Here is a 57,671-nt window from a genome sequence, read left to right as displayed (position 1 = left end):
TTCATCAGTATGTTGTTAGAATTGCCGGATATCAAAGTTGAGTTTCAAGATATAGAAAACAACACTGCTTTACATATTGCTGCCGCCCGTGGGCGACTAGAAATTGCAAAGCTACTATTGCCGCGAGTTAACGATCCCAATGTTTTAAATCTACACTTATTTGCTCCTATTCATTTAGCTTTATATAATAATCATTATTTAGTAGCTGAAGAAATTATCAAGCATAAAAAATTTAATCCTAATGTAGTAGAAGGCAAATTTAATAAATCCGCGCTACATTGGGCAGTTATTAAACAGCAAGTTCACTTAGTAGAGCTACTATGTCAGAAGCAAGCTAAGTTAAATATCTTAGATCAAGAAGGATATTCACCAATCCATTTAACTGTTAAGAATAATGATATGGAGGCATTAAAAATTCTGCTGAAATATTGTAATAAAGAAGAGCTTGAATGCTTAAATGGCCAGGGCTACACAGCTTTGACTATGGCTATCTTATTAGGTAGCAAACAAGCTTATGATTTGCTATCCAAACATGAATTTTATAATGCTGAAGTTCGCCCTTTAACCCATGCTTTTATTCAGGCTGTACAACAAAAGGATGAGGGAGCAGCAAAAAAAATAGCTCAGTTTAAAAATTTTAATCCTAACGCTTTAAATCAATGGAATAAACCATTAATTTATGAATGCATACAAATAAATAATAAACAATTAGCAAAAATTTTATATGATCATCCGCAATTTAATATTAATTATCAAGATCCAGATGGTTATACGGCTTTGCATTATGCTACCTTAAATAAAAGAGCAGATATTGCTGCTGAGCTAGCTAGAAAAGGAGATGCCATTAATATACAAGATAAGATTAATTATTATACCCCAATACACCATGCTGTTGAAATGGCCGAATTAGAATTAATTGCAGTAATGATCGAGAGAGAAGATATCGATTTGACTTTAGAAGGTTCCTATAAAGGCCGTATGTGCACTCCTATAGAGCTAGCTACTACGCTTAAATTTTATAGTATAGCCGAGAAACTAAGAGAGCGTGCTAGCAAGATTCAACAGAATCAACCTATGCCACCCATGTAGAGATTGCTCTTAATTCGGCCTATATAATTGCTTGTCATTTAATCCAAGCTATTACAGCTGAAACTAATCTATATACAAGATATGCTATGTGGTTTTATCTATTGACTGGTATGCGTAAGTCAGAATTGTTGCAAGTTAAATGGCCAGATATAAATTTTACCTGCAAAGAAATTAATTTAGAGGAAACAAAAGCAGGTAGAGCTCATATTATTACTACTTATCTATCGGTATTGTCAGATATAATTATATATGCGTTTCTAATTAGATAATTATCCAGGGGAGTAATCTGAATAGTCGAGAGGATAATAAAATGACTTATCAGTATCGGTATTAAAAGGATTTCTAAATCTTCCTTCAGCCATATGTTATTTATACCCAGAAGTTCACTGATTGGATTTAATAAATTAGTAGGAGGAACTTCCGTATAAAGGAGGGGATTAATTGATTCAACTTTTTAATCATAATATTTTGATTGTGTTTAAAAACAACCAACTCATTTTGTTTTGACTTTCAAATTATAGTTGCTAACAGTATCTTTTTTGAGTCATTAACTAGCTAACAAATAAGAACCTTATGATTACTAAAATTAACCAGTTATCTCATCAAACTTTACCTCATAAAATTTATAGTATTCAACTTATGCGAGCTATCGCTGCTTTAATGGTAATGTTTGCTCATTTTTTATCTGATGCAGAGAAATATAATAAAATAACTACAAATATAGGTACAATTAAGCCGTATTTATTAAATGGTGTGGATATATTCTTTTTCATCTCTGGCTTTGTTATAACTTTGTTATATGTTACCAAAAATGATAGTTGTAGCCAGTTTATAAAAAAACGTGCGATTAGGATCTTACCCACTTATTATATATTTACATTTTTAGCATTTTGCATGTGGCTTATAAAGCCTACCTTGTTTAATAATGCAGTTGATAATAGAACTGATATCTTAGCCTCATTTTTATTAATACCTTCAAAGCCAGATCATCTACATTTATTATCAGTAGCTTGGACATTATGTTTTGAAGTGTGGTTTTATGCTTTTTTTGCCCTTTCAATAGCTCTTTTTAAAAGAGCAGTAATTATACCTATTACACTTTATACGGTTTATTTAAGTTTCTTATTATTATCAAAAAATTACGGTGTAGCTACTACGCCAGATAATAGTTTTTTAAATCTTCTAAATTCGGCTTATTGCCTAGAATTTTTAACTGGTAGTTTATTTTGCTATATTTATTCTTTTAAGAAATTTAAAGTTATTCCAATATTATTCTTGGCTTTGGGAGGTCTTTGGATAGCTGATACTAGTATGCTACTAGTTACTTTAATGGGCATCTTTTTGTTTCTGTCTCTAGAAATTTACTCTAAGTATTTGCCGGTTCCTAAATTCTTTATTTTGCTTGGAGATTCATCCTATTCATTATATTTATCGCATCTACTAATTATGGGAGCTGTAAAGCATATTTGGGATAGGTTCCTTGGTTTTGCTAGCGGGGATTTGGTTAATATTATATGGATGCTCTCAATGATCTTAGCCTCTATAATGTTTAATCTAATATATTATAAATTGATTGACCAAAAAACTAACCAATATTTATGCAAGAAATTCCTATAATCTAGATGGCTATCATGAAACGTATTATAGTCACTTTATTAATTGCAAGCTTATTTCTTACTGGATATTTTATGTTTGTGAACTAAGGATATTCTATTAAACCTCCAAGCTTCAAGAATGCCAAGATAGATACATCTAACTTATCGTATCTAAATGGATTGATAATATTTGTGATTATTAATAATAATTCAACTAGCTTTTCACTTCTTGATTACAGATTGCTCTCAAAAATAATTATTACTGTTCTTCGTTTCGTTCTTTATAAATTCATGTCTTTTTTGGAGTAATATTAAGACGCTTAAATATTTTACATATAGGTGAAATGCTATTCTTAAAATGCTTTATAAATTATGCCAAACTATCCTGGCATTGGCTCAGTTAGCCTAACATTGGATAGTAGATTACTTTCTATAGCAACCTGATAACCAAATATCTTAATTTAGTATATAGCAAGTAAAAAAATTTATTTTTTTAACGTGGTATTTAGTTATCGTTGGTGTGTTATTTATTAATAGATTTACATCTAAAAGAATACAGAAAATTTTTAATAAATTAAGAGGTTTATTTTATGTTAACTAAGATTATATTATTAGTTAGTACAATCAATACGGGTGATATAGCTAATGCTAATGCTACTTTAAACTCTTTGACTGATGAATTAAAAAAAAATGAAGTGATCAATATTGATGCCAATGGAATTGATAAAGACATTGCTTCTATTTATCAACGCGCTACTGCCAAACAGGAAGAGAAATATCTTATACTAGCAATAGGCGAGAAGGGCGGGCATGCGCTTGATTATCTATCTAAAAATAATTTAATCAATCCAGAGAATAGTTATGTTTATTGGTCTATGCATCAATATACAGATTTAATAAATGAACATAAGAGATTACATTTAAATCATATTATGATTCCTGAAACCGCTTTAAATTTTGCTAAACAAGAAATAGTAAGGAAAGTGCCTAACTCTACTTTAACTTTTGCTGTACCAACAAGCAATCCTTCAGAACAAGAGTTGCAGAAGGCCTATAATAATTGGGATATTTCTGATAAACCCGCTTTAGAAGGTAAGTATATAATAGTTATGCTGCCTGGAGATGCTCCAGATGCAGAAGGTAACATACGTTGTTTTACTAAGAAATCTGCAGAAGATTTGTTTGTTAAAGTAAAGGCATTATGGGATAAAACCGGTAAAGATAGCACTATAATTGTTCAAAATGGTCCTCGAACTGGTAAGCATGATCCTTCAAGTAAGGACCTTAAACATCCTCAAGTAATTTGTACTCATGAGTATAAAAAAGGCGAAGATGAGTTACAAGCGGTAGATCAAGTTAGTAAGCATTTTACTGAATTGCTTGCTAAGAACAAAATAAACTACAAATTTTTCAATTTTACTTTCCAAATAGATGGAGAGAAAAAAGTTGCGCAATCTGTTTTTAACCCGCTTCTATACCTAGCAACTAAGAATAATCATAACTATTTTATATTACCAGGAGAATCTGTTTCGATGATTGGTCAAATTCCCCTTTATCTATCACCTTCGCAAGTGTTGGTATTTAAACCTGATTCGATGAATGAATCTCATCAAACTATATTAGATTTAGGTTTTAAACGAGGCTATGTATCTTGTTTCGCAGATAATGGAAGCGTAATAAATCCAGAAAATGCTACAAAAAGATCAGCAGATGATGCAGTACAAGTAGCACGAGATATAGAACAAGGTTATGAGCGCAAGTTTAGTAATGCTAAGTTTCACAGTATTTAATTCTTAAAGAGAGGCTTAAATTTTTAAGCCTCTCTAGTAAGATATATAGCTTTATGGCAAGTAATCTGCTTAAATTTTTATAAATGTTCAAGAGTTAGTAGGTGATATTGGAAAGAATGATCTCTAGCTATCATGTTCTATATTTCCAATAATGGAATGAGGTGGTTTATTATATTGCATAAAGTTTTTGTAATAAATAAGAATATAGCTTACTTTTATGCTCTCCTGTTGAATCATCCCTAGCTTTCTGTTATGTCTTTTTCATCATCTTCATCAGTTAAGGATATTGATTCTACTTTAACAATGATAAATTTATTTGTTACAGATAAAGATAATAATATTTCCGAAGAGCAAGTAATAAATAGTATAAATTCATTAAAGAAAGAAAAGCTTGGCATAGCCTCTAAGTTCATAATGAACTTAGATATGGAAAATGCTGATTACCAATTCACTCCAAAACAACAATTCGTATTACAGCTTGTTTATAATAAATTTACTAACTATCATGCAGACATATTTTCTGCTAAAGTTAGCAAGATATCTTTTAGAAGGGACGAAGGGGCTAATAACATACCTGATGTTGAAATTTCACCAGAGGTAAAAAAAGAAGCAGACCGACAACTACAAAAACTTAACAACAATCTTGATAAGCTCCATCGAATCACTGATGAATTTAGGACATTTATTAGTAAAGTTGCAATGCAAGCAGTTCTTGACAAAGCTACGTTGAGTAAGACTGATATGATGACTATTATTAGATCAATTCAAGAAGATTTTTCATCTAAAGGCATTGATATTAATGTTCAAGATAGTGGTCAAACAGCATTAATGCGGGCCACCCAGCTAGATATGCAGGACCTTGCCTAGCTATTAATTCAACATCCTAACGTTAATCTAAATGCCCAAGATGGTGAAGGTCAAACAGTATTAATGTGGGCTATTCGGCTAGATAGAGAGGAGCCTGCCAAGTTATTAATTCAACATCATCGCATTCAGGCCGCCATTAGAAACAATAACGGCTTAAACGCCTTCCATATAGCTAGTGAGTATTATGAGCATAAACCAAATGAAATTCTTCCATTATTAGAAGCAGCCCTACCAGAGAGAAGCAAAAAATTCTGCCTGCAAGATATTGTTGAGTACGATCTTAGGGAAGCCAAAGCACAAGATAAGCTTATGGAAAACAGAAAACGAATAGAGGAGATGTATGCTTTAGAGCGTGATAGACAAAATATAAGAGATGTTTTTGAATATCTTGCATTTATATCTGATCAAGGAAATGTACAATACTTAAGACCAAATAATGTTTTTGCAGATGAATGGACTAATTTGATAAGTTCCTATCGTTTATCCCGAGCCCAAGATAGAGCAGAAAGTTCAGGAATAGCTCCTAGTAACTCCAGTTTTGCTCAAAGAGAAATTCAAGCACGTAATGCTCAAGGAGGCCATTATTGCCCTATCATATAATTCATTCATATGACCTAACAATTTACCTAGGAGTGCTATATAATACCCTCCTAATTATCTATTTATGGTTAAAAAATAGATAACAAGGCAATGATAAAAGTCTTGTTATTTTTAGGTATAAGGGAGGACAATGAGAAACTTAATAACTGGCAACGTAGCGATTCTTATAAGCTCACTATCTTTATGGTAAATATATAATTGCTGTAGAAAACCATTGGACGAAAGAAGCACAGAAAGCTTTGGAGAATAGTGATGAGTTTAAGAATAAAGTGCCAGAAATACTTTAAAAACAGCCCCTTAGTTACACATGAGGGTAATGTTATTATCAGGCGCGCATATATGACTGGCTTTAGAGGTGAGCAATTGCGTCTAAGGAAACTATAAGGCCATCATTTAGAAAGTTAGGCCGTACAACAGGCTAAGTTAAAATAAATAAAGATAGCTGGCACAGTGCCAGCTATCTTTATTTTCAAAATAAAATTTATATACTTTATAAGCTTGGATTAAAGCCTTTCTTAAAGCCTGGCAGTAACTCAGTAATCTTATTAGCCGTTCTAAAACGGGTCTTTGTAGAAATAAGAGTTTGAAACTTATTATCTTCTGCATTAGTTGGCTTAATGGGCTTGGCGAGTTCAGCGCTCCTACCTCGGCCATCATATTTCTCATATAAGGGACTTGAACTAAATTGCAATCTAACAGGTTGAAGATGCAGATCTTTACCAAAATCTAGCTGTTGAGATATAAATTTAGTATAAATTTCTCCATTACGAGAATCTATAGCTAATGATTGAGGTAAGAAACAAAATGGAATCAAGTTACTGGTTTTGATTTCTGCATTATCTTTTGTTTTAATTCTTTTTATAATTTTGTGCACCATTTCTGTGGAAGTGTAAGGATTACCACCAGCTAGATGAACTTGCAACTTAGCATTATTTCCGCGGCTTAATTGATAAAAAATTTGATCAAGAAATTTTAAATCGGTTAAAACATTAATATAAGCTAAAGCAGCTGTTTTTGTCTCTGGATTCCATATTGCTATCGCTACCGGTCCTGCACCAAAAATGCCTAAGATAGGTTTGTCACTATTCGCATCGGTATAACCGAGACTACTCAGAAGAATACCGCGAGCATCTTCTGAGGAAAAATTCCCATAATTTGATGGCTGGCCTAATGAGTTAATTTGCTGCAATAATGCTTTTCTATTTTTTTGTTTTAAAGCTTGGTGCTCTAATTCTTTTTTTTCTGCTTCGATTAAGCTTGGCAGTTCAAGGGCTGTGCCTCTTAATGCCTCTTTAATGGCTTCGCTAAATTCAGGAGGAACAGTAGCTAGGAAAAAGGATAGCTTCTTTGGCGGATAGTGAGTATGGATTTCTGTAAAGCCATTCTCTGTTTTGCCTTCAAATCCCAAAACTAATTTATAACTATCCATATCATTAAGGATCCATTCAGAGGTAATAGCTTCCGCATTTAATAAGGTATTAGCTTGTATTGGACCTCTATAACGCAAGCCTGGCATATGCGTAGATAATACCTTTATATCAATATTTAAGCTTTTATTTAAAGTAGCTTTCATGATTGCAATCTCTTTAAGAAGTTATAATTGATAATTGGTATATAAATGAATTTTTTTAATATTTACAACTTAAAAATTAGGATTGGAGCATAATAATGATTGAAAAAAGCCCTCGGGGGCTATGTGAATAGAGGTTTAAAGTGTATAAAAGCACAATTTAATTTAAAAGTTTGTTATATAAATTCTTAGTGAAGAATATGCCCTATTGTTAGTAATGTATTAAAGAAGTTGGCTATGGGTTAATATTTTGTTAGCAAGTTAGTTAATGAGTTGTGAACATATACGAAGTTTTATCCATAGAATTTTATAAAAAAGTATTTATATTTTGCCGGATTACTTTCATATTTTCATAAGAGGAAATAAGAAATCAATGTATAACAAGCTGTTTACATCTTTGCAAAGTAACAGCCATGCTATAGTACCAAAAATAATATTTATAAAAACAGGCTTAATATGAGTAGTGCATCTTCTTTAGCTATTGCAGTATCAAAATCAGAAGACAGAATTATGGCAGATGCCACCGCAGCATCATCTGTAGAACCAAGCAAAATACATTTGCATAGAGAAGCTCAAATATATGACATATATACTGAGCGTTCTTATGAAGAATTTGAATATGAATATAATATAAATATTAAAGAAGCCTCCTATAAGAATTTACAGCGTGAGAGAGAATTTTTAGGCATGCTTAGTTCAGTAGAGCAGCAAATTATTACCTTTATTATTAATAATTTAACGGCAAAACATAAAACCCACGCTTTTGAAGAAATTAGTAAAGAAGGTGCATTACTTTCAGTTCGTGAAAGGCAACGCTTAGAGCGTGCTGTTAAGAATAGTCATACCGGAAGAACAGCGGGCGATGATAACATTTTCTTCACCGTTGGGTTGGGAGATCATAAGACTCCTTCCTTCTTAAGTAAAGGTAATGGTCATACTATCGTACTATCGCTAGATAGGTTGTTTAAAGATTACGAGCATCGTTTTAAAGGTTTTTATGTCAGTGGACATTTATCAGATTATGCTCAACAGACAATCTCACGTCCCAGCTATTTTGGTGAAACTCTGTTTCAATATAGCCATAATGATCAACAAAAGATTAAAACTTATTCTTACACCTATCCGGACGGTAATAAGCGTACCATTACTTTAACTATGGGAGATGAGATCTTCTGCGGCCGGGAGGTATTAGAAGGGATAGCCCTACAATTTGTTAGGCACATTAGGCTGATAGGTGGTAACTATTATCAGCATATATGTGATACTATTCAAACGGGAGACCAGCAAAATATAATGCAAGTTTTATCTACTGGTATGAATCTTCTTATGCCTGGATGGATTTATCCCGAAGGAAAACTTCCTGGAAAGCTAGCTCTAGACTTGCCAGATATGCATCTTACTGTCCAACCTCCAAAGGTATTTCAAGAGCGGGCAAACATAGTTCCAACTGATTGGGCTACAATAGATTTAAAAGAAAAAGCATATAAAGGATCTGATTTAGAGTTGCTTAAACAACTTATCGCAAATGGTAAATTTACAAAAACTAAGTTAAAAGAAAGTCTATTTGAATTAGCTGGCCGTAAAGACTATCAAAATAGAGCACGTACTGCACAATTCTTAATTGATCAAGGTGCTGATTTAACTGCAATTGATATGGGTGTTGAGGTGCTAGGTAAGGCAGTTGCAGAAGAAGATTTAGAATTTATTGATATTTTATTCACCTTGAAATCACCCGACCAGCATGATCATCTCATTTTTCATAAGGTTAATATACAACTTACTACAGGGGGCCTTGAGGAGTTAGGTGTAATTGGAGAGGCATGTTTTGGCAAAAAGCCAGAAGTACTTAGAAGATTAATTGCTCATGGGGCTGATCTTTTTAGGGAGCCAAGGCTTTTAGCATTTGCAGCAGATACCAGGTTTGGTAATCACGGTGAAGAAGGAATACAAAGAAGAAGTGTAGAGACGTTTAAGATTTTATTAGATCACGGTGTGGATATTAAAATTGAGCATAAGTATGGTAAAACTCCACTCATGCATTTTATCTTTAATGGAAATATTGCAGGAATAATTGAAGCAGTAAATAGAGGTGCGCCTCTTGATAGCCAGATGAGCTATATGCATATCTCTAGGTTAGGTGAGGGTCCTTCATATGTTTCTCCTGATAATGGCTTTACTGCACTACATTATTTAATGGCAACCAGTGAGCCGATTTATAATTTAAGAAAAGGTAATGAAAATACTATGCGTTACCTCATTGCTAGTTCTTTACTGCGCAGAGGAGCTAACCCTAATATACGGTCTTTATTAGGTGATACGCCATATTCATTAGCAGTAGCAAACGGTTGGTCTGAAATTGCTGAATTATTAGTTAGCTATGGTGCTGATAAAAATGTTACTAAAGATCCTTATGACTTGCTTTGTCAACATCACCAAGTAGGTGTAGTAGCAGTAGTAAAAGGTATTGATGCTGCAGGCAAAGAGGTGGCGATTATGGGTAAAAAGCTTGGTAAAGATGGTATTATCAAACAAGAATATTTATTCCCTGGGGGCTTAAAAGATCAAGGTGATAAAAATTTAATCAGCGCTGCAATTAGAGAGCTGAGAGAAGAAACATATGGTAATTTAGAGTTTTTAGTGGAATCTAATCAGGTTACACCTCAAGTAATTTACCAATATGATACTATGGGTGAAGACAAGGATGGTTATGCGGTACATTACAGGGTAGCTTATATATTATTTGATATAGGCTCACATTTAGCAAATATGAAACTCCGCGCGCGTGATGATTTACATATTGTACGATTAGTGCCGATGGAAACTATTCAAACAATTGAAAATCAACCACTTAATTTGCGTAATGTTACTACTGTGGAAGAGGGCCGCCATACTCCACTGAAAGGCAGTAACGGGCTAATTTTAGAAGGAATCAGGCAAGGAAAATTTTCTCCTCAGCTAATCACTGCATTAAATGAAATTTCTAATATAGAACTTATCGGTAAGGATCTATTAATGGCTGCAGTAATGGCTAACGATATTGAAAAAGTTAAGTACTTGCTGGCTCATGGGGTAAGGGTTGAGCCAGTAGAAGATTTTGAAAAAATACCATTACAGCACGCTGCTTATTTAGGACATTTTGAGATAGTTAAGCTGCTAGTAGAAAATGGAGCAGATGTTAACTTAGTTGGTAAGTTACAAAAAGAAACGGGGGTAAAGGAAATAGATGATACTTGCTGGGGAAGCTTAAGTGCCGCAGTACTTGGAGAAAAAAAAGAAATTATAGAGTATCTATTACCACTTACTTTGCAAAATAAAAAGCTTAATAAAACGGAAGAAGAGAACATTAAAGACATAACCTTTATATTAAAGGACGCTTTAGAAAAGGCAGTAAAGGTCAACAGAGTGGATGATAATACAGAAATAGTACAAATGATTTTAGATACTGGATTGGTTACGATTGATGATCATGTATGGGGAGTGCCACTTAATCATGCAGCAACAAATGGCAATTTGCATATGGTAAATTTCTTACTATCTAAAGGGGCTAATATTAATTATTGTTTAAAATATGATCCTGATAATGCTATGGGTGGGGCTAGGATTATTCATTCTCCTTTGATTTTAGCCATAGAAAATTATAATATTGAGGTGGCGCTTAGATTACTCCAAATTCCTAGAATAGATGTTAATGGACATCGTACATGTAGCAAGCAAGGTTTGCGGGAGGAAATTGTTAATCCATTATTTGCGGCAATCTATTATTATCAGCTAGAAGTGGCGGAAGCAATAATTGATAATACTGATATTGATCTTGCTAAGCGCAACAATGCAGAAAAAAACTGTTTAGAATATGCAGCTGAGAAAGGATTAACAGGGCTTGCAGGCAAAATCGCACAAAAATTATTATTAAATAAAATTGCTGAAGATATAACTATTGATCCAAAATTAATTATTCTAAGTATACGCCCAGATGAAAGAGGAAAGCCTTCTATCCATATTATGCATACGGATAAAGCAGCAATAGAACGGTTGGCTGCTAAAACCAATTCTACCCTGAGACAGGATGAATTTACTAAGCATTATTATGTACGTTTAGGAGAAGTTCGCCTTAAGGCCTACTTAGCAAACGGTAATGAAATATATGCAGCAATTGTCCAAGCAGATAAAGAGAGAATTGGATCGAGATTTAATATAGGACATTCTAGTGATAATTTAGCTAAATTGTAATTAGAGATAAATGGTGTTTTATAAATCATAACAAGTTACTCCCTCCTTAGAAAAATTAGCCACCATAACATAATACCTAGCACCACAATCCTCAGGGTGAGTGCTGAAGATTGTTATTCAGAAGAAGAACTAATTTGCTTTGGTAATAAGATGGGTATCTACATAAGTAGAATTATTATAGAAAAAATTTTCAGTAGAAATCTGACTATAAAATTTCCAAAACATATTGCTATCCACAAACTGCATAATTTTGTTTATTTTGATAAAAAAGAGCAGTTACATGATAAAACTTATTTTAAAAAGATTCATTATACTCAAGTAGAAGAAGAGGAAACTTACCTTTTAAATACTACTAACAGAGAAAACGACCAAGTGTTAGCTGGAGCTATTGTGAGAATGTTCATACAAAAAAGATTTCCAAACGCTAAAGCAAGTGAAATAGAATGGTGGCTTATTTCTAAATGTACACATTTAAAAAAAAGAAAAATCCGATGAAAATGGAAAACTATTCTTTTACTTTAGCCCGATCGTTATTAAGGCCGATATTACTTCCTGCTATAGTTGCATGGATTATACCTTCCTCAAACTGATGAGATTTATGAGCAGTAATAGTTTTGCCAAGCATGCTATCTTTGATACCATGAACAAGTTGAGGAGATTTAATAATATTATAGCAGGAGAGGCGAAGAGCTAATTTAAGCTGGTTTCAACATAAGCTTTAGCTTTTTCTTCCTCGGTGATAATACCGTGTTCATAAAGAATATCAGCAAATAATTTTACCATATCACAGAACCAGTTGTAACACCCCTCGGCTGTATGTAGATCATGCATAGTGTCTGGAGTTACTTCATGAAATCCTTCATTAACAAATTTTCGCCAATTTTTTATTAGGTATTCGTGATTCTTTGCTTTAATACATTCTTGGAAAATTCTTATCAAACCTTCTTTATAATTTAAAAAATTAGAATAATACTTTATTTTTTCTTCTAATACATCTCGATCTTGGAGGTTTTTAATATTTTTTTATTGCTTCAATTCAAACTCTAACATAACTTTTTAATCAATCATTGATGAAAATGCTGTTATTATTGTAAAATTTTTTTGCAAATTATTTATTATAATTGTTGTTTTCATCTTTAGTTAACATTGAGTATTTTTGATAAATCTTCCTAGCTTCATTTAAGCTTATTTTATTGGCTCCTTCAATATAGTCTGGATCATAATACTGAGCTAAATCATCTTCCCATTTGCATATTTGGCATATTTCATATGTTCCTGGAGGTTCTTCATTTAAAGTCTCATTATGGCAACAAGGGCACTCATATTTTTTCATCATTTACCTGTAGCTATAATTTTTTCTCAGTATTTTATTCCGTCACTCGGCTTAAAGAATGTTCTAATAGTCTCTTGATTATCAATAACTAAGAACTCATTTTCTGTTATATTGTATTTTAATATATCACCATTAGCTCTTTTAAACTCTAATATTTCTTTTCCAGATTGTTTATAATATAATGAATTAGCTTTATTTATATATTCTTCTTGTGAAATATTATTCCACTCATTCTTATGTTTTATATAGTGAGATTCAAATGAATTTTTATCCTTAAAATTATGCTTATTTAAATTACCTCCAATTTTATCATTATAAATGGTGCTCTTACTTACATGAGCATCATGTTCAGGCAGCTTGTTATGCAGAAGTTTAGTATGATGGGTATTTAAAGCGAACTTCATATCACTCATCATACCGGTAGTCATGGCAGTACCTAAAATTACCACAGTTGCCATATTCTTAGTGGAAGCTTCAGATAAATATGGATCCATCTGACGAATGGCACTTGCTACTTTACCGGTAGCAAAATCAAAACCTTGGACTATGTGCTCGCCAAATGCTTCCTCACCAAGCTTAGCTTTCGCGAAAGCTACACTGGTAGGAATAAATCCTCCGGTTATGCTGCTTACAACATAGAGTGCTGCATCATAACTTGCTCCGTACTTTTGGGTTAAATCTTTAGTAACTTTAACAATTCTATCTGCTTGACATGCAACATTAGCAAATAAATTATGGTTTTCTGGAACTTCATTAAGAGAAGTAAATCTTAATTCTCCGTCAGTAAGGTAGAATCTTCCATCGCTAAGCTTATCTATTTGTTCAGCAGGAATAGAGCTTTTAGATCCATAATGTTCGATTAATAACTGTTTGTTATCTTCTTTATCAAACCTAGGATGAATGGTAAGAGAGGTAATTCTCTTGCCATCTTCATCAAATTTCTCTAGCTCAAATTTCTGTAGCGCATACTCTATCTCATCTTTGGTAAGACCTTTTTTCAATCCTGCATCATATAGTTCTTGATACTTACTTGACTCAGGGATAAGCGGTTTAATATTAGCCACATCCTTAAATACATCGCCGATATCTTATAGGTTGCGTTTTATTGCTTTGCGCTCTGCTTCATTTGGTAGAGGAGCCATGATGGAATAAGTATTCTCTTTGATCTTGTGCTATTCTTTTACTTTAGCCCGATCGTTATTAAGGCCGATATTACTTCCTGCTTATAGTTGCATGGATTATACCTTCCTCAAGCTGATGAGATTTATGAGCCGCAATAATTCTGCCAAGCATGCTATCTTTGATACCATGAACAAGTTGAGGAGATTTAATAATATTATAGCAGGAGAGGCGAAGAGCTAATTTAAGCTAGTTTCAACATAAGCTTTAGCTTTTTCTTCCTCGGTGATAATATTGTGTTCATACAAAATATCAGCAAAGAGTTTTACAATATAACAGAACCAATTATAGGCACTTTCCTCGTTACCTCTGTCTGTAAAGCTATCAGGTACAACCTCTATAAAACCATCATCTACAAAGCGATACCAATTTTTTATTGGGTATTCGTGATTCTTTGCTTTAATACATTCTTGGAAAATTCTTATCAAACCTTCTTTATAATTTGGAAAATTAGAATAATACTTTATTTTTTCTTCTAATACATCTCTATCGTTAAGATGTTCAACGTTCATGCCAAAATCATACAAAAAATTTATTACGACTATTTCTTCATAATCAGGTCTTTGATTACTCATCGTTATTTTCCTTTTAAATTGTTAATAATATTTTGTTCAATATTAGGATCTATGACTATTTTATTTTTAATATTTGGATATATTGTATAAACAAAAATTTCATTATTTACATCTTTTCTAAATACTATTGTAACTTCATTCGTCTCTATTGGTAGCTTGTTTTTGAGTCCAGCATCAAAAATTTTATAAGTACTACCATGGCCAATATTTTCATTATAGGAATTTGTAAAACCTTGTGTACGTTTGCTAGGATCATTATTTAATTTAAAATCATTAATTTCGTTCTCATATCTTTGTAGTAAATCTTTTAATACTCTTTGTTCAACCTCTTCATTAAAAAATTTAGCTGTATACTCAGTTTTATATTCTCCATATTTATTTTTTCCATCCCGTTCAATTCTTTCAGCAATATATTTTTCATCAAGGTGGCCACCATGTCTTTCTTTACCATGGCCACCTTTTTGGTCATGATCTGCAAGTTTATTAGACATGGTTTTGGCATAATTATCCATTTATGCCTGTTATTAGGTAATCGTCGTTACTATAAGTAAAGCTGTTTTGAATAATGGTTTGTAATTTTTTAAAATAATCTTGAAGTTGATAATAAAATAAAAAAATCTAGGAGAGATGTATAACCTCCTAGATTTTTAGCAATTATTACTTGTTTTGTTCATAATAATCTTTCACAATTTTTGCAAACTGCCAAACTTCATGGTAAGTGTTATAGAGTGGAGTAGGGGCAACCCTAATAACATTAGGTTGGCGGAAATCTACAGTAATGCCATGCTGTTTTAAATATTCATGAAACTTTTTAGCATCCTTTTTAATGAGTAATGAAAGTTGGCAACCTCTTTCCTCAGAATTAGCAGATGTAATGATTTCAATATCTTGAGTCGGAATTTGCTTTAAGAGATATTCCAAATAACCAGTTAGCTTAATTGACTTGGCTCGTAAATTTTTCATGCCCGCTTGATCAAATATTTCTAATGAGGTTTTGAGTGGCACCATGGCAAAAATAGGAGGATTGCTTACCTGCCAACTATCTGCTGAATTTATAGGGGTAAAATCTTTTTCTAAATGTAATTTAAACCGTTCTTTAGGATCATTTCCCCACCAGCCAGCTAAACGTTTAAGTTTAGGGTTGCTCACATGTTTTTCATGTACAAAAGCTCCTGCTATTGCTCCAGGGCCTGCATTAAGGTATTTATAACTACACCAAGTAGCAAAATCTACTTCTGCATCATGAAGCTCAAGAGGTATATTACCCACCGCATGAGCAAGATCTACCCCAAAGAAAGCACCGTGCTTATGAACAATTTGAGATATGGATTTTATGTCGATTGCTTGGCCAGTAAGAAAGTTTACACCACTTAATAAAACTAAAGCTACTTGATCTTTATTTTTGTGTAAAATTTGTTCGATATCATCGAGATCAATATTATGCTTTCCTTTCTTAGGCTCTACAATAATTAATGATTTTTCTGGGTCAAATCCATGTAATGCAAGCTGGCTTTTTACTGCATAAGTATCAGATGAAAAAACAGGAGCTTCCATTAATATTTTATAGCACTTTTTGGTAGGTTGATAGAAGCTTATCATTAGTAAATGAAGATTAACGGTAAGGCTGTTCATTGCGACCACTTCATTTTCTTTAGCGCCAACAATTTTGGCGAGACTTGGCCTAAATTGCTCATGATAAGTATACCATGGATTGTTGGCTTTGAAATGGCCTTCCACTCCTAATTCTTTCCAATCATTTAGCTCTTCAGTCATATCAGCTAAAACTTTCTTTGGCTCAAGTCCAAGTGAGTTACCATTAAGGTAAATCACCTCTTTGCCATTATGTTTCGGAATATAAAATTTTTTACGGAAATCTTTTAAGGAATCTTGATTATCCAATTCTTGAGCAAAAGTTTCATCATCTTTATAGATAGCTTGCTCATTAGTAGCTGCAGAAAAAGCACTAAATAATAATGAATTTATACAAGTAAATATAAGTAGTAACTTAGTTGAATGTTTCATTTGGTACCCTGTAAATAAGTTATTTTAGAATTTATACTTATAAGTTAGTAAATAGTTAGAATTAATTGTTAATATTATTATTTTCTTAGTCAAGTACTTAAAAGTGCTAGCAATCGATAGCACTAGAGCACAATCTTGTGCCTGTGTATTTTAGATCTATAGAAAGTTGGATTGCCTTTTTTAACAAAGCAGATATTAAGCTGGAGAATATATATAGAGCCTATTCATCCGCATAATAAAAGCCTTTTTTTTGTACGCCTCCTTACCTGCAAAAAGGTTATATTGATTATCGTAGAAGCGCCAAGATATTTTATCATCAAGCTTTCTTATATGCTAGGTAGTTAACAAATATGCTTGACTGTTATAATATATTTACTTATATTTAACCAAGTCTAAACGCAACAGATATAAATAAATTTAAAAAGGTAAATGACATGCATAGTGCAAAAGAAGGTGATGTAAAGGTTCATATTCATGGAGAAGATTTAAGTATTCACTTTACCGAATCTGGACCTAAAGATAAACCAGTATTAGTATGCTTCCATGGCAACTCTGGTAGCAGTAGAGATTTTTATACCCCACTTGATAAATTAAGCAGTAAATATAGAGTAATTGCTTTTGACCTACCAGGACATGGTAAAAGCACAGCTGTAACTAAAGAAGAAAATAAAGAAAAGATCTATTCTTTCCCTGGCTATGCTGATGTAATGGCTAAAGCTATAAAAGCATTAAATATTGATAGCTATTATGTTTTAGGTGTTTCATTAGGTGGCCATAATGCATTATCGCTGTTAGCTAAAAAAGATGATTCTAAGGCTGAAGCAGATGTAAGAGAAACTGCTAGTAAAATTAAGGGAGTAATTATTACTGGAACTCCCCCATTAGACTTTAGCTTAACTAAACAAGAAGAAGTCATGGGTCAATTTATGAAAGGGTTTAGGCAGGATTTTATAGCAAAGCTATCTCAGGAAATAAGAGAAGAAATGCAACAATTAGGCATTCCTCATTTAGGTGCTTTATTATCTTATGAGAAAGATTTAAATGATGACTCTCCTCAAAGTAATAGATTAGCAGAGTTATTTGTACTATTGCAAGGTATAGAACTTACATCAGAAAATCGCTTCATGGTAGATATGGCAAAAGCTGCAAAAGGGGAAGCTAGAAAATACATGATTGGAAGTATGCTCAAAGGCGGAATTGATAATCAAAGAAAAACTGTAGAAGAAGCTACTGTTCCATTAAAAATCATTGCTGGCATTCAAGATAGAGGCATAAGCTTAGAATATCTTGAGACCTTACAATTATCCTCAACTGGGCAATTAAAGAAACTTGAAGGAGAACATGGAGTATTCTTGCAAGATAACTTTAACCAAGAAGTGGATAAGTTCATTACTGAGGTGATAGCTAGCAAATATGTGGGACAGAAACCTTCTCCATCTATTAAAAGGTAAATTTAAATTAGTAGGAGGGAAGGTAATAACTCTTCTCTTCTATTCAGTAAAAAGTTGTGGCAATAGTATATATAACTTGTTCTTAATAATATTTTTGAAAAATCAGCTACCATTACATAATACCTAGCACCGATATCCTCTATCCTCTGGATGGGTGCTTAGGTGCTGCTTTAGCGCTTTAGCAGAGTCCTTGCCATAAGGGGGGTATGTCACCATTACCGCTTCTCTTTGGCGTTTAGGCCTAATAATTTCTTCAATCTTATTTACCCGTTGTTTAATACTGCTCATAGGCTTTTCTCCAAGTTGTTTACACGCTGTTCTAGCTCTGAGACCTCTAGGGTTTTGGCAAATCTCTAAGTAGTCCTACTAAGTTCAAACCTTCTTGCGGGGTAATTTCTTCATTTGCTACAGCTTGAATTACTTTACTAATGGCAGTAAGTCTATCTTGCACTGAAGCAACGGTTGGTAATTCTATATCCACTCATTTTAATAGTTTCTCTAACTTCATTAATCAATAACAATAGCTTTTTACACCTGCTATTGTTATCATTGTTAATGTTTTTTAGTTATTAGGTGTGTATAAAATTTTTGGAAAAATTGGACAAACCCTTTATTTCTGCATTATATTAATATCTGAAGATCTACCTATCATATGTTGTGGCGAAATGGGTCGAGATTCCTGCTTTAGTATTGCCCCGGCAGTACGTAATATTTGCTGTACCTGCTGTGATAGGGTGCTTCAAACTTGCATTCCGCTTCCATTGAAGAAAACTGATAAGCTTTTTTATCATTAATACAGGCAATTTCAGCATAGCCAAGGGGTGTAAACCCATCTGCATTCAGAGCATTAATATTAGCCTTACCTGTTTCAAGAATCAGCTGAGTGGTGCGTGGAGCTCCTGCAGCCGCTGCTAAATGAAGTGGAGTATTCTGCTTGCTATCAAGAGCATTAATATTAGCGCCATTCGCTATCAATATACGAACAAGATCGAGTAGAGCATTTGAAGCTGCAATATGCAGTGGCGTTCTACCATCATTATTACGTGCCTCAAGATCAGCCCCTTTCATTATCAGATTGCTAATGAGTGTTTGATAAGCATCTGGTATCATACTAAGATCCAACCCAGCCACAATATGCAACGCGGCTTTACCGTTATCTTTATCAGCTAGAGATGGATCGGCATGATTTTCAAGTAGAAAATCAATCATTTTTAATTCTTTTAAGAATATATTTTGAGCCTTTTGCAAATCATTTGGGGTTACGCGATCTTCGCGACCCTTAATACTAAACGATGTAAAACGACGCAGCACCCAATTGAATAACCTCCTATTTCCTTGAGTGTCTGGCTGATTAAAATCAGCCCCATACTCTCTTAACATCTGCAAAATTACTAAACCATCTTCTTGACTACAAGCATCAAACATTAGTGGTACATACCAAGGTGTATCTACTACCTCATCATTCCCATCATCATCCATTCCTACTATTGTCTTAGCAGGTTGCTTATCTGTAACAGGTAATAATAATTTATTCGGATCAGCATGATGCTCAAGTAATATATCTATAATCTTGACTATGTTTTCTACCGGATACTCTTTCTTAGCAGCTATAATAAGAGGGGAACGCACTACTGCTATCTATGCACATTTTGCTAGAAATGATATTGAAGAGGCGCTAGAAGAACATGCGCAGAAACTTATAAAAATATCTAAGAGTGATCAAACTGACTTTTAGTATTTAGCTAAAGAACTTCCAGGATTGTAAATAGATTGATTATTTAGTAAGAGTATAAAAGCTAAAAAGACTTATAAAGGCACCTTATGTTTCATCGGCCAATTAACTTCAAGAATCTTTCATTTGTCACCTCTAGTAAAGCTTGTTTTGTAGATTTTAATACTTTCTAAGATTCTAGCAAAAACGGGGGATATATCAGCTATTATACTAATAGGTTCTTTCATAGGTAACCATTCAAAATTACCTAAAAAGGTATTTTTAAGAAAAGCAAACAAGCTATTAAAATATAAAGAAGTAGTATTATTTCTTCTCTTTTCACTATGAGGAAGATTTCTAGATTTAATTTTTTTTGCCATTAAGTAACTCTCTAATAGTTATTTTGGCGGAACATAAATATTAGCGTTCGTATATTTATTATTTTCGATTTTAAATTTGGCAGGATATTCCCCATATTTTATAACTTGGTTTTTTAAACTGTTGAAAATTTTATCATTTATTTCAATTTCAAATAACTCATACAGATTATTAATATAAAAGTACTTTGCCTGGCACATATCAGCTCGATAAGGTGAACGAAGAGCTTCTAAAATATTAAATTTTTTTCTTTCTACATTATCTGCTTCTAATGCGTATATGGTTTCTTTGGGAGATGAAAGTAATGCTCCGCCATATATTCTCAAACCTTCCGGAGTTTTAACTAGCCCGACCTCAATGGTAAACCATATTACTCTTAAAAGTAGTAGCTGTTCAGTAATAGGTTGGTTGTACGCGTACTGTGCCAAGTCGGTTAGAAATTTAGAGAAGCGATTATCTAATAGCATGGGACAATGACCAAATAATTCATGAAAAATATCTGGATCAATAGAAAAATCTGTTAATTTACGAATATAGGTAGTAGACGGAAATATTTTGTTTGCAAGTAAGTTGAAAAAATCACTGCATGAAATTAGGCCATCTACTTCGGCTAATACCCAGCCTGTTTTGCTTTTTAATATATCCGATACATCAGGTAGCTGTGGTACTCTATCAATTGGCAATTCTAGCTGTTCTAAATATTCAAAAAAAATTTCATGAGCCCTATTTTGTAATAGCTTTATCTGTGTTGAGTAAAGATCCTTCCATATCTTATTTTCCTCTGAGGAATAATTAATAAAGCGTGGAATAACAATATTATTATTTCGATAATCTAAATCTAGCATATACCTCCCTTTAATTAAGGTTTTATATTTTTGCTGCTACTATAATTCCCCAATCGGCAAAGGTGCTTTTATGATCTATATTTTGATATCCGATACTTGTAAGTAACTCTACAATTTCCCTTTTCGCATATTGCCGTCCTTCTGAGTAGGTTCTCATGCTTATATTATAAGAAGCTGCTGACCATGGACCTGTTTTATTATTATTAAAAAAAATTTCATGAATAATGAGTATCCCATTATTTGATAATTTTTTAAAAATTTTTTTGAGGAGAAAAAGGCATTTCTCTGAGTTCCAATCATGCAATATATCAGATAAAAAATAGACATCACCTTCTGAAAGATTATCTTTAAAAAAATCACAATTATGAAATTGAATTCTATCAGTGAGTTTGGATTGTTTTACATAGCTTTCACCTAAATTAATCACTTCATTTCTTTCTAGAATTATTGCATGAAGTTTAGGAAATTTAGTACAGGCTGCCATAGAATGAACTCCTACTCCTCCCCCCATATCTATAAATAATTTCTTATTATTTAAATCTACATAATCAGGCCAAAATTAAGATGGAGCTATACTTTTAGAGTACATAGCTTTAGCAAAATTTTCAGCTAATTGGGTAGCATAAAATTCTTCTTTAAATAATTGTCTTCCAAGGTTTGCAGGAATGTTAGTTGTTATACTATCTCTCATTATCGAATATTTACGTGATTCTTCTAATTCAATATATAAATGTTTAATAAAGTCCTTATATGAGAATAAACTATTTTCACATAAGTATTCCTCGGATACTTTTGCTAGATAAAAATTTTGATCCTTCTTATGCAATAACCCTTCTGAACAGCAAGTAATTAGCAAAGCTTCTATATTTTCTTCAGATATATTAAACTTTCTAGATAAATCTTTTACAGAACAAGGATTATTAGCCAAATAATCAAATATTCCTAGATCAACACATAACATGACGGCTTTAGAACAAATAATCCTATAACATATATTTCTTATTAATAAATCATCACACTGGGGTTTTTGATATATGAAAGGTTTTATAGGTTGCTTCTCGGCAAGTTATTGAAAGTATTTGGTATTTTATTTAAAGTAATTGATTAACTTATTGAAAGTTGAAAAAAACTTATTTTTCTCATGGATCTTAGGTTAAATAAAAATAATAGCGTCCATTATTTAAAATAAGCCTAATTGTTCTGATATATTGTTGTAATTTTGAAACCGTCTATTTTCGTTAAGCCGTTTGGTTAAATAAATTGAATAATTATTGTAATAATGTTAATAACTAATTAAGCTTAAAGATTTAATCTTAGTAGAAGAAGGTTTCAAATGACCTAATTTTCTAGGCGTACTATTACCTTGTTTTTGATTAGCACAAATAATATTAGGAACATTGTTATTGACTATTTCATGCAAATCATAAGCCAAATTTTTTATATCGTAATTTCGGCCATCTATAAAAAAGTCCAATTTAAAATTATTGATCACATATTTAATAGTTGCATTTCCAAATATATTTCTAACTATACTAGATTTACATGCTGAGAGATTTCTATCCATGCCTGTATATGTTTCCACGTCATTTTGTTGTATGGCTGCTTGATTAACGAGAGTAACAAATTTATCCTTACTAATAGAATCGAATATTATTTGGCTCGGATTGTTTGAGGGATAACTACTAAAATTATAGAATTTTAGGTATTGTTCTAGTACTCTAATAGGCATTCGAAAATTAATATTATTAACAAGCTTAGCCCTCATATTTCTTTGATAGCACTGCTCCAAGAGTTTTTGAGGAGGTTGATATAATACTACATGATAAATACTGGGATAATATCTAAAGCAGGTTAAAAATAAATCTAAATCTGCTTGGGAGAATAAAATAATATCAACACATACATTAATACCATTATAAATATAGCCTAATGCTTTTTTAAATAAGAAGTCAAATAAGCCAGTCAATTTAAATTGATTCCTTATTACAGATATCTCATTAGATAATTTTTCTGCAAAAAGATCAATGTAAGTTGAAGCAATAGAATGTTTAATATAATTCTTGTATAGTTTCATCTTAGAAACCATTGAAATTACAGCTTCTGGGACTTTACCTTTTATGCATATTCTCTCGAGTTCTTCTTTTATTGTTTTTGCCACATATTGCATTGTAAAATTATATTTTTCTAGGTCAGTCTCTATGGCGCTAAAACCATATTTTGTTAGCTGGCTACATAAAGTTGACTTTCCAGAGGAAGAAATACCGTTAATTAGAATAATTTTTCCTAAGCTATGTAGAAAAAGCCTATATTCTAGAAATTGTACTTTTAGGGAATGATCTATAATAGCATTTAGATAGCATATCTTTCTTTTTATTGCTTTGTATTTTGAACGGTGGAAAACATCTAGATTATTCATACTATTAATACCTCTTTATGATTTTGGAGTATTTCGGCATGTTGATTATTATGCTGGCACCAGGATATTAATTTTCTTGCCTCTTTTAATTAAGGAGAGTTATCATCATAATTTAAAGTTAAGATATGGCTTAGCCAAACTTCAAGACCCATGGCATAAATAAAAACATTATTACATTTGCTACTTTGTATAAGGCGTTTAGCTTTCTCGAAATCAGAACCTGCTAACCTTCTTTGATTATCAAAATTTCTATCAATTTTGTGAAAGAAGAGGGGGCCATATAGCCAAGACATCGGCGCTCCAACACATTCCATCCCTAAAAAAATATAATTAATTTTACCAAGCAAGCTAAATACATTATCATATATATAAGGATCCATATTCCTAGAGTCGATAAGAAATACAAAGCTACCCCCATTAAGTAATATATGATAACCAGTTTTAGTCTTAATATCTAAATCAGAGTGTTCACCAATAAAAGGTAATGCTGTAATTTTAATAGTATTATCAGTAATCGAGTTAAGTTCTGAGAGTTCTATAACATTATTGAAGCCTAAATGTTTAAAAATACGAGCGAGTGAAGGATCTTGGATCATGCCAGAATTACAACTTGGAACTATTACTTTTTTTACTTTATGCCTTATTTGAAGTAAAGTCTTTAAAACTACATGGTCTTGATGATTATGAGATATAAGTAAATAATCAATTTGGTCAGGTAAATCTTTTAAGGATAATACATCGCCAGAGACCTGTGAATCGTACGATATTAATGGATCCAATAATATACTATACTGTTTAGCCTCCAATAAAATACAAGCATGACCAAAATACCTTATTCTTATTCCATCATTTTTGAAATTGTTCTCTATAGAGTTAGAAGTAGGATTACAGTCAAAAAAACTTTTTAAATGGGTTTATATCTATGTTATTTGTGATACTAGGCTCTAACTCTATTTTGATATGCCGATGGACTATGTTAAGAGCTGCAGTGTGAGGAGCTATTAAGTAAGACCATGCATACCATTTCCAAATTAAAGGAATTATTCTGACATTGTTTTTTAAATATATTATCTTCTCCATCACGACCTCTCTTATTTAAGGGCATAGAATTGACGCTTGCTTGTCAGATAGCCATATTAATTTTTTTTCTAACCACTTAAATTGGTTGGCTACTATACATTGATTTATTGGTGGATCATTAGGCAGTAGGCTAGGTCGGTACCATAAACCATAAAAATTTATATTCCTCTTTTGCATATGTTGATCTACGTTAATTACATGCTCTCTATGATCATCTATAAAAGCAATTTTTCGTGGTGAGAACTTAATTTGTTGTAAGAAGTTTTCTAATACTAAGCCTTTATCATAACCTCTTGAAAAAATTACTCCCCCTATGTGTCTGGGTTGCTCTCGCTTGCTATTATCTATTTTTATTGTATCGCTCTTAAATAAGTTTGATAATTCTATCCCCATTCCCTTAAGGAGTTTGTATCTATTGGATTCTTGGTCTTCTAGTACCGAATTGGGTCCCATTAGGGTAATAGCAATAACTTTAACTTTTTTGCGCTGTAGATTATAAATTATCTTTAAAATTTCGGGCTCTACTAATTCTCCATTTGCTTGCATATTAACAACACTTAGAAGCAATTTTAATTTATTGGGGTCTTTCTTCTTTATTCCTTCAAAAAACTTTCTTCTAGTCGCTCTAGCAGTATCTCGAAGAATTAAATCTTGAGGTGCTAAAATAACTTTATCAATATCAAAGACCACTAAATCTTTTTCGGTGAAATTGGTAGTATATTTTTCCAATTGCTTAATTGTATTAATTTCTATGAGAGAGTCAGATAGGCATAATTGACTATAAAACAACATTAGTAATAAAATATTTAATAATTTATACACTTAAGCTCCTCTATAAGGTTGGTTCCTTATTAAATTGAATGTTAAATAAAAGTTAAAAATATTTGTAATACAACTTTACTTTAAGTTTTACTTTTGTAATTCTTTGCATGTCAAGGTGAAAAAAGGAGAAATTTATGCTAAGCAATCAAGCTAATATTATTTCAAGAACACCGGAAGATTACTTTATTAATGGAAATATTGATTTGGAAAAGTACCAACCATTATGGGAGCTAATGTATTATTAGTATCAGCATAATTTAGAAGCGAATTACCGGGCACTGCTTGCTCTAATAATAAGACACCAAGATAATTATCAAACTCATATATTTTTATTGCACCTAGACCACTCCATGCTCTGAGAGTTTTGGCTTCCTGATAAAGAGAGTTGTTATCAAGGCCGATTGTTAAAACAATTGGGCTCTTACCCTGAAAGCCTTTTAATATATAATTGAAGGATAAATTTTCTACAGATTTTAAATCAGATAAATCCCATTTATCAGGCAATATTCTTAGCAGATCAGGCAATTGGTTTAACCAATCTTGACCTTTTTCTTGATAAATGTTTATGATATTGTTTCTAAACTTACTCATTTCGCAATCAATGTCATGATTTTGTGCAAATTAGTACAGTATCTAACATTATATTTGGTAACATTGCAATTAATTGGAATAAATTATGAAACAAAAATATACTTTTATCTTTAACAAACTTGTTAGAGATAATATACCTGAAATTATGGAGACATTAGGTGCAGAGTTAATATCTAAGACTTTATCTCCTGATGATTATATTTCAAAATTAAAGAGTAAACTTTTAGAAGAATCTACTGAAGTCTTAAAATCCCAAAGCAAAGAAGAGTTAATTGAAGAGATTGCAGATGTATTTGAGGTACTATATTGTCTTATGCTAGCTAATAATATTTCAATGGAAGATGTTGAATCAATTAGAGCTTCCAAAAATGAATCTAAAGGTAGCTTCAAAAAGGCAAAATTTATAGATAAAGTTTTTGTAAATCAAGATTTTAAATTCTTAGAATATTATCGTTCCAAACCTGATGAGTATCCCGAGTTAGTTTAATGAATTAATTAAATTTTTACCTACACAATTTCTTGCAAGGTACGTCGTCTTTGTCTCTATCGAGGCTTGATAAACCGCAGTTTTGAAAGTAGTACATGGCCTCGCTACACGATATCATTTGAGAGTATTTGGTTTTAAAGCCGCAAATTGGCTTAGTAATTTTTGGCTTCTTTTGTGCTGTTCTAAACTCCCATGGTGCTATTGGATTATCTTGGCCTCATAGTCCAGCTCCTTTAGCTTTGGCTTCATTTTGGGCAGATATAAAATACTCATCACTACTATCTCTTTTAAAAGCGAGTGGTCATTATGCAAAACTATGGAATATGCAATCAGGCGGTTTTTTGCCTCAAGATGAAAAATAAATAATATTAAAACATATTAGATTTATGCAGATAGATAAACATAAAGACTTGATAAAATTATTCTACCAAGCAGAGGATTTCTTTTTCAGGAATATTAGTAAAGAAGTAGCTGCTCTTGAGACGGATACAATAGCTTACGTAACAGGAGTTAATTCAGGTGGTTTAAATATAATCTCTCAACGTAATATTTTGGTTCAGCCACAATCTTCTCTAGAACAGGCCACAGAATTATTTAAATTTTATAATCTATAACCTGTATCTGGATTGTAATAGGAGAGTTTGACTTAAAGCTATTTTTCCAGTTTATAGATGGGTGAATTGGTAGGCAAAAATCGAGCCACTTATCAAAATGGTGAAATTATAATAAAGCCTGCACCTGCTCAAAAAGTGATAGCAGCTAGAGATTCCAAGGTAAGACAAAATGATTTTGTTAAAAAAATTGGCACTGAGATCGCAGATAGAATATAAATATACTAGGATACTAAGATAACTTATGGAAAAATATGATAATCAATTTTTAATTGAACTAGATAAAATTAGCTTTTCTGAAGATATAGCTATCTTTATCTTTAGCTTTATTAACAAGCAAGATTTAGTACAAAAGCAATCAGTAAGCAAAGCTTGGAGACGTTTAATCAGAAAAATTATTACTGAATATTTTAATGAAGAATTGAGACTTAAGCCTAGAAAGGAAGAAAATAATATTAATGAAGAATCAAGCAAAGCTGAATACTATTTTGATACAATTTTTGCGAAGAATCTCAATCTACCCTTGCAATTGGCTAGAGAAGGATTCAAACTTCGCTTAGATCTTGATATTCAAGCAATTTTAGATCAACGATCAATTAAATTTGAGCAAGATAGCCTGTTGGAAAAATACCTCAATTTGGCTCCTTTAACCTCCCACTCAAATGCTATTGCTCAAAAGGTCAAGCAATTTTTTGTTAATTTAACTACATCGCCTTCTAGAGATAATTCTCGGGTAGTTTTAAACTTAGAAGATCTATTAAAATTGTCTTCATTTTTACAACAGATTTCACCTAAATTAGGTAATAAACAGCAAATTAGTCTTATATATGATATTGATAGTATATATAAATTATATCAGTATCTAATCTTTATAAAAGTTAATACAAAAGTTTATACTTTAGATTACAAACTTAAACTTACCAATCTTAAAGGTTTTAGTAGCATTTTACAGATTGCTTATGCTCATCAGCTAGAATTAGATAGTGAACAACCTATTGATATTACCGAAGATAACAACACTATCAAAATCTATATTACAAAAAGGCAAGCACTGGATATCGTAAAACGCCTTTATCATTTAGATTCAGAAAAGGATCCATCATTAACAAAAATTACCTTAATAGCCAAATTAATTGAAGGAAGTCAATTTCTTGAACATTTAAATTTAAATCATCCCATTTTAAACAACGATGATTTTATGTTATTTAGAAATTCCCTACTTAAAAATAATTCGTTAAAAATATTAGATCTTAGAGAAGCCACATATAGTAATGAGCAAATTATCCAACTAGGAATTACTATTAATGAACGAAAACACCGAATTACTTCATCAAAGGCAGATCAATCCCAACCTCTACTTAGATATCAATCACTGCAAGTGAAAGCTAAAACTAAATTTCAAGAACTATTAATTGCATTGTTAACTGATCCTCAAAGCTCAAAAGTAAGTGACAAAGAACTATTTGATAATTTTTGTATTTACAATTATTTAGCAGGAGAGCTGAGTGAAGAAGCAGTAATTGCCATAGCTGATAGCTTAAGCTATAATCCTGAAATTACTGCAATAGACTTATCAGGCAAGAAGATTGGCCTTAAAGGAGCTTACGCCTTAGCTAGAATGATAAAGAAAAATAATAGGCTTACTACGCTTATTTTATCACAGAATGAGATAGATGATCAAGGTGCAATAGAATTAGCCGAGGCGCTAAAGAGTAATACAAAACTTCAAAATCTTGATTTATCAAATAATAAAATTGGTAATCAAGGTATGCTTGCTTTTACAGAGGCATTTCAAGAAAATAAAACCTTAAATATTATGGATTTTTCTAGCAATAATTTTACTTTTGAATCTGTATTGGATTTAGCTATATCTCCAAGAAGCAACCGTTTTAGTTTTGCGCAGGATAAATCAGTTTTGGCAAAGTTATTATCATTCTTTACAACACCTACCTCTACTACTGTTCAGGAGCTTAGATTTCCTCTCGGGGAATCACTTCATAGTAAAATTACAGTAATTGCACAAACACTTAGGAGAAATAAGAGTGTTATAAAACTTAGTTTTAAGGGTAACTATTTAGATCCTGAGGATATCACAATTTTAGTAGGAGTCTTAAAAAGCCACCCTTCAATCAAGGTTTTGGATCTTTCTAAAAATTGCCTTTTTGAAAAGTCTGAAAAATATAATGGAGCTCAAGCAATTGCTCAATTATTACAAGTTAATAAGGTAATAGAAGTTCTTGATTTGTCAGTTAATTTTATGAATGATTTGGACATTGAAATTTTAACAGAAGTTTTAATAGCCAATCACACCCTCAAGAAATTAGTTTTAAAAGATAACCAAATTACACTTAAATCAGTAATTAAACTGGGGTTAGTAAGTAGAGTGAAAAATTTTACTGTTGATACTGGTAATAAAAATTATAATCACTTGCTTAAAGTGATTATAAATCCTAATAACTTTAAGCAAATTGATTTATCCAAAAGAGCCTGGGAAAATGATGAATTAGTTACAATTATTGCTCAATCTTTAGCACCTTATCACCAGGTTGCAAATAAACTTATAATAACCAATTATCAACCAGCTAAGATTATTATTGATCAACCAAATATTACTAACCAACAAATTATGAAATTAGCTCAAACTTTTAAAGGAACAAATGTTTGCTTTGAATCAGGCGATAAACTTAAAAACGAATTATTAGAAGTGCTATGCAATCAAGCTCATTGCATAGCAAATATAGCCACTATAATAGATTTAGCTGAAATCTTAAAAGATGATGAATTTGAATTAGAGCTAAATGGCAAATTAAAACAATTATTCTTATTGCTTCATTCACCTACTAAAATTACTAGCGGTAAGCTTGACTTATCACATAGCAATTTAAGAAATGAAGGAGTTATTGCTATCGCCAAAGTTTTACGCACTAACCAGAATATTATGGAACTTAATCTCGCCTTTAATGATTTCAAGGATCCTTCTTTAATTGAGCTAGCAAGTGCATTAAAATATAATACTACTCTTAAGCAATTAGATCTAACACTAAACACCGTTGGCGACAAAGGAGTTGTAGCACTTGCTGAAATGATAAAGCAAAATAGTAGCTTGCAAAAATTAATACTAAAGGACACTAATTTATCTAAAAAATCTATTATCCAATTAGCCTTAGCAGCAAGGGGTAAATCTATTCAAATAGAGTTTGGTAATCGCAAAGCCAATCTATTGTTTAATAGTGCTAAACAATTAAGCTATGCAGCTCAGGCTTTATTAATGCAATTTGGTTTCACTGTTGAAATGGCTGAGAATCAAACTCAAGAACCTACCCAGCACACTCAAGACTTAAATCGAGTTCCGACCAGATCTATCTCAGAGTTTTATTTTGCGGCACATGAGGCAAACCGTACTCATTCAGATTTTACTAGCAGGCTTGATAATGATAGCATGAACCTTTGCTAAATTAATAAGTTCCTACATGTTTTATATATTAATAAAGAATATTTTCTATCGTGAATCTATATATAGCCTTAAATTCTAAGGCAGGCATAGAAGCATAGAACTTTTAGTATTAGCTTGAATTTATGGATTCAACCCCTGTAACTGCTATCACTCTCTCTATTAATAATAACATAGCAAAAATTGATGATGTAGGAACTCTACCTCAATACCAAGGTAAAGGATATGCAAGCATTATGATAAAATATGCTCTAAATAAGGCAAAAGAATGTGGAGTAGATTACTGTTTTTTAGAGGCTTCTAAAGCTGGGCTTAGTGTTGATAAAAAGATTGGTTTTAATGAGCTGTTTAGTAATAAGATTTTTGGCTTAAAATAAAAGGGAGAAAGCGAGAATTATTTTCTCCCTTATTACTATAATTCCCGTTCAGCAAAAATGTTGATAGATTGCTGTAAAAATTGTGCTAGATCTGTATGAACAGCATTATAGAATTTAATAAAATCCTCACGCTCACTATATAATTAGCCAAGTCCCTTGTAGCTCTCTCGATCAGGCGTTCAAAACTTCTATTGATCAGTTTCAACAATTGCACCTACAATTGTTATAGATTATTCCATAATATAAAATCGCAAGAAATATCAGTACATGTCAAATAATCTTTTATATTAATCAAACTACTTCTCTAGCTTTGCTAGCCAAAAGGTAGCATACCCACACTCCGGATCGGAGATCTTGTAATCAATCACCGTAAATCCATGTTGTTTTAATATTTCTTTATACTCAACAGGTGAAAGTGAAGCATGATAAAGATTCTCGCCACCATTATTGCTCCATTCTTCTCCAGCCTCTGTCCCTGATGTAAACAGTAAAGCACCTCCAGACTTTAAATGCGAGGTGAACGTTTTAAACATTGCTCGCTGCTCATCTTGGGATAAATGGAAAAAGCTGTGCCATGCAATAACTAAATCGAATTTTTGAGCAAGATTTAAGCCTCGCATATCACTAATAATGAATTTGACCTCAAGGTGGCGTGATTTTGCAAGGGCTATGAGTTTCGCGCTACCATCTACGCCAGTTACAGCACAACCTTTTTCTAAAAAGTAAGGTATTATAGGATCGCCCATACCACAGCCTAAGTCTAGAATATGCGGATTTTTAGAAAGCAAAGCAATTGCTTTATCTAGCCAAGCTTTTTCGAATAGATCCCTGCTACGATGCTCATCGAACCAATCAACTATTTTTTCATATGTTTTATAAACGGCGTCTTTATTTTTTATAAAACCTCCATTTCAATTTTTTATGAGCTTATCAGATATGGAAGTATTTACCAATAACAGCTTAAGATTTAGAGCTAAAATCAGCCACCATAACATTAGACCTAGCACCCAAATAAATTATATCAATATAACAAAAGGGAGAAATTTAGATTATTTTCCCCCTTATTTCTATAGTTCCCGTTCAGCAAAAGTTTCTATAGCTTGCTGTAAAAATTGAGCTAAATTTGGATGAACAGCGTTATAAAGTTTCACAAAATCTTTATGTTCTGTATAGAGCTGCCCAAGCCCTTTATAGCTTTCTCGATCCGGGGTCCAGAACTTTGATACTTGTATATAGTGTTTTCTTACTAATTGCTGCACTTGATCAGAATCAACAGCTAAACCTTCTAAGATTGCCTTCTTGGACTCTAAGTTTAAATTTTCAAATTCTTGGTAAGAATTTTGCCACTCTTGTTTGGTCCATTCTTTAACTTTATTAGCACTTTCTTGTAATAGTTCTGGTGTTACTTTTTCACTATTAATTAAATATTTTTCATATAATTTTTGTTGCTCTGAATTAGGGCTGTAAATCATTTCTTTGACCTGGGGTAAGTGCGAGACTCACAGAGATAGTTTCAACTTTTTGGCAGCAGAATAAGCAAAATAATGTTGTGATATCTTTTCCTATGGCTGATACCTAATCAAGGTTGTCGCTAGCCCCTTAATTATCAGTCTTTTTTATTTATTCCTTCTCTTATCCAAAACTGGCATTAATAAAATTACGTGAATGGAAGGATTACAACAAATGCTATCTGAAATAAACATGTTTTATGTACCTAATGAGATATCTGGATTGCCTCTACTTTTGTCGTTCAGTAGATCAGAGTATTTAGCTTTAAACTCTTTATTAATGTTTTTATTTTTAACCAGCATTTTAATACCCCCAATTCCTGCGGCAGCGATGGCAGTAACTAAAATGATAGGTAAAGCAGGCACTACTAATGGTCCGGTAAGAACCAAAAGTATTCCAGTAGCCATTAATCCAGCCACTAGGCCTGGTATAACTATATTTTTAACACCTGTACTATTGCTTAGTGCCTTTTTAACATCTCCTCTATTATAAAATTCTTCAACAAAGCTAGTAGCAAACTCCTTATAACTTTCTTTTTCTGCTGCTGTTCCGTGTGGCGAAGCATCTGCTTTTTTTAAAATATCCTGCAGCAGTTTATCTTTTTTTAAAAAGCTGCCATCATAGGATTTAATAAAATAAGTCAAATCTAAAGATAATGATTTCATTCTGCCTAAGGAAAGTTTAAGAACAACATCGTTAATTAAGTCAGAAGGAGTTTTATTATCATTATTAGTAGCAAGCAAATTAGCTCCTCTCATTAGCAATGAGTACATGATTTCAGGTGTACCGTATAAAGCTGCCCAGTGCAAAGGAGTGTTTCCTTCATTATCAGCAATATTAATATTCGCGCCTTTATCTAAAATTAATTTAATATTTTTCGCTTGTTTAGTTAAAATAGCATAATGAAGGGGTGTAGCACCTAAGGTTTTATCTTTTATGTCAATTTCTATCTCTTGCTTATCGAGTAAGGTTCTTAATCTTTCCGATGAATTGGAATCTGCCACTCGATGTAATGCTGATTCCCCAACAGCATCAAGTTCATTTAGTTGATTGTTCCTCATTGCGGTTTTATATAAATTTTCTGCAGCTAAATCAAAAGCATTTTGTACAAAGTGATTATCAGCTAACTTTGTTCGTGCAATAATTTTAGGAAGATTAGCAGCAATTAATTTACTAAATTCTGCTCCATTAAATTCTAACGGGTTGCTAGTCATTAAATTTATGATTCTATTTAATCCAATTATATTATTTAATTCGAGGCATTCTTTGATCAATAAATCTTGCGTAGAAAGATTGGTGATAATAGTTTTTAATAAGTTATCATCAATGTTATTTTCTAATAAGATATTTAAATTAGCTAGAACCTCTCCTTCAAAATTGGTAGTTAATAATTTCAACAAAGTTTGAATTGATTGTATGCTCTCTAAGGATGTATCATTTTCAGCCTGCTTAATACAATTTAGCAGGAGTTCTTTAATAAGCTGCTCGCTTTGATTGTTATTAAGCTCATTTTTTAATGCTCTGATTATCTTCTCATTTACATTGTCTCTATTCTGGATCATTAATTCAAAAGATAATTCAGGTGATATAAGTTTAGTAACTATTTTTGAGATATAGATACCTGCTATATCAGAGTTGATTAAACCTGTAATTCCATTAATTTTGTCATTAGTATTATTGCTTAATAGTAAATCTAACCAGTTTTTGTAATTTACTAATTGAGTATTATCTTCATTTTTATAGATGTTAGATAAATAATTACTAATAAAGTTATAAATTGCTAACCTATTATCCTCAGTAGCAGAATACTGGCTAATCAAATTGGCTAACTCAAAGGTAATAAAAATAGGTTCGGCTGCAGGAAAGCTTGCTAGTGAGGTGCTAATTAATGCTTCACTAAGAAACGACTCTTCCATCGTTGCAAGATAATGTAATATTGTATATTGATAATTCTCAGTCAGTAATGTAATGAGGTTTTGTACATATTCTAACTTATTTATCTTAATTAAATTATTATCAGATTGCTGTAATTGGATAAAGCAATCAAATATTTCTTTTTGTTGTTCATTGGTAAGATTATCTTTACTTAATCTAAGTAAATTAGAAAACTTTGGAAGCTTTCCCTCAATCATAGAAGATTTGATTTCGCTAACCGTGATTTTACTAACCATATTATCAGATAAGCAAGAAAAAAACTTTGCAATTTTCTTTGCTTGTTGGGAGTAAATATTATGACGAAATTTATCACTTAGTTCCTTCTCTTGCATTAAGGATTGAGCAATTTTTTTAATAAACTTATGAGGTAAAGATGGAATTATCTTAAAATCGGTTAATGTTTTAATTCTGTTTTGTTGCTCTTGAGTTAGATACTGTGCTTGATATTGATCATTAATACTGAGTAAAATTTCCTCAGCTTTCTGAAGTCGATTAAAAGTAGTAAAATCTTTGTAAAGTTCGTTAGAACTTTGTAGAATTCTTTGCCATTTGGCAGGGGAAATATCTGGTAGCTCATCACTTTCTTCTAACATATCAGCAATCATGGCAGCTCTAACTACTGCTTTGCTTTGGGTCCAGCCGCAATTGCCTATCTTTTGACCTTTCATTGAAATTATACGGATCGGTTGCACCTGTTCTTCTTGATCTGCAATTTTGCATAGATTATTAATATCAGCTTGCATTTCTTCATGAGAGTAAATTACTTTATTTACATTTTTTTGTTGGATTTGATTAAGAACTTTTTTTAACTCGTCCATATTTTGTGTTATTTGGAATATTTCGATACCAGGAGTTTTTGCTCCGGCTCCACGATTAATCCAAAATAATAATTTACCGTTAGTTAGAATAGTTTCTGCATGTCCACTATCAGAATCAGAATCAGTTCCAATCATGATAGCTTGATATGCACCTAACTCTAGGGCATTTATATTCAAATCTTTAATATCCCTAAAGTTTTCTATAAATCTTTTTATTTTTGTTGTATTCTTGCCTTTAATCATATGGCAATATGATTTATAAGAATCTTGCAGCCCAGGAACCATTAAAGCTGGCGAGCTACCTTCGGTTTTAATTTTTATATTTTTAGTAACTTTTAGCGGAGCATGTTCTAAAGTAAAAATATGGGTAGCTAGGATAGCTGATTGAACCATCCATACATCTTGGTAAAAGTTCTTTTGCTTGATTGATAAAGTATTAAGATCCTTAGAGTCTAGAAGTAAAGTAATAGGCGCTGAAAATCCCGCTTCTTTTCTAACATCTTTCCAATAATTTTTTGCAAATAAATAACTCAAAGAAGGGGTAGCCAAAAACCCTTGCGATAACTCAGGTTGCTGTGTCACTTTTGCGCTTAATTTTGCTTCTGCTTGCTCGGGAGAGGGCAAAATTTGGTAAGCTAATTTCTTAGCATAGGGCAGTAAAACATGTTGGTTATTCAGCCTTAATAACTTTTCGGCTATCTGATATGAAGATAATTCAGCATCCATTTGTTCTAATAAAACCTGAGATAGCATTTTGAACTGTTTTGTAATGTTATCATATTGAAGCTCAGGATGCTTAGTATATATTTGATTACATTCTGCATAAAGTGCATCTATTTTAGCCAAATCAGTATTATTAGCGTTGCTAATAATTGCCATTAATTCTTGATTGATTTTATCAAATCGCTGTGTTGCTTCTAAAGTAACACTTTCCTGCTCGAAAATATAGCTATAATCAATAACTGGAATGTTATAAGTTGGGGTGATTGCTTGGCTAGTAATATCTGCAAGGTGTAAGCTTATCTCTTCATTATCATCTAATCGAATTTCTACCAGTTCATCTTTATCAATTTGGGCTAGAAATTGCTCTAACTTGCTACTTGCATCTTTATATTTTTCTTGGACAACTTTTACCAATCGAGCTCTTAATGCAAGCAAGCCTTCCTTTTCTTGGTTAGTGTTAGTATTGTTTTCTTTCAATAATTTTTTCCAAGCCTTATTAATAAATTCATTAGCTTGGCATGCTAAAATATGATTTCCTGCAAAGACATGATTAAAATAAATAAGCACATCACTAAGTGGTTGATTACGCAATCTTTGTACTCTTTTTGCATGAGCTACAGCCTTCATAGTATCATCTGCTTGTAGTTCCGATAGTTGCTGAGGATCTATAAACTCTTCTGCATTAAAGATTGATCGGAATTCACCAGGCATTCCGTTCCGTCCAACTCTGCCATACATTTGTGTTAAATCATTAGCAGTAATTTTAGTACAGAGATTATATGCAAAGAAGCCTTGAGGGTGCTTTGTAAAGAAATCTGTTCCTCTACCTAACATAGGCGTAGTTACAGTAATAGAATTATTACTTCCCGCAGATTTAATAACTTCACTTTCGGAGCCAGTATCTTTATCACTTGCTGCAAATAATTGCAAATTTCTTACTGTAGTGGGTAATATAGCTTTTAATTTTTCAAAAGTTTTAATTGCTTCTTGGGGGTCAGTACAAAAAATAATAATAGGTCTAATCTTATTTAAATCGTTTTCAGCTTGGTTAGCTGTATAAGTTGCAAGCAACCTACCAGTTAAAAAATCTAGCTGCGCCTTATTATTGGCAGTAATTTGCGAAGGAATCTTTCTACGTTCATCTTTTTCAAAGCGAGGATGGGAATAAGCTTCGATCTTATTAATTCTTCTAAATTCCTTTAAGTCACTACTGGTGCCCGCAGTCCCAGTTAGGCCAATTATTCTTCCACCTGTAAGTCTATAATAATCAAAGAAATTTTTAGCAGTAATATTAAATATGGTAGCTGAAGGCGGTGATATTTGGAATTTACCTTTTAAATCTGGATATTTCGATTCAAGAATGATATGTAAGAATCCTTGTACTCCCTTACCAAATACAGACCCCAGGCTTGGTCTATTTTCTATTAAAGGTATGGCTTTTAAGTTCTTTGCATTATGATCATTTGCTGCTTTGGGTGGTAGTACAAAATCCCTACCCTCCGTTAAGCGTTGAGCTTCAAGTGCTGAATCTAATAAAGTATCAAAAAATTCAAATTCTTGCTGCTCACCTAATAATTCTGCTTTGTGTAAAGCCTGATAAAGCAGGTAAAGATTACGGTCTTCTACTTTGTTGCTTTGTTTTAATCCATTAACTTGGTTAATCTTTAGCGGCCATTTGAATAAACTTCCTTTTGCTAGCTGAAATTGATAATATAAATATTGCTTTAGATTAAATACATCATCTTTTCTTGCGACGTGCTCAGACATAAAGGTAGGAGAAGCAGCAAATGAAAGAATATTACTAAAAAGTTCTCTGGTAGCATCTTTATTAATATCTAACATTGAACAGGCAAGCCTATAGTTTAATTCTGAAGTTAATGCAGCATCTACTTCATCGCAAACCAGACTTCGATCGTGGTTTAATGATGCATCTCTACTTTCTGGATAAAATTCAATATTTGCACGGAATAATGCTATATCAGATGGTGTTGAATAATTTATGCCACCTTTTTTATAATCTTTTGGTTCAGAAGTGGTAGTGATTATGGTAGGGCCATACTCGATTCCCAGGCTATTATAATAATTAGAAAATTCAGCCAAATCATGAGCAGCTAAAGACCTATTTGAGCTGACCACATCAACTGTTTGCCCAGTAAACCATAAATATGAAGCATGTAGAGCTGTAATGATAGATTTACCTTGCCCAGTAGCAATCTCTTGTATCATATCACTATGATGAATCATGCTATTCAGAATACTTAAAATCTGCGTATCACGTGGAAATTTTCCAGTATTTCTATATAGCATCTCTAGAGTTAATGCCGTAAATTGAAGATCAAGCATTCTTTTTTCCAATATAGAATGCCCCTTTAAATGCATGCGTCTGTGTTTTAAATGTCTAACGAGTTCCTGGATTTCCAGAGAGCTAAGCTTGCAAATGGCTCGATTATTACCTTTCTTATCTTTAACAATAGGTTGCTCTTTCATGAAATTCATTAAGCTTTTAAAGCAGCGTAATAGCTCTTTCTCCTCTATTAATAATAAAGGGCTACTTTCATTGTCAGCTCTTTTATGTTTAATTTGTCTAATAAGTTCGATGATTCTGGTTTCATCATAATCGAATCTAGAAGTGTCTTGCGTGAATATAAGATGAAGTTTGTTTTTTAATTGGGATTTACTATTATTACTTAATACCACCTCAAATAGGTAATCTATTGAATTTTTAGCTTGATATTCATTAATATAAGATGCTACTACTTGAACATAGTCGTTATTTTGCTTATTTAGTTTTTCAATAAATTGGACTGCTCTATCGCCAGTTATGCCCAGCTTCAAGGCAATATCTATAATATATTTAACATTTGCTATTTTGCCTTCGTTAAATAATTTTTTGAGATTAATTAAAGGATTATTTTGAATTTGTTGTAATATGCTTATGTCGTAGGATGTTAGTATGTTGACTAGCTGGGTTTGATACTCAGGCTTAACTTTTATGCTAGAAAGTACTGTGATTAAAGTGTAGTTTTTATTCTGTTGGCAGTATTTGATAATTTTCTTAAATATAGAATTATTTAGTTCATCTACAGATAAGTTATCAACTAACTTATATAAATCCTCTGGCTTCAGCCTATTATTTGCAAGATTAAGTAATAAATCAGTTGCCATTTTAAAAGTAGGAAAGTTATTTTTAATTAATGAAGCGGGAGCTGAGTTAATTAACTGACTATAAGTAAAATTTTTGTAACTTAGTTTATTAGGATCTATTTCAGCTAAAAATGCAAATATTTTGGTTAATGCTTTGCCTTCAGCTTTCGGTGGACGTGATAATGCTTTGACAATTGCATGAATTTCTTGAGTTGCAATTGGCTCACCATGTTGCTTTCTTATAATATTAAAAATTGTTCGTAAATTACGTAAATTAGCTTCTATTTCTGCGTATTGTATTTTTAAACTTCTATTTGAATCAAATACTAGGTCGGTTAATAGTTTTGTATGCTCTTTCCAGCCTTTTTCACGAGTGGCGCGAGTTTTTAAGATACAATAAATTAAATCATGTGAGGCTTGCTTAATAAAATCTGGGTTAGATCTGTTATGACCCAAGCTAGGGAGTAATTCCTCTTCGATATAATTTGAATTAATCAGCTTGCTAATTAATTCCTGCTGATTAAGTTCTCTATATTTCCCGTTATCTTTATAATTGGTAGGATGCGCGTAAACTTTAATAAATTCAGCTAGCTTAATTGGTAGGCTATAAGTAATTTGATAACTAATGCCATTATATTTTGTAGCCTCCTGAACTGGGTGCAAATCTCTTTGATAGGGGGTAAATAAATTATCGCATTTATGACTAGTTAATTCCTGAATATCTATTTTAGGCCAGCTTGTCCTTGATCGAATGCCGCCATTCTGATATGGAAGCTGTGCATTGGTTAGATCAGTAATAAATTTTTCGATTACTTGCGGGGAGATATTGGCTAGAGTATTGTGTAACTCATCAATTTGTTGTTTAATATTGCCACTATGATTAATATTAACTAACGCAAAAAATGGGAGATATTCCGGTTTACCACCATTTAAGGTTAGGTATTGATGAGCTGTTATGCCTTGGCCATTAACTACAATAGTTTGATTTAAGCTTTGAAGAACATTTTTGGCATTAAGAGCTCTAGCTCTCAGTTCGGATAACTGACTTAATTCACCAGGAATATTAGTTGCATTATTGCAGATATTACGGGTAGCTTGCTGGGAAATAGCAATACGTAATAACTGTGTAAAAAAGCTATCATATCTAGTTAATTGCTTGGCTTCTGCAACAACTGCATTAATTTCAGTTGCTTCTTTGGCTGTGGGATTTTCGGTAATTAACCCTTGCATTTCACTGCTAATTAAGCCAAGCGCAAACAATTGACTGAAGTTAAACTCAGGATTATCTTTATGGATGCTTAGAAAACTATTAATGATTTTTTGCTGTAATTGATATTTTCTTCTTAACGCGTCTTTATCGAGTTGACCTAAAGGCGATTTTTTATAATTTATTTCATATTCAGTAATAGCTTGTTTATAATAACGATATTTTTGATCACGTTGAGGCGAAATGGCACCAAGCATAACATTATGATTAGTCTTAGTAGGAGATAACAAAATATTAAAAGCAGAAAGATAAGAAGAAAATTCCTGATCAGGATAATCTTTACTATAATACTCTCCTGTGGAAGTTAATATATTTAAGGCTATTAATTTAATATTTTGGGTAGATTGTTTAGTTGTAAAACCTCTAATAAGATTGATATTGTCAAAGATTATTCCATCATTGCTACAATTTTCATCACTAAATCTATATTGTTCATTGGGATGCGTTCTTGCAGCTTCCATTATCTCTTGTATGGTTCTAGATCCTTTTAATACTGCTTCCTCTTCATAATTTGTAAGCCTAAATACTTTAAATTGTTCTATTGTGCTAAATTGATTAAAAGCGTAAGGATCTTGACCTGAATAGACAGAAAAAAATTTTTTCTCATTACCATAAGCCTTCCTAGAGGCTAAATATTGTTGATAATGAGCAAGAGAGGCACGCTGATGCGGTGGAATTAAAGCAACAAAGCGCATTGCCTTAGTAAATAGTTCTTTAGATTTAATATCTTCAAGAGTTTCAGCCAGCAAAATATGCGCATCTATCCTTTGGTGAGTGCTATGATTAATGCTGATATTTTTATTCCACTCGCAACTTTCATGTGTAATATTAGCTCCAAACTCCCTAATACGACTATGTGTAATGTTATCTTCAAGCATTGGATACACACTATCATTATTTTGCAAGTAATGCATTTGTTCATATAGGTTGCCACGAATAGCTGCCATTTCAATTATGAACATTAACCTTTCAAATAATACTTGGTAATTATGAGTACCTTTTAATTTGCTTTCACATAATACTTTTATATACTCTTCATATGGTAACTTTGTTAAAATATTTATATAGGTAATAATAGCATCTTTTGGTATTATTTTTTTAATGATTATATCTTTTAATATAGACCATATTACTTCTTTCTGTTGTTCATCGGTAATTTCTTGTTTAATGAGAAATTCATGAAACTTAGAATATAATGCATCTAAGCCTGAAAATAATCCTTCTATGTCTGTACTATGTGCGGTAGTTTTTTGTAAAATATTTTGGAAAAAACGTAATTTATGTGGATCTGCTATCGTTTGATCATTATTGTTAACAGGTAAAATCTCAAGAAATAATTTTTGAAAGAAAAGTAGTCCTTTTTCGCTAATTAGATAGCCAAAATCTTGAATATATTTATTAGATTCAATGATTTTTAAAAAAGATTCAGTTAGATTTCTTTTGTCTAATTCTAGCAAAATTTCTGTAAATTTATATAATCCTGCTTTTCCACCTTGCTGTAGAATAGTGTTAAATATTTTATCATTTATAAGAATTGCATACTGCCTAAGACTCGCAGGCAAAGAAGCTCTAAATTCATTAACATTGCGATGAGGTAACTCTAAGCTATCTAAATTATAACATGTAGCAAATGCAAAATGGCTCTTAATTTGCTCTGGAGTATGAAGAGGGAATTGAGCTTTCCATTTGGTTGAACTGTAACACCGCTTCACATTGTAAAATTCTGCTAATTGAGCGATTGGTAGATCAAGAGCGCTATTTCTTTCGGTAAGATATTTGATGGCAGGATGAAGTTTTTGATTTAGCCGCGAGTCAGCTTTAATGTCCTTTAGATGCTGATGGCGCCTGGTTACAAGCGGTAACAACGTATAATGAAATGGCGAAGAAATTGAAGGACGAAGATTATCTATATTAAAGGTGAATTTATTTTTAGCTCTTGCTCGTATCTCAGATAAAAATATAGCTCCTTCTTTATTAACAGCAAATCCCTCTGGGAGATTTTCTATGTTCAAGCCATTGATAAATAAAGCTGGGTTTTTAGAGATCTTAGTTAGCGCTTGAATGCTAATTTTAGTAATATCTGGATTATCAAAAATTCTGCTTATTACTCCATAAGCATAGTAAGCAGCCTTGCTACAAATATTTTTTTTACCTAATCCAGTATAAGAAGCTATATAATGCTCATCAAAAGAATACTGAATTAATTCAGTTAATTTCCGTATTGCTTGGTCTTTATTTAGTAGGTTATTGCTTTGCTCGCTATCAATATCAACATCTTGCTCGGTTTCTTCCTCTAAACTCAGTTCTAAATCTAATTCAATCTCTGCATCTATTTCCATGTCCATTTCTTGCTGCAGCTCTAATTCAGCTGGTCGCTGTTGTTTAAGGCGCTTCTGTGCTGTTTGATCATTACTTGATAGGATATAAGCTGGTGGTTCAAGATCGAATTTATAGTTTTGCATCACAGCTTCTTGTTTTGCTAGATGATTGGCTAAAATTATATTGTTAGCCTCAATATCATTTAACAAGGCAACCTTTTCCCTATTAGGATATGTAATTATACCATTTGCTGTAGAATGGGGAGAATCTGGATAGGTCAAGCTTGTAAAGCTGATAGGTCGATTTACATTATTGATGCTTGGAAGCGGGGCTATCATTAAGTTGATTGAAATATTATATTGCCTTAAAAAAGCTTTAAATTCTGCCGAGCTAATATTTTGAGTTGCTTTATCAAAAAAGATTAATATTTCTCTAGCACCATTTTTGCTTAACTCATTAATTATTTGGGCTAGATCTTGATTTAAAGTTAGTCTATTCTGCCTAATATATAATCCTTTGAGATATAATGCCTCTAATTCCTTTTTGTTTTGAGCGGTTCTTAAGTCTGCTAATGTGATTTCATCTTGATCTGTAAGGTCCAGATAAGGTTGCTGCCTAGTTTTGGCTTGTAATACGAGGTGGCTTATGGAATTAGACATAAAAAACTATAATAAAGTTACAAATTTAATACTTAATACGAAGTTATATATACTAAATAAGTAATATCATAATAATTAACAATTAGCAATGTAGCTAATTGGCAATTAGATAGATTATATATCACCAGAATGTAGTACAGATTGAAATGAGATATTAACGGTAAAATAGATGCAACTATATTTTATCAAGTATCAATAAGTTATGAAATTCTGATTGTAAGATGAGAGGAGTCAAAAGGCACATTATTCTAATAATTTACCTTTTTATAAATATAGCAAATAATATAAGTTTTATCTCTCGTTTAATATAAGAAGATTTTAAACTATCGAAGAATAGAATTTAAAAGAACCTATCAAAATTTCATGACTATTTTATAATCTTTAAAATTATGCCTAAGTAGCTCCCAATCTCTATGCCAATCATCCTTTAATAAAGCAGAAGAAATAGTAGCTGTTGGGCGTAATTTGAAATAAGAAGGCCGGAATCCCCATTTAATTCCGCCCAGAACTATAAGAGTTTTAGTTTCTTTATCAATTTCCACTGCATAAGCATGACTTTTCCAAAAGCTAATAGGTTCATCAAATAGCGTATACATCCAGATAGGAATATCATAAAAATCTTGTTCTAAAGTATATAGAGGAAAAATATATTTATTAGAGGTTGCATCTATAAATTACTGCTATTTCAGATCTTTAATATCAGTATAAACTACATGTATACAAGCATGGTGTTTTGCTGTGGTAGTTATATCAATGGTAGGAAAATATGAATTAACGCAGCTTAATTGGCAAGATCATCTTTTTTGTACTTAGCAAGTATGATTTTCTTGTAGCACCTCTTTCTTCTTGGAATGAAATAAAGCATAAATTTAAAAATTTAACTATAAAACTTTTTGAGCAAAGTGGACACGCTCCACAATATGAGCAAGCTGAGTTGCTTAATAAAGAATTGCTTAGCTGGATAGGTAATAATCATTAAGTATTGTAACCATTAATAAAAAACCATTATTTCTCTTGAAAAATATTCTTAGCTATTGCTCTTAAAGTGATATCATCAATTTTAGTTCTTTCGGGTTGTTGTATTTCTTGAATAGACTCTTTATTATAAATTTGTCCTAATTCTGATTTGCCCAGGTGAATTAGCATTTGGACGTTACCATTCATTGCTACTTCCATTTGTTTTATTCTAATGATTGTATGTCTTAAAGCAATGCCATCTTGTAGTACTTTTTGTACAGCTGGTTGGTTTATAATTCTCTGATAAAAGGTATCATTTGAAACGCCAAGATATTCTATTATTGCTTCATTAGAAAAGCTAAGGAAAGAAAGTGGAAGTAACTCATTAATCTCGCTTTCAGCTAATATAGATTTTGATCTAGGTCTACCTTTAGGATTATTTGATCTTCTCACTTTTCTCTCCGTTAACTAAAATTTAATCAACCTTGTGTCTATTGCTTCTCAAAAGTATAACATTATTTAAGGCCTCCTCTTCGGCTTGTTCTCGACTGAGGACGCATCATACTATAAGATTCCAAATAGTTTAACTAAAGAACTTAGCAGGATAAAAGATAAGAATATTTATAAAACTCAAGTGTTTTTCATTCGTAATTTAGGCTTTATTGAAAATACTGAAGCTAGAAAAATAAGCTTTGAAGAAGCAAGGAAATTTGAGCAAATTCATGAGCAAATTTATAATGATTTTGGTTATGAATTAATTAATATCGAACCTGCAGGCATAGCAGATAGAGTAAAACAAATTTTAGAGTATATACAGTAATGCTATGATCAATCCAATAGTAATTCTAGGAAGTTCAAGAAGCAAGGGTAATACCCTGGAGTATCAAAATGGTTTAAATCGATAATATGCCTATTATCGATTTAAATGAGATTAACTAAGTAATAAGATAGGATAAAAAATATATTTAAAATATTAACCTGCATTATAACTAAACATAATGCAGGTTAATATTAATTAGGTTGGAGTAATAGCTAATTATAGACGAATAATCCCTGCTGTATTATTCTCTTGTTTAAGTTGTTCAACTTCAGCAAATGAAGCAAATGAAAAGGTCTTAATATTGAAATTCCAATCAGGTCGTACATCAGGGCTTATATCACGTGGAAGAGTATTAATTTCTCCATTGTATAAAGCCCTACTAAGATTTGCTACCGTATTAACTACCGCGCCTGCCGCAGGTAGAACAAGACTCGCAGGCATACCAACAATACCTAATGCCACCTCAGCAAGGCTAGCAGCAAGCCAGAAACCAAGTATAAGCGTATTATTTAAAAGAAAAATACCTGCTGTACTCAATATATCTTCAGCCTTATCATATGAGAGATAACCATCTGTCTTGAATAGAGAACTTATTACATCATTAATTCCTCTTTTAATAAGTCTTCCAGATTTTTTTAAAATAGGACCGGTATATTGATAAGTTGAAACTAAAATATCAACCACTGCTACCGGAACAACTGCCAGTACAGCTCCTAATTTTGGTAATGTATTCTTAGATATAATTTTAACCATTTTTAAACCATTTTGTATATTAATGACCATAGTATTAACATCTAGTTAATACTATGTCAATACTAATTTAATGTTTTATTAAATTTTAAACATTACCTATAAATAATAATCTGCACCCAACTCTTTTGTCTTACTTAAGAGGTATTTTAACATCCCAGTTGCATAACCTTTGTCTTGATGTTTAGGAAAAGTAGCCACCTTATCTATCCTGGCAATATTGTTATTTATAGAAAATGTTAAAGAGGTTACAGGGCTGTTGTCTATAAATCCTACAAAATGATATAATTTACCTTTATTATCTTGGAATCTTTGGTGAGATTTAACATATTGCAAGATAGATTCTTCATTAGATTCAAAAGCTTCACAAAGAGGTTGCTTCCACTGATTTAGATTATTATCATCTTCTATTATTTGTAGCTCATTAATAATGAAAGTGGTGTGTTTAGCTAAATCATAAATCATTGCTGTTGATTGATCTATTTCTTTCAATCCTTTAGCCTCAAAAGCAGTTTGTAGTTCTCTAGTCACATATTTTTCTTAGACTATCCAAATCCATGGTAAGTTATAACTATTGTATATTTCTACTACCTTATTTAAAGATGAATTGGGAGATATAATAAAATCTCGCTGTATTATAGGATTAAGACCAGCCGAATCTACTCCAGTTATATAAGCAACCGTTTTATCGTCTATCTTGATTATTTCTTTACTAATATTGCTGAAAAAGAAATCCTCTGCCTTATAGAATAACTCTATTATGTGATCTTTCATTTTATACCTATTTATTTGGCACGTATCCTAACATTTCTTTAGCTATAATTTCAAATGATTCTTGGTCGATTTCTAAAAAGCCAAATCTAAAAACATATCCCCAGGATTGTTTGTTCTTAATAAAGTTAAGCTTTGGAATAAACGGGATTATATCAACATGCTTTGCATCTTGAAAATATTCAATATTTCTTCTAAAAGGTTTAAAGCCTGGAAACATCTCAACCTGGTACGTTTCATCATCTTTAACAATGCCAATTGCAGTAAATTTTTTGTAAGTATTTGAACCTTCCATGGTAATTTTAGAGGAATAATAAATAACATAATCACCCTTTGTCAGCCTCTTAGCAGGGCCGCTTTTACCATGACAAAACTGGCAAATACCTAAGTTCACTCCATTTTCCACATGACCTTTAGAGGCCACTCCCACCCAAAATCTTGGATTATATTTAGCTATTTCTATGGTGTAACTCCAGTAAAAGTTTGGCAAAAATTGTGCTATTTTTATCTTAAATAAATTAGGCAATTTTCCTAAATTCTAAAAGCTAAAGCACTGGAATGAAACTTACCTGAAAATTAAATAGCTTCTAATATCTTTAATTACCAGTGGTAATATTTATTGATTTTTATATTACATATGTGTAATAATGATATTTGTATGAATAAAAAAGTAGTTTTAAATTTAAGTCATGATGTGAGCCAGTTTTTAAGCCTTATAAGTGATTCTAATTCATTAATGAATCAAATCCTAAGCAGGCATAAAGAAAAGTTGTTTTCAGTTAAGGCTACTCCTTTAACATCACGAGTTCTAAACCATTGGATTAAAGAAGGTCTGGTTGATTCCTCATTAGAAGAAGGGATGTATAAATTCAGTTTAATTGATATATGTTATCTAGAAATTCTTGTAGAATTAAGGTTGTATGGGTTTTCGATAGAGAAGCTTAGAAAAGTGAAAGAATCTTTATATGGGGAAGAGATGCCGTATATGGATTATGCTTTTGCAAGAGCTGCTAGCTATAAAACAGATCAAACATATCTGACAGTATTTACTGATGGTACTGCTAATGTAATGGGAACTCACGATTTGTTGGTGAATGAGAAACTTAATACTCATTTTACCTCTTATATTAAATTAAATTTAAATCATATATTTGGAAGGCAACTTAAGAAAAAAGATAGCTTCGTTGCTGATAGGCCATTTGTAACAGCTTTATCCAAAGAAGAAAAAGAAACTATCTTTAATATCAGAAATGCGGAAGATGATTTAGAAGAAATCAAAATTAAGTTCAAAAATGGTAAAATATTTGAGCTTGAAAATATACATCTAATTGATGATGAAGAGGATATAAAGCAAATTAAAAAAGATAATATACCATTTGGTGAAGTATACTTTAAATATAGGAATGACAAGATTAGCTATGCTAAAGTGGTTAAGAAGAAAAGATTATAGCATGGGAGGACCCCAGCTTTTATTAATATTTATAATATCTACCAAAGGTCTTGGCGATGTTATGCATTACATGGAATTTTGTCATGCAAGATATCGAGACATACCAATACCTTTTGGAAGGGATAGAAATTACTAACGAAGAAATCGAGAACTTGGTAATTAACTTAACAACGTTAATAAATATTTAATTAGATGAGCAATTTAAAATATATACATGAAGCAGTTATTTATTGCAGAGTATCTAGCGCAAAGCAAGTTACTGAAGGGAATGGAATGGAATTGATTCCCAGGAAAAAAGATGCAAAACCTTTGCAAAAGGACTGAATTATAAAGTTGCTGGTGTGTTTAAAGACGAAGCAGTTTCTGGGGCGATGGGTGTTAGAAAAGGATTCGAGGCTCTACTAAAGTATCTTGATAAAAAACCTAATTTAATAGTAATTGTAGATGATATTAGTAGATTAGCAAGAGATGTAAGCTTATATTACAATTTTAAGAATGAGATAGAAAGGAGACGGGCTCGGTGTATTAGCTTAAACCAACAATATGACGAAACGCCTGAAGGAAAGCTTAGTGAAAATATTACTGCTTCATTTGCTCAATACGAAAGAGATAATAATACAAGAAGAGTAATCTCAAGACAAAAAGAAAGGCTACAACAAGGATTTTGGGTTTTTCGAGTTCCATTAGGTTATTATTACCCCAAAGGGAAGGATAAAATTATAAAAATAGATTATGAAATACGAGATATAATTATTGATTTATTTGAAGGTTATGCAGCAGGAAGGTTTCAAAATTATGTGGAAGCTAATTTATTTTTAGCAAGTTTTCCACAAATAAAAAGTAAATATAAGACAGGTAAAGTACCAAAAGAGTTATCTAAAAAAATACTTACTAGCCCCTTATATGCTGGCTATATTGAAATAAGTTCTAAAAGCTTTAGTATATCTCTACTAATGTAGCTTTTAGAAAAGATAATTATGAATGCTTTCTACTAAGAGGATTTTTAAAATGTCAATGTTGTAAAACAACGCTAACAGGAAGCTTTTCTAAAGGCCGGAATGGTCACCATCCTTATTATAGATGTCCTACCAAACCTATCAACTGTGAAATGGGTGGGAAAAGCTTTAAAAAAGATGAAGTAGATAATTCTTTTGCTATGCTTCTTAAAGGCTCTCAACCTTCCACACAAGCTATAAAGCTAGCTAAGTTTATTCTACAAGAATGTTATGATAAAAAAGTTAAACAATTAAACTACACTAAGAAAACCATTATTGATGAGATTAAAGCTCTGGGAATTCAGGAAACAGCTTTAATCAAGAAAATTATTAGTACAGAAAACCAGAAATTAGCAGAAAGTTACGAACAACATTTAGTAAAAATAAAAGAAGAGATAACTATTAAAGAAAGCTTGGTTTCTGCTTATGAGACAATTGATGCTTCATTTGGAACCGCTTTATGTAATGTTAGTAATTTTCTGCAAAATCCTTTAAATCTATGGCAAAACGGTAATTTTGAACAAAAAAGAACAGTTTTAAAGTTGGTTTTTGCAGATAAGCTTACCTACCACAAGAAAAATGGATTTGGAACCGCTAAAAAGACTTTGCCTTTCAAGCTATTTGAGGATGTTAAAAATTCTAATGAAGCTTTGGTGGAGCCAGGCGGAATCGAACCGCCGACCTTTTGAATGCCATTCAGTTAACTATTATATCATCAAATATCACTACATAACACAAGCCCTACTATTTGCTTGACATTTATCAATACAAAAAGTATTTGGCTATCATAAGAAATCATATTTTGCCATAAGTTTTGGTCACTTATTGGTCACTTAAAATTACTAATGGAAAACTAGATATGTCAAATGCGATAAAATTAACCAAAAAAGAAATAGATAAATTTCAATATAATGGGGGATGGGATGTAAGGTGGGATACAGAAGTCACAGGTTTCGGAGTACGAGTATATGAATCAGGAAAGAAGTCATACATTTTATCTTATAGAGTATCTGGACGTAAGAAACTTGTGGTCTTAGGTAGCACTCAAGTTCTCACGTTAGATCAAGCAAGAAATATGGCTAAACTTCACTTAGCAGAAGTTATCAAAGGTAATGATCCATCTGAAAGCAAAGGTAGAGGCAAGAAGGAAGTCGGCTTCCAAGAATTCTGCAAAATATATATAGAAAGACATGCTAAAAAGCACAAAAAAACTTGGAAAGAAGATCAGCGCAAGATAGAGAAACACCTACTTCCAATATGGAAAAATATGAGTTTAAACTCAATAACCAAGACTGATATAATGAATCTCCATATTAAAATAGGAGATAATACTCCTTATGAGGCTAATAGAACTATTAACCTCTTGTCTACTTTATTCGAACTTGCCAAAGAATGGGGTTATCTAGATGAGAGTTATTCAAATCCAACCAAATATATCAAATTATATAAAGAGCAAAAAAGAGATAGGTGGGTAAGTTCTGAAGAAATGCCAAATTTAATTCAAGCTATCGAAGCTGAAACCAATCTTTATGCAAGATATGCGATTTGGCTTTATTTACTAACTGGTATGCGCAAATCAGAATTATTGCAGGTTAAATGGTCAGATATAAACTTTACTCGCAGAGAAATTAAATTAGATGATACTAAAGCAGGTAGAGTGCATTATATACCTCTCAGCCAACCAGCGGTAGAGCTGATTTCAAACATCCCAAGAATTGATAACAATCCTTATTTGCTGCCAGGTCATGTTAAAGGCAAGCATTTAATAAATATCTCTAAACCATGGAATCGTATTAGAAAAAATGCTAACTTAGAGAATGTAAGACTCCATGATCTTAGAAGAACGGTAGGCTCATGGCTTGCTCAATCAGGAAAAAGCTTACATCTTATTGGAAAGGTATTAAATCACTCAAATCAACGCACCACTGCTATATATGCCCATTTTGCTAGAAATGATATCGAAGAAGCGCTGGAAGAGCATGGTCAAAAGATTTTGAAAATATATAATAATAGAAAAGTTGATATTTAAGCTAAAAGACTATTTAAAAAATACAAAAACAATTTATTATGTAAATTATTCTTCTTAACTCAGAGTACTAAAATATTGCAAATAAATGAATCTGATTGCCAACATAAATTATAGTTACCCAATAAAAATAAGAAAACTTAAGATATAATTTAGTAACTAATATGTTTGAAAACTTTAAACTTAGAAAACAAAGTTATATCAAGATTAAAAATTTTGAAGTATAAAAACACTAACAACTAATACCCCTATTAATATTATAAACCTAAAAAGGCTATTAATGCGCTTCTTTAAATCTATAGTTATTTTTCTATTTTGTTGCTTCTTTTTAGGATGCAATATGAATCAACACAAAAAAGCTTTTCTCAATAAAATAACATCTTTCTTGGAGGTTGATTATAATATATTAGAAAATGATACCTTAGTAGTATTTGATGTTGATGACGTATTAACAGTACCTAATGCTACAACAGGCATGTATGGAGAATATAAAAATAAATGGGGTGAGATAATTAATGAGTATAAAAGAAAATCGCCTGATTTTTCAAAGAATCTAGAATACTATTTATCTATTTTATATAGTCAACAAGAAGAAATTATTTTAGATCCAAGTATTTATAAGGTTTTACATAGTTTAAAATTAAAGAATATTCCAACTATTGCCTGTTCATCATGGAAAACAGGTAAGTTTGGAATAATTGAAAATATGGCAGAACATCGTTACAAAGTTCTAAAAGATTTAAATATAATGTTTGATTGGTCTTATTATAATATTAAGTTAAATTTATTAGTAGATGGAACAGATAAAAAACCTGCTTTTTCAAAGGGTGTTATTTGTACAGATGGAGCTAATAAAGGAGGAGTATTATTAGCATTTTTCAATCAAATAAAATATAAACCCAAAAATCTGATATTCTTTGATGATAGTTTAAAAAATATGAATGATGTTAAAAATATGTGTGAAAAGAATAATATTAATTTTATAGGTTACCATTATATTAAATCTATACCCTCAAACTGGAATGAAAAATTGGTGAGATTTAAAATTGAAAATTTAATTAAGCATAATATATGGTATAAAAACGATGAAATTGCATTATTTCATTTTAAGAAAAATAAAAACCATAATTAATTGAGACTTAACAAATTGGCTTAATCGATATACCATTTTCCAAATATTGAAGACTAACAGGGGAATCTACCATTATTCTAAAATCTTCTTCTTTAATTATCGAATAGTCATTAATAACTGAATCAGTAAATGTAATAATATCAGGGCTTTTAAAGCCATTTAAGAGAATTTCATTTCTTGAATCATTGTTAAAAAGAATAAAATAAAACTCTTTATTATCGGAATTTTTATCTATTACAATTTGACGAAAATCCTTTCTTAAATCATTAGCTATATAAGTATCATTTTTTTTAATCTGATATTTATCAGATAGTAAGTTATGTTGTTCAAAGTATTTACGATTGAAAGTAATAAAGTTATTGTTAACTAAATTCTTTAGTTCAATAATTTTAGGAATAAGAGCTTCTATTTTAGATGGTTGAATACAAAGCTTTAACGACATTAAGTTATTTTCTTTATCAATACTTTGCAATAGGGACTCTTCATTATTGAAAGAGCTATTTTTCCAGAGATAAAGAGATTGGTAGGGGTAGCTACTCATTATGGCTACTAGCTTAATTTCACTTTGAAGGGGATAATTAAAATTAAGTAGGTTCAATGGGCGGTCTGTAATACCTAATTCTATATTTTCATTGTCCATCTCGGTATTATATTTAGTTTTTATTAACGCATATTTATAATTAGGGAGTATTTTTGATAAGAAGTCTATAATATTAGAAAGTGGCCATAATTCCAAAACATTTTTTACAATTAATAAGTCTGCTTTATAATGTTCAGTGTGGGTTAAATAATCTTCTTCGAGTACAATAAATTTTACATTTTCCCCATTAGCAAAAATCTCATTATTTTTTTGAATTACTACATCTGAAATATCTAATCCTATATATTTTAAATCATCTGGCATTTTTGTTTGGCTCATAATCTGCCAATCACCACAACCAAAATCCACCATGCTTTTAATCTTAAATTTAATAAGAAATTGTTCTAAAAACCTGATATAACCAATATCAACTTTAGGCAAAAAACCAGAGCCATACTTCCAGCTGTTATATTTATAAATGTTATTATAATGATCTTTCATTTTAATTTCCTATACTAATACTGAACTTTTTATAAGTGAGGTCTCATAAAAATAAACTACTTCTATCTAACAAATTTCAGTATAACATATAATAAACCTAATTTTTTATAAACTATCAATTACTAATTAAGTAATAATAAAGATTTGTTCTCTAAAAAGAGATATAGAAGGTTGTATTGGTAGATTGATATTTATTTTTAAAGAGAGAATATAAAAAATATGCAGGAACTTTTATTTAGATACTTTAAACCGTCTTCGATTCTAACCTCTTTAAATTTAACTGACAATATCTCTAGGTTCATCTGGAGTTTATTAAAGCAATACAAAGCTGGGATAAGCTTCATGGTCTTTACTGCTATAATCTTTGCGGTGGATATTACGGCACGGCCTTATTTCATTAAGATAATTATTGATGCGGTTAACCTTAATACGGAAGGCGCAAAGTACTTAAATATTTTATTAAAACCCATTGCTGTATATATTGCTATACTTTGTATCGCTAATCTATTCTATAGGTGCTGGGATATGGTATGTCTTAAAGTTTTTCCTGAAATGAAAGCCAAAATTATTTACAGTTTAGTTGATTATACTCATGTTCATTCATATGAATATTTTCAAAATAATTTTGCTGGAAGCATAAGCAATAAGATAGTTAATGATGTGACAAATAGTATTGAAAATATTATTCAAAGCTTAATTAATGGTATGCTTCCCTATAGTTTAGTATTTGTTTTTGGGTTAGCAATATTAACTTCTACTCATAAGTATTTTGGAATAGTTTTCTTTATATGGTCTTTATGCTATTTTATTATGTACATTAAACTAAATTCGCAGATAAAGAGTAGGTCTAATATATTTGCCTATAGTAGGAGTAAACTCGTAGGAAGCTTGGTAGACTCACTTAACAATGCTATTAATGTAAAACTTTTTTCATCTAAAAAATACGAGCTAGATTTTCTAAGTAGAAATATTCTGGATGTGGAAGAAAAAGAAAAGCAACTTCATTTTGCTACTTTTATACGTTGCTTATTCTCAAGTATATCAATTATTATTCTATCAATAATAATGTTAAGCCTATTAATATACACTAAAAATTTAAACTTAATTACCTCCGGAGATTTTGCACTTGTAATTACCTTATCATTTTCCATTATGGAGGTATTGCAAACTCTCTCTAAAAATTATTTAATCTATTCAAAAGAAATAGGTATATGTAAACAAGCATTATCCGCACTTATGACTCCTTATGATATTAAAGATTCACCTAATTCTACTGTGCTTAAAGTTGCTAAAGGTGAAATCATTTTTGAAAATATCAGTTTTTCATATAATAAAGATACTACCTTATTTGTTAATCAATCTCTTATTATAAATCCAGGACAAAAGATAGGTTTAATTGGATATTCTGGTAGTGGCAAAACTACTCTTGTTAATCTAATAATGAGACTATACGAGCTTAAACACGGAAGAATTTTAATTGATAAACAAGATATTTCAGTGGTTACTCAGGATTCATTAAGAAGAAATATAGGCTTTATTCCTCAAGACCCAGTTTTATTTAACCGTACTGTATTAGAGAATGTCAGATATGCTAGGCCTGAGGCATCAGAGAAAGAGATAATTGAGGCTTGTAAAAAAGCTAAAGCGGATGAATTTATTAGGGAAATGCCTGATGGGTATAATTCTATGGTAGGAGATCGAGGAGTAAAATTGTCTGGAGGGCAAAGACAACGTATAGCAATAGCACGAGCTATACTTAAAAATTCTCCTATTTTAATACTTGATGAGGCCACGAGTGCGCTTGATTCGATCACCGAATTATCTATAGAAGAAAATTTAAAGGAAATAATGCAAGACAAGACAACACTTGTTATTGCTCATCGACTCTCAACGCTACTTTCTATGGATAGAATATTAGTGTTTAATAATGGTCAAATTATAGAAGATGGATCTCACCAAGAGCTACTTGCTAATAATGGTTTATACAAAGTTCTATGGGATACTCAAGTTGGAGGATTTCTTAATGAGAAAGAAAGTTAATTTTTAGGTTTTCTATGCAGTATAATAATTATTATAAATAAGCATTGTTATGACATTAATAATAGATAATGAGTTGAATGATTTTCCTATAGAAGAAGTGTGGGTCTATAGTCTAGATGTGCAAAATTTTAAAGACAATACCAAATACTTATGGGACCTTCTTTCCAAGGAGGAACAAGAAAAGGCTAGCAATTTTTATAAATCTTTTTTAACCCAGAATTATATTATTTCTCATGCAGTTTTGAGGTATATTCTAGCATCTCACACTAATAAAATCCCAACTGAAATAGAATATCTGCATAACAAATATGGCAAGCCATTTCTATCTGATAGCAATATAAAATTTAATATGTCCCACTCTCATAATAAAGTCGCATATTTGGTGGCAGAAAATTGCAATGTTGGAATTGATATTGAATATCATGAAGATAGTTTGGAAATTTTGGAAATAGCTAAGTTGGTCTTCACCACTCAAGAGTATAGTACTTTGAGTGCTCTCCCACCAAAGGAACAAATATCATTCTTTTATGATGTGTGGGTTAAAAAGGAAGCATTAGTTAAGTTGTATGGCAAAGGAGTATCTTATCCTTTAGAAAGTATAGAGACCACCAACTTAAAAAATGGAGATCAAATATTCTTAAAAAGCCATGATGTAGAAGATAATAAGGGTTTTTATTATTCTTTGCTATTAAGCTATGATTATTCTGCTGCCCTCTTTACTGCACGTCAAGTGACTAAAATAAATCATATAAAATTAAATTCACTTGATTGTCTGGATAAATGCTTTTGTTTTTAACTTCCTTCTGAAGTTAGTTATTTGTTTTAATGTTCCAATAAATTCTCTTTGAAAGGAGCAAAATTATATTTAGTTCTATTTAACCTTATTTATATATCTGTTAGTTAAGAAAGAATTTATTATCTCAAATAATTAGTAAATACCTAATTATGCCTTGATTATTATTATAAAATTATTACGCTACTTAAATGAATTAATAAAGCATTGATAAATAACAATTATTTGATCAATGCTCTTGTGTATTAGAATAAAGGAAAATTTATGAAAGAGTATTTTTTAAAAAGTACTGTAAAAGCTGAACCATTAATCTGGAGATGGTATGCATGGCCTTATCTTATTCCACCTGTTACTGCAGGTTGTAATATTATTGAACGTCATTTGAAGATCATGCAATCATATGTACAAAACCCCCAAATTCATGCACAAGCTGTTAAAGATCCTAAGATGCTCGGAGGACCGTTTATAGATCTTGAAGGAAAATTTGTAGATGAGATTAAAGAGTTAATTGAATGGACTAAATCAGAATGTGCTGATTTAATTTCATTAAGCAATGCTATTAAAGAAGCGAATAAATTATTGCAGAATGAAGCTACTGGCGGATCTGTAGAAGAAATATATAAAAAACTACCTTCAAATATTAGAGGTCATGTAGAACTTGTATATGATTTAAATCATCATCCATCTTTACGTTTAATTGAACCAACTTTATACAAAACTTATTATGATGATAGACACCAAGAAATTGCTCTTTCAGATACTATAAGTGATTATAGAAAATTTGTTTTAAGTACCCCCAGATTATATCAAGATGATGAAGTGTATTTAAAAGTTCCATTTGCAGATAAGAGGCTCGATACTCTTTTTTTAATAAAAGAACAACCTTGTGACTTGCAAGAGACAATTGATTTGTTTGCAATTCCTGAAGAAAAAATAGCGCTATTTAAATCACTATTTACCACCACTGCTCCTAACAAAATAATGGATAATAACTATGAAGGAGAGGGAATAAGAATAAGGTATTTTGGCCATGCATGCCTTTTGGTGCAAACTAAATCTACTTCAATTTTATTTGATCCAGTGATCAGTTATCCCATTAATAGTGAAGTTCCAAGATATACATTTCAAGATTTACCGGATCAAATTGACTATGTGATAATCACCCACAATCATCAAGATCATTTAATGTTTGAAACTCTATTGCAACTTAGGCATAAGATTCGTCATATTGTTATACCTAGAAATTTAAAAGGGTCATTAGAGGATCCATCTATAAAGCTTATTTTGAAGCATATTGGATTTAACTCAATTATAGAACTAGATGAGATGGATGATATTAATTTTGAAAATGGCAAAATCATAGCTCTTCCTTTTTTAGGTGAACATGCTGATTTAAATATTCAAACTAAACTTTC

53 protein-coding genes and 1 pseudogene (2 of these 54 only partly in view) are annotated in these 57,671 nt (G+C 31.6%); 24 read left to right on the top strand and 30 right to left on the bottom strand.

Annotated features, from left to right (window positions below; genetic code table 11):
- From EF513_RS07490 to EF513_RS07465, 6 genes are all read left to right on the top strand, one after another.
- On the top strand, positions 1–1,089 hold the end of the coding sequence (locus EF513_RS07490) for an ankyrin repeat domain-containing protein (protein WP_125216777.1). It extends 1,173 nt beyond the left edge of the window; 1,089 of the gene's 2,262 nt are visible here — the last part of the coding sequence; its start codon lies beyond the left edge, outside the window; its stop codon occupies positions 1,087–1,089.
- Between the two features lie 2 nt (positions 1,090–1,091).
- Entirely contained in the window at positions 1,092–1,358 is a 267-nt protein-coding gene (locus EF513_RS08215) for a tyrosine-type recombinase/integrase (RefSeq protein WP_125216776.1), read from the top strand.
- A 304-nt stretch (positions 1,359–1,662) separates the two neighbouring features.
- Positions 1,663–2,706 (top strand): acyltransferase family protein, encoded by a 1,044-nt coding sequence (locus EF513_RS07480; RefSeq protein ID WP_125216775.1) that lies wholly within the window; start codon positions 1,663–1,665, stop codon positions 2,704–2,706.
- A gap of 568 nt (positions 2,707–3,274) precedes the next feature.
- On the top strand, positions 3,275–4,474 hold the full coding sequence (locus tag EF513_RS07475; protein WP_125216774.1) for a hypothetical protein: 1,200 nt from the start codon (positions 3,275–3,277) through the stop codon (positions 4,472–4,474).
- A 252-nt stretch (positions 4,475–4,726) separates the two neighbouring features.
- Positions 4,727–5,341 carry a hypothetical protein gene (locus tag EF513_RS07470; RefSeq protein ID WP_125216773.1) on the top strand — a complete coding sequence of 205 codons (615 nt, stop codon included), beginning with the start codon at positions 4,727–4,729 and terminating at the stop codon, positions 5,339–5,341.
- A 6-nt stretch (positions 5,342–5,347) separates the two neighbouring features.
- Positions 5,348–5,941, top strand: coding sequence for an ankyrin repeat domain-containing protein (locus tag EF513_RS07465; protein ID WP_338142609.1), 594 nt, complete (start codon positions 5,348–5,350; stop codon positions 5,939–5,941).
- Positions 5,942–6,431: 490 nt separating this feature from the next.
- Here the strand turns inward: EF513_RS07465 and EF513_RS07460 are convergent, their stop codons facing one another.
- Entirely contained in the window at positions 6,432–7,514 is a 1,083-nt protein-coding gene (locus EF513_RS07460; protein ID WP_125216771.1) for a hypothetical protein, read from the bottom strand.
- Between the two features lie 453 nt (positions 7,515–7,967).
- Here EF513_RS07460 and EF513_RS07455 point away from each other — a divergent pair, with 453 nt between their 5' ends.
- Both EF513_RS07455 and EF513_RS07450 read left to right on the top strand, forming a co-directional pair.
- Entirely contained in the window at positions 7,968–11,738 is a 3,771-nt protein-coding gene (locus tag EF513_RS07455; protein ID WP_125216770.1) for an ankyrin repeat domain-containing protein, read from the top strand.
- Positions 11,739–11,888: 150 nt separating this feature from the next.
- Positions 11,889–12,233: a hypothetical protein gene (locus EF513_RS07450; protein ID WP_125216769.1), complete on the top strand. Its 345-nt coding sequence runs from the start codon at positions 11,889–11,891 to the stop codon at positions 12,231–12,233.
- A gap of 195 nt (positions 12,234–12,428) precedes the next feature.
- Here the strand turns inward: EF513_RS07450 and EF513_RS07445 are convergent, their stop codons facing one another.
- From EF513_RS07445 to kynU, 6 genes are all read right to left on the bottom strand, one after another.
- Complete coding sequence (locus EF513_RS07445) at positions 12,429–12,677, bottom strand: hypothetical protein (RefSeq protein ID WP_125216768.1); 249 nt, start codon at positions 12,675–12,677, stop codon at positions 12,429–12,431.
- Between the two features lie 169 nt (positions 12,678–12,846).
- The gene (locus EF513_RS07440; RefSeq protein WP_125216767.1) at positions 12,847–13,071 is read right to left on the bottom strand and encodes a CPCC family cysteine-rich protein; all 225 of its coding nucleotides are present in this window, start codon (positions 13,069–13,071) and stop codon (positions 12,847–12,849) included.
- A gap of 26 nt (positions 13,072–13,097) precedes the next feature.
- A complete protein-coding gene (locus tag EF513_RS07435) occupies positions 13,098–14,135 on the bottom strand; it encodes a hypothetical protein (RefSeq protein WP_125216766.1) in 1,038 nt (345 codons plus the stop codon).
- Between the two features lie 294 nt (positions 14,136–14,429).
- Positions 14,430–14,825: a hypothetical protein gene (locus EF513_RS07430; RefSeq protein WP_125216765.1), complete on the bottom strand. Its 396-nt coding sequence runs from the start codon at positions 14,823–14,825 to the stop codon at positions 14,430–14,432.
- 2 nt (positions 14,826–14,827) lie between these two features.
- Positions 14,828–15,337 (bottom strand): hypothetical protein, encoded by a 510-nt coding sequence (locus EF513_RS07425; protein ID WP_125216764.1) that lies wholly within the window; start codon positions 15,335–15,337, stop codon positions 14,828–14,830.
- Positions 15,338–15,482: 145 nt separating this feature from the next.
- Positions 15,483–16,847: a kynureninase gene (gene kynU / locus EF513_RS07420; RefSeq protein ID WP_125216763.1), complete on the bottom strand. Its 1,365-nt coding sequence runs from the start codon at positions 16,845–16,847 to the stop codon at positions 15,483–15,485.
- A 434-nt stretch (positions 16,848–17,281) separates the two neighbouring features.
- Here kynU and EF513_RS07415 point away from each other — a divergent pair, with 434 nt between their 5' ends.
- A complete protein-coding gene (locus tag EF513_RS07415) occupies positions 17,282–18,298 on the top strand; it encodes an alpha/beta fold hydrolase (RefSeq protein ID WP_125216762.1) in 1,017 nt (338 codons plus the stop codon).
- A 123-nt stretch (positions 18,299–18,421) separates the two neighbouring features.
- Here EF513_RS07415 and EF513_RS07960 read toward each other — a convergent pair whose 3' ends face one another.
- From EF513_RS07960 to EF513_RS07370, 12 genes and pseudogenes are all read right to left on the bottom strand, one after another.
- The gene (locus tag EF513_RS07960) at positions 18,422–18,586 is read right to left on the bottom strand and encodes a hypothetical protein (RefSeq protein WP_164503870.1); all 165 of its coding nucleotides are present in this window, start codon (positions 18,584–18,586) and stop codon (positions 18,422–18,424) included.
- Between the two features lie 46 nt (positions 18,587–18,632).
- Positions 18,633–18,779 (bottom strand): hypothetical protein, encoded by a 147-nt coding sequence (locus EF513_RS07955; RefSeq protein WP_164503869.1) that lies wholly within the window; start codon positions 18,777–18,779, stop codon positions 18,633–18,635.
- Positions 18,780–18,982: 203 nt separating this feature from the next.
- Entirely contained in the window at positions 18,983–19,927 is a 945-nt protein-coding gene (locus EF513_RS07410) for an ankyrin repeat domain-containing protein (protein ID WP_125216761.1), read from the bottom strand.
- Between the two features lie 225 nt (positions 19,928–20,152).
- Positions 20,153–20,389 (bottom strand): hypothetical protein, encoded by a 237-nt coding sequence (locus EF513_RS07405; RefSeq protein ID WP_125216760.1) that lies wholly within the window; start codon positions 20,387–20,389, stop codon positions 20,153–20,155.
- An 18-nt stretch (positions 20,390–20,407) separates the two neighbouring features.
- The gene (locus EF513_RS07400) at positions 20,408–21,232 is read right to left on the bottom strand and encodes a phenylalanine 4-monooxygenase (RefSeq protein WP_125216759.1); all 825 of its coding nucleotides are present in this window, start codon (positions 21,230–21,232) and stop codon (positions 20,408–20,410) included.
- Positions 21,233–21,254: 22 nt separating this feature from the next.
- Positions 21,255–21,764, bottom strand: a pseudogene (locus EF513_RS07395) (methyltransferase); the annotation flags it as partial.
- A gap of 27 nt (positions 21,765–21,791) precedes the next feature.
- The gene (locus EF513_RS07390; protein ID WP_277592641.1) at positions 21,792–22,211 is read right to left on the bottom strand and encodes a methyltransferase family protein; all 420 of its coding nucleotides are present in this window, start codon (positions 22,209–22,211) and stop codon (positions 21,792–21,794) included.
- A gap of 303 nt (positions 22,212–22,514) precedes the next feature.
- A complete protein-coding gene (locus EF513_RS07385; RefSeq protein WP_125216756.1) occupies positions 22,515–23,648 on the bottom strand; it encodes a hypothetical protein in 1,134 nt (377 codons plus the stop codon).
- A gap of 89 nt (positions 23,649–23,737) precedes the next feature.
- Positions 23,738–24,484 carry an MBL fold metallo-hydrolase gene (locus EF513_RS07380; protein ID WP_277592640.1) on the bottom strand — a complete coding sequence of 249 codons (747 nt, stop codon included), beginning with the start codon at positions 24,482–24,484 and terminating at the stop codon, positions 23,738–23,740.
- A 55-nt stretch (positions 24,485–24,539) separates the two neighbouring features.
- On the bottom strand, positions 24,540–24,728 hold the full coding sequence (locus EF513_RS07950) for a hypothetical protein (protein ID WP_164503867.1): 189 nt from the start codon (positions 24,726–24,728) through the stop codon (positions 24,540–24,542).
- 15 nt (positions 24,729–24,743) lie between these two features.
- The gene (locus EF513_RS07375) at positions 24,744–25,550 is read right to left on the bottom strand and encodes a DUF2608 domain-containing protein (protein WP_125216754.1); all 807 of its coding nucleotides are present in this window, start codon (positions 25,548–25,550) and stop codon (positions 24,744–24,746) included.
- 186 nt (positions 25,551–25,736) lie between these two features.
- Positions 25,737–26,141, bottom strand: coding sequence for a hypothetical protein (locus EF513_RS07370; RefSeq protein ID WP_125216753.1), 405 nt, complete (start codon positions 26,139–26,141; stop codon positions 25,737–25,739).
- Between the two features lie 85 nt (positions 26,142–26,226).
- On the opposite strand from EF513_RS07370, the gene EF513_RS07365 reads away from it, so the two are divergent.
- Positions 26,227–26,628 (top strand): nucleoside triphosphate pyrophosphohydrolase, encoded by a 402-nt coding sequence (locus EF513_RS07365; protein WP_125216752.1) that lies wholly within the window; start codon positions 26,227–26,229, stop codon positions 26,626–26,628.
- A 16-nt stretch (positions 26,629–26,644) separates the two neighbouring features.
- Here the strand turns inward: EF513_RS07365 and EF513_RS08210 are convergent, their stop codons facing one another.
- A complete protein-coding gene (locus tag EF513_RS08210) occupies positions 26,645–26,746 on the bottom strand; it encodes an excalibur calcium-binding domain-containing protein (RefSeq protein ID WP_125216751.1) in 102 nt (33 codons plus the stop codon).
- A 10-nt stretch (positions 26,747–26,756) separates the two neighbouring features.
- Between EF513_RS08210 and EF513_RS07355 the strand changes: the two genes are divergently transcribed.
- The 5 genes from EF513_RS07355 (at position 26,757) to EF513_RS07340 (ending at position 31,067) form a co-directional block, all read left to right on the top strand.
- Positions 26,757–26,990, top strand: a complete 234-nt coding sequence (locus tag EF513_RS07355; RefSeq protein ID WP_125216750.1) for a hypothetical protein — start codon at positions 26,757–26,759, stop codon at positions 26,988–26,990.
- Between the two features lie 24 nt (positions 26,991–27,014).
- A complete protein-coding gene (locus tag EF513_RS07350) occupies positions 27,015–27,242 on the top strand; it encodes a hypothetical protein (protein WP_125216749.1) in 228 nt (75 codons plus the stop codon).
- 57 nt (positions 27,243–27,299) lie between these two features.
- The gene (locus EF513_RS07945; RefSeq protein ID WP_164503866.1) at positions 27,300–27,458 is read left to right on the top strand and encodes a hypothetical protein; all 159 of its coding nucleotides are present in this window, start codon (positions 27,300–27,302) and stop codon (positions 27,456–27,458) included.
- Positions 27,459–27,483: 25 nt separating this feature from the next.
- Positions 27,484–30,693, top strand: coding sequence for a leucine-rich repeat domain-containing protein (locus EF513_RS07345; protein WP_125216748.1), 3,210 nt, complete (start codon positions 27,484–27,486; stop codon positions 30,691–30,693).
- Between the two features lie 122 nt (positions 30,694–30,815).
- Positions 30,816–31,067, top strand: a complete 252-nt coding sequence (locus EF513_RS07340; protein WP_125216747.1) for a GNAT family N-acetyltransferase — start codon at positions 30,816–30,818, stop codon at positions 31,065–31,067.
- Positions 31,068–31,363: 296 nt separating this feature from the next.
- Here the strand turns inward: EF513_RS07340 and EF513_RS07335 are convergent, their stop codons facing one another.
- The 5 genes from EF513_RS07335 to EF513_RS07315 form a co-directional block, all read right to left on the bottom strand.
- Positions 31,364–31,927, bottom strand: a complete 564-nt coding sequence (locus EF513_RS07335; protein WP_277592639.1) for a class I SAM-dependent DNA methyltransferase — start codon at positions 31,925–31,927, stop codon at positions 31,364–31,366.
- A 207-nt stretch (positions 31,928–32,134) separates the two neighbouring features.
- Entirely contained in the window at positions 32,135–32,539 is a 405-nt protein-coding gene (locus tag EF513_RS07330; RefSeq protein WP_125216745.1) for a TipAS antibiotic-recognition domain-containing protein, read from the bottom strand.
- 234 nt (positions 32,540–32,773) lie between these two features.
- Entirely contained in the window at positions 32,774–43,441 is a 10,668-nt protein-coding gene (locus EF513_RS07325; RefSeq protein ID WP_125216744.1) for an ankyrin repeat domain-containing protein, read from the bottom strand.
- Between the two features lie 353 nt (positions 43,442–43,794).
- Positions 43,795–44,037: a hypothetical protein gene (locus EF513_RS07320; protein WP_125216743.1), complete on the bottom strand. Its 243-nt coding sequence runs from the start codon at positions 44,035–44,037 to the stop codon at positions 43,795–43,797.
- Positions 44,038–44,446: 409 nt separating this feature from the next.
- Positions 44,447–44,851, bottom strand: coding sequence for a hypothetical protein (locus EF513_RS07315; RefSeq protein ID WP_125216742.1), 405 nt, complete (start codon positions 44,849–44,851; stop codon positions 44,447–44,449).
- 85 nt (positions 44,852–44,936) lie between these two features.
- Here EF513_RS07315 and EF513_RS07310 point away from each other — a divergent pair, with 85 nt between their 5' ends.
- Complete coding sequence (locus EF513_RS07310; protein ID WP_125216741.1) at positions 44,937–45,218, top strand: AAA family ATPase; 282 nt, start codon at positions 44,937–44,939, stop codon at positions 45,216–45,218.
- A gap of 216 nt (positions 45,219–45,434) precedes the next feature.
- Here the strand turns inward: EF513_RS07310 and EF513_RS07305 are convergent, their stop codons facing one another.
- From EF513_RS07305 to EF513_RS07290, 4 genes are all read right to left on the bottom strand, one after another.
- A complete protein-coding gene (locus EF513_RS07305; protein WP_125216740.1) occupies positions 45,435–46,001 on the bottom strand; it encodes a hypothetical protein in 567 nt (188 codons plus the stop codon).
- Positions 46,002–46,067: 66 nt separating this feature from the next.
- Complete coding sequence (locus EF513_RS07300) at positions 46,068–46,499, bottom strand: GNAT family N-acetyltransferase (RefSeq protein WP_125216739.1); 432 nt, start codon at positions 46,497–46,499, stop codon at positions 46,068–46,070.
- Between the two features lie 9 nt (positions 46,500–46,508).
- Entirely contained in the window at positions 46,509–46,742 is a 234-nt protein-coding gene (locus tag EF513_RS07295) for a hypothetical protein (protein WP_125216738.1), read from the bottom strand.
- Between the two features lie 7 nt (positions 46,743–46,749).
- Positions 46,750–47,229 carry an EVE domain-containing protein gene (locus tag EF513_RS07290; RefSeq protein WP_206425198.1) on the bottom strand — a complete coding sequence of 160 codons (480 nt, stop codon included), beginning with the start codon at positions 47,227–47,229 and terminating at the stop codon, positions 46,750–46,752.
- Positions 47,230–47,397: 168 nt separating this feature from the next.
- On the opposite strand from EF513_RS07290, the gene EF513_RS07285 reads away from it, so the two are divergent.
- The 5 genes from EF513_RS07285 (at position 47,398) to EF513_RS07265 (ending at position 52,342) form a co-directional block, all read left to right on the top strand.
- A complete protein-coding gene (locus tag EF513_RS07285) occupies positions 47,398–48,189 on the top strand; it encodes a hypothetical protein (protein ID WP_125216737.1) in 792 nt (263 codons plus the stop codon).
- 278 nt (positions 48,190–48,467) lie between these two features.
- Positions 48,468–49,148, top strand: a complete 681-nt coding sequence (locus EF513_RS07280) for a recombinase family protein (protein ID WP_125216736.1) — start codon at positions 48,468–48,470, stop codon at positions 49,146–49,148.
- Positions 49,133–49,873 (top strand): recombinase zinc ribbon domain-containing protein, encoded by a 741-nt coding sequence (locus EF513_RS07275; RefSeq protein WP_125216735.1) that lies wholly within the window; start codon positions 49,133–49,135, stop codon positions 49,871–49,873. Before EF513_RS07280 ends, EF513_RS07275 begins: the two co-directional genes overlap by 16 nt.
- A 170-nt stretch (positions 49,874–50,043) precedes the next feature.
- A complete protein-coding gene (locus EF513_RS07270; RefSeq protein ID WP_125216734.1) occupies positions 50,044–51,213 on the top strand; it encodes a tyrosine-type recombinase/integrase in 1,170 nt (389 codons plus the stop codon).
- A gap of 337 nt (positions 51,214–51,550) precedes the next feature.
- Positions 51,551–52,342, top strand: a complete 792-nt coding sequence (locus tag EF513_RS07265; RefSeq protein ID WP_164503865.1) for a DUF2608 domain-containing protein — start codon at positions 51,551–51,553, stop codon at positions 52,340–52,342.
- Between the two features lie 7 nt (positions 52,343–52,349).
- Here the strand turns inward: EF513_RS07265 and EF513_RS07260 are convergent, their stop codons facing one another.
- The gene (locus EF513_RS07260) at positions 52,350–53,423 is read right to left on the bottom strand and encodes a hypothetical protein (RefSeq protein WP_125216732.1); all 1,074 of its coding nucleotides are present in this window, start codon (positions 53,421–53,423) and stop codon (positions 52,350–52,352) included.
- A gap of 219 nt (positions 53,424–53,642) precedes the next feature.
- Here EF513_RS07260 and EF513_RS07255 point away from each other — a divergent pair, with 219 nt between their 5' ends.
- The 3 genes from EF513_RS07255 to EF513_RS07245 form a co-directional block, all read left to right on the top strand.
- Entirely contained in the window at positions 53,643–55,463 is a 1,821-nt protein-coding gene (locus tag EF513_RS07255; protein ID WP_125216731.1) for an ABC transporter ATP-binding protein, read from the top strand.
- A gap of 49 nt (positions 55,464–55,512) precedes the next feature.
- The gene (locus tag EF513_RS07250; RefSeq protein ID WP_125216730.1) at positions 55,513–56,259 is read left to right on the top strand and encodes a 4'-phosphopantetheinyl transferase family protein; all 747 of its coding nucleotides are present in this window, start codon (positions 55,513–55,515) and stop codon (positions 56,257–56,259) included.
- A 261-nt stretch (positions 56,260–56,520) separates the two neighbouring features.
- Positions 56,521–57,671, top strand: the 5' portion of a protein-coding gene (locus EF513_RS07245; RefSeq protein WP_125216729.1) for an MBL fold metallo-hydrolase. Its footprint extends 442 nt past the window's final position; only the first 1,151 of its 1,593 coding nucleotides appear in the window; the start codon lies at positions 56,521–56,523; its stop codon lies beyond the right edge, outside the window.

Origin of the sequence: Rickettsiales endosymbiont of Stachyamoeba lipophora, from assembly GCF_003932735.1 — a bacterium.
In the GTDB taxonomy this organism is placed as follows: Bacteria; Pseudomonadota; Alphaproteobacteria; order Rickettsiales; family 33-17; genus RICK01.
Note: the sequence above shows the minus strand (reverse complement) of the source record. Positions and strands in the feature narration are given on the sequence as shown.

Coding starts and splice junctions, on each gene's coding strand:
- EF513_RS07305 (WP_125216740.1), bottom strand. CDS start 46,001: ATGGTCATTAATATACAAAATGGTTTAAAAATGGTTAAAATTATATCT.
- EF513_RS07340 (WP_125216747.1), top strand. CDS start 30,816: ATGGATTCAACCCCTGTAACTGCTATCACTCTCTCTATTAATAATAAC.
- kynU (WP_125216763.1), bottom strand. CDS start 16,847: ATGAAACATTCAACTAAGTTACTACTTATATTTACTTGTATAAATTCA.
- EF513_RS07415 (WP_125216762.1), top strand. CDS start 17,282: ATGCATAGTGCAAAAGAAGGTGATGTAAAGGTTCATATTCATGGAGAA.
- EF513_RS07430 (WP_125216765.1), bottom strand. CDS start 14,825: ATGAGTAATCAAAGACCTGATTATGAAGAAATAGTCGTAATAAATTTT.
- EF513_RS07325 (WP_125216744.1), bottom strand. CDS start 43,441: ATGTCTAATTCCATAAGCCACCTCGTATTACAAGCCAAAACTAGGCAG.
- EF513_RS07440 (WP_125216767.1), bottom strand. CDS start 13,071: ATGAAAAAATATGAGTGCCCTTGTTGCCATAATGAGACTTTAAATGAA.
- EF513_RS07425 (WP_125216764.1), bottom strand. CDS start 15,337: ATGGATAATTATGCCAAAACCATGTCTAATAAACTTGCAGATCATGAC.
- EF513_RS07945 (WP_164503866.1), top strand. CDS start 27,300: ATGGGTGAATTGGTAGGCAAAAATCGAGCCACTTATCAAAATGGTGAA.
- EF513_RS07480 (WP_125216775.1), top strand. CDS start 1,663: ATGATTACTAAAATTAACCAGTTATCTCATCAAACTTTACCTCATAAA.
- EF513_RS08210 (WP_125216751.1), bottom strand. CDS start 26,746: ATGATATCGTGTAGCGAGGCCATGTACTACTTTCAAAACTGCGGTTTA.
- EF513_RS07260 (WP_125216732.1), bottom strand. CDS start 53,423: ATGAAAGATCATTATAATAACATTTATAAATATAACAGCTGGAAGTAT.
- EF513_RS07470 (WP_125216773.1), top strand. CDS start 4,727: ATGTCTTTTTCATCATCTTCATCAGTTAAGGATATTGATTCTACTTTA.
- EF513_RS07265 (WP_164503865.1), top strand. CDS start 51,551: ATGAATCAACACAAAAAAGCTTTTCTCAATAAAATAACATCTTTCTTG.
- EF513_RS07460 (WP_125216771.1), bottom strand. CDS start 7,514: ATGAAAGCTACTTTAAATAAAAGCTTAAATATTGATATAAAGGTATTA.
- EF513_RS07385 (WP_125216756.1), bottom strand. CDS start 23,648: ATGAATAATCTAGATGTTTTCCACCGTTCAAAATACAAAGCAATAAAA.
- EF513_RS07370 (WP_125216753.1), bottom strand. CDS start 26,141: ATGAGTAAGTTTAGAAACAATATCATAAACATTTATCAAGAAAAAGGT.
- EF513_RS07350 (WP_125216749.1), top strand. CDS start 27,015: ATGCAGATAGATAAACATAAAGACTTGATAAAATTATTCTACCAAGCA.
- EF513_RS07345 (WP_125216748.1), top strand. CDS start 27,484: ATGGAAAAATATGATAATCAATTTTTAATTGAACTAGATAAAATTAGC.
- EF513_RS07365 (WP_125216752.1), top strand. CDS start 26,227: ATGAAACAAAAATATACTTTTATCTTTAACAAACTTGTTAGAGATAAT.
- EF513_RS07320 (WP_125216743.1), bottom strand. CDS start 44,037: ATGTATACGCTATTTGATGAACCTATTAGCTTTTGGAAAAGTCATGCT.
- EF513_RS07950 (WP_164503867.1), bottom strand. CDS start 24,728: ATGGAGAAGATAATATATTTAAAAAACAATGTCAGAATAATTCCTTTA.
- EF513_RS07405 (WP_125216760.1), bottom strand. CDS start 20,389: ATGGCAAAAAAAATTAAATCTAGAAATCTTCCTCATAGTGAAAAGAGA.
- EF513_RS07285 (WP_125216737.1), top strand. CDS start 47,398: ATGAATAAAAAAGTAGTTTTAAATTTAAGTCATGATGTGAGCCAGTTT.
- EF513_RS07450 (WP_125216769.1), top strand. CDS start 11,889: ATGGGTATCTACATAAGTAGAATTATTATAGAAAAAATTTTCAGTAGA.
- EF513_RS07960 (WP_164503870.1), bottom strand. CDS start 18,586: ATGAGCAGTATTAAACAACGGGTAAATAAGATTGAAGAAATTATTAGG.
- EF513_RS07455 (WP_125216770.1), top strand. CDS start 7,968: ATGAGTAGTGCATCTTCTTTAGCTATTGCAGTATCAAAATCAGAAGAC.
- EF513_RS07400 (WP_125216759.1), bottom strand. CDS start 21,232: ATGCTAGATTTAGATTATCGAAATAATAATATTGTTATTCCACGCTTT.
- EF513_RS07295 (WP_125216738.1), bottom strand. CDS start 46,742: ATGAAAGATCACATAATAGAGTTATTCTATAAGGCAGAGGATTTCTTT.
- EF513_RS07255 (WP_125216731.1), top strand. CDS start 53,643: ATGCAGGAACTTTTATTTAGATACTTTAAACCGTCTTCGATTCTAACC.
- EF513_RS07270 (WP_125216734.1), top strand. CDS start 50,044: ATGTCAAATGCGATAAAATTAACCAAAAAAGAAATAGATAAATTTCAA.
- EF513_RS07250 (WP_125216730.1), top strand. CDS start 55,513: ATGACATTAATAATAGATAATGAGTTGAATGATTTTCCTATAGAAGAA.
- EF513_RS07475 (WP_125216774.1), top strand. CDS start 3,275: ATGTTAACTAAGATTATATTATTAGTTAGTACAATCAATACGGGTGAT.
- EF513_RS07330 (WP_125216745.1), bottom strand. CDS start 32,539: ATGATTTACAGCCCTAATTCAGAGCAACAAAAATTATATGAAAAATAT.